At 47.0% G+C, this 57494-nt stretch carries 58 protein-coding genes and 4 pseudogenes (1 of these 62 running past the window's edge); 46 read left to right on the plus strand and 16 right to left on the minus strand.

Going from position 1 to position 57494, the window contains the following annotated elements:
- The first annotated feature begins 207 nt into the window (after nt 1–207).
- From rpsJ to rplQ, 28 genes and pseudogenes are all read left to right on the plus strand, one after another.
- Entirely contained in the window at nt 208–519 is a 312-nt protein-coding gene (gene rpsJ, locus D791_RS12005) for a 30S ribosomal protein S10 (protein WP_036511965.1), read from the plus strand.
- Nucleotides 520–628: 109 nt separating this feature from the next.
- Entirely contained in the window at nt 629–1267 is a 639-nt protein-coding gene (gene rplC, locus D791_RS12010; protein WP_036512166.1) for a 50S ribosomal protein L3, read from the plus strand.
- 10 nt (nt 1268–1277) lie between these two features.
- Nucleotides 1278–1883: a 50S ribosomal protein L4 gene (gene rplD / locus D791_RS12015; RefSeq protein ID WP_036511968.1), complete on the plus strand. Its 606-nt coding sequence runs from the start codon at nt 1278–1280 to the stop codon at nt 1881–1883.
- Nucleotides 1880–2176 carry a 50S ribosomal protein L23 gene (gene rplW / locus D791_RS12020; protein WP_036511970.1) on the plus strand — a complete coding sequence of 99 codons (297 nt, stop codon included), beginning with the start codon at nt 1880–1882 and terminating at the stop codon, nt 2174–2176. The genes rplD and rplW overlap by 4 nt, the downstream gene beginning before the upstream one ends.
- Nucleotides 2177–2194: 18 nt before the next feature.
- The gene (gene rplB / locus D791_RS12025) at nt 2195–3016 is read left to right on the plus strand and encodes a 50S ribosomal protein L2 (RefSeq protein WP_036511972.1); all 822 of its coding nucleotides are present in this window, start codon (nt 2195–2197) and stop codon (nt 3014–3016) included.
- A 12-nt stretch (nt 3017–3028) separates the two neighbouring features.
- On the plus strand, nt 3029–3307 hold the full coding sequence (gene rpsS, locus D791_RS12030; protein ID WP_036511974.1) for a 30S ribosomal protein S19: 279 nt from the start codon (nt 3029–3031) through the stop codon (nt 3305–3307).
- Nucleotides 3308–3320: 13 nt separating this feature from the next.
- The gene (gene rplV, locus D791_RS12035; protein ID WP_036511976.1) at nt 3321–3650 is read left to right on the plus strand and encodes a 50S ribosomal protein L22; all 330 of its coding nucleotides are present in this window, start codon (nt 3321–3323) and stop codon (nt 3648–3650) included.
- A 26-nt stretch (nt 3651–3676) separates the two neighbouring features.
- Nucleotides 3677–4359, plus strand: a pseudogene (gene rpsC / locus D791_RS12040) (30S ribosomal protein S3).
- Nucleotides 4360–4370: 11 nt separating this feature from the next.
- The gene (gene rplP / locus D791_RS12045; protein ID WP_036511980.1) at nt 4371–4784 is read left to right on the plus strand and encodes a 50S ribosomal protein L16; all 414 of its coding nucleotides are present in this window, start codon (nt 4371–4373) and stop codon (nt 4782–4784) included.
- Nucleotides 4784–4975: a 50S ribosomal protein L29 gene (gene rpmC, locus D791_RS12050; RefSeq protein ID WP_036511982.1), complete on the plus strand. Its 192-nt coding sequence runs from the start codon at nt 4784–4786 to the stop codon at nt 4973–4975. Before rplP ends, rpmC begins: the two co-directional genes overlap by 1 nt.
- Nucleotides 4975–5271, plus strand: coding sequence for a 30S ribosomal protein S17 (gene rpsQ, locus D791_RS12055; RefSeq protein WP_036511984.1), 297 nt, complete (start codon nt 4975–4977; stop codon nt 5269–5271). The genes rpmC and rpsQ overlap by 1 nt, the downstream gene beginning before the upstream one ends.
- Before the next feature lie 75 nt (nt 5272–5346).
- On the plus strand, nt 5347–5715 hold the full coding sequence (rplN, locus tag D791_RS12060; RefSeq protein WP_036511986.1) for a 50S ribosomal protein L14: 369 nt from the start codon (nt 5347–5349) through the stop codon (nt 5713–5715).
- A gap of 99 nt (nt 5716–5814) precedes the next feature.
- Nucleotides 5815–6138: a 50S ribosomal protein L24 gene (rplX, locus tag D791_RS12065; RefSeq protein ID WP_036511987.1), complete on the plus strand. Its 324-nt coding sequence runs from the start codon at nt 5815–5817 to the stop codon at nt 6136–6138.
- Between the two features lie 14 nt (nt 6139–6152).
- Nucleotides 6153–6692, plus strand: a complete 540-nt coding sequence (gene rplE / locus D791_RS12070) for a 50S ribosomal protein L5 (RefSeq protein WP_036511989.1) — start codon at nt 6153–6155, stop codon at nt 6690–6692.
- A gap of 15 nt (nt 6693–6707) precedes the next feature.
- Nucleotides 6708–7013 (plus strand): 30S ribosomal protein S14, encoded by a 306-nt coding sequence (gene rpsN / locus D791_RS12075; RefSeq protein ID WP_036511990.1) that lies wholly within the window; start codon nt 6708–6710, stop codon nt 7011–7013.
- A gap of 86 nt (nt 7014–7099) precedes the next feature.
- Nucleotides 7100–7492, plus strand: a complete 393-nt coding sequence (rpsH, locus tag D791_RS12080; protein ID WP_036511991.1) for a 30S ribosomal protein S8 — start codon at nt 7100–7102, stop codon at nt 7490–7492.
- 10 nt (nt 7493–7502) lie between these two features.
- Complete coding sequence (gene rplF, locus D791_RS12085; protein ID WP_036511992.1) at nt 7503–8036, plus strand: 50S ribosomal protein L6; 534 nt, start codon at nt 7503–7505, stop codon at nt 8034–8036.
- 9 nt (nt 8037–8045) lie between these two features.
- Nucleotides 8046–8396 (plus strand): 50S ribosomal protein L18, encoded by a 351-nt coding sequence (gene rplR / locus D791_RS12090; protein WP_036511993.1) that lies wholly within the window; start codon nt 8046–8048, stop codon nt 8394–8396.
- Between the two features lie 12 nt (nt 8397–8408).
- Entirely contained in the window at nt 8409–8912 is a 504-nt protein-coding gene (gene rpsE, locus D791_RS12095) for a 30S ribosomal protein S5 (protein ID WP_036511994.1), read from the plus strand.
- A gap of 3 nt (nt 8913–8915) precedes the next feature.
- Complete coding sequence (gene rpmD / locus D791_RS12100) at nt 8916–9098, plus strand: 50S ribosomal protein L30 (RefSeq protein ID WP_036511995.1); 183 nt, start codon at nt 8916–8918, stop codon at nt 9096–9098.
- A 13-nt stretch (nt 9099–9111) separates the two neighbouring features.
- On the plus strand, nt 9112–9546 hold the full coding sequence (rplO, locus tag D791_RS12105; RefSeq protein WP_036511997.1) for a 50S ribosomal protein L15: 435 nt from the start codon (nt 9112–9114) through the stop codon (nt 9544–9546).
- Entirely contained in the window at nt 9547–10872 is a 1326-nt protein-coding gene (gene secY, locus D791_RS12110) for a preprotein translocase subunit SecY (protein ID WP_036512002.1), read from the plus strand.
- Nucleotides 10873–10890: 18 nt separating this feature from the next.
- Entirely contained in the window at nt 10891–11007 is a 117-nt protein-coding gene (gene rpmJ / locus D791_RS19730; protein WP_007021200.1) for a 50S ribosomal protein L36, read from the plus strand.
- Between the two features lie 134 nt (nt 11008–11141).
- Nucleotides 11142–11498, plus strand: coding sequence for a 30S ribosomal protein S13 (gene rpsM, locus D791_RS12115; RefSeq protein WP_036512008.1), 357 nt, complete (start codon nt 11142–11144; stop codon nt 11496–11498).
- A gap of 19 nt (nt 11499–11517) precedes the next feature.
- A complete protein-coding gene (gene rpsK, locus D791_RS12120) occupies nt 11518–11907 on the plus strand; it encodes a 30S ribosomal protein S11 (RefSeq protein WP_036512009.1) in 390 nt (129 codons plus the stop codon).
- 15 nt (nt 11908–11922) lie between these two features.
- Nucleotides 11923–12543, plus strand: coding sequence for a 30S ribosomal protein S4 (gene rpsD / locus D791_RS12125; protein ID WP_036512010.1), 621 nt, complete (start codon nt 11923–11925; stop codon nt 12541–12543).
- Between the two features lie 25 nt (nt 12544–12568).
- Nucleotides 12569–13573: a DNA-directed RNA polymerase subunit alpha gene (locus D791_RS12130; protein ID WP_036512011.1), complete on the plus strand. Its 1005-nt coding sequence runs from the start codon at nt 12569–12571 to the stop codon at nt 13571–13573.
- A gap of 38 nt (nt 13574–13611) precedes the next feature.
- The gene (gene rplQ / locus D791_RS12135) at nt 13612–14007 is read left to right on the plus strand and encodes a 50S ribosomal protein L17 (protein WP_036512012.1); all 396 of its coding nucleotides are present in this window, start codon (nt 13612–13614) and stop codon (nt 14005–14007) included.
- 129 nt (nt 14008–14136) lie between these two features.
- Here rplQ and D791_RS19920 read toward each other — a convergent pair whose 3' ends face one another.
- Complete coding sequence (locus tag D791_RS19920; RefSeq protein ID WP_089503633.1) at nt 14137–15486, minus strand: penicillin-binding protein 1A; 1350 nt, start codon at nt 15484–15486, stop codon at nt 14137–14139.
- The gene (locus tag D791_RS19925) at nt 15483–16508 is read right to left on the minus strand and encodes a transglycosylase domain-containing protein (RefSeq protein WP_089503634.1); all 1026 of its coding nucleotides are present in this window, start codon (nt 16506–16508) and stop codon (nt 15483–15485) included. Before D791_RS19925 ends, D791_RS19920 begins: the two co-directional genes overlap by 4 nt.
- 147 nt (nt 16509–16655) lie before the next feature.
- On the opposite strand from D791_RS19925, the gene pilM reads away from it, so the two are divergent.
- The 10 genes and pseudogenes from pilM (at nt 16656) to D791_RS12190 (ending at nt 30934) form a co-directional block, all read left to right on the plus strand.
- Complete coding sequence (pilM, locus tag D791_RS12145) at nt 16656–17711, plus strand: type IV pilus assembly protein PilM (RefSeq protein WP_036512013.1); 1056 nt, start codon at nt 16656–16658, stop codon at nt 17709–17711.
- A gap of 9 nt (nt 17712–17720) precedes the next feature.
- The gene (locus tag D791_RS12150) at nt 17721–18227 is read left to right on the plus strand and encodes a PilN domain-containing protein (protein WP_036512168.1); all 507 of its coding nucleotides are present in this window, start codon (nt 17721–17723) and stop codon (nt 18225–18227) included.
- 37 nt (nt 18228–18264) lie between these two features.
- A complete protein-coding gene (locus D791_RS12155; protein ID WP_036512014.1) occupies nt 18265–18867 on the plus strand; it encodes a type IV pilus inner membrane component PilO in 603 nt (200 codons plus the stop codon).
- Entirely contained in the window at nt 18854–19420 is a 567-nt protein-coding gene (locus D791_RS12160; protein WP_081763854.1) for a pilus assembly protein PilP, read from the plus strand. The genes D791_RS12155 and D791_RS12160 overlap by 14 nt, the downstream gene beginning before the upstream one ends.
- A 33-nt stretch (nt 19421–19453) precedes the next feature.
- Nucleotides 19454–21553, plus strand: coding sequence for a type IV pilus secretin PilQ (locus D791_RS12165; RefSeq protein ID WP_036512172.1), 2100 nt, complete (start codon nt 19454–19456; stop codon nt 21551–21553).
- A gap of 12 nt (nt 21554–21565) precedes the next feature.
- Nucleotides 21566–22081, plus strand: a complete 516-nt coding sequence (gene aroK / locus D791_RS12170) for a shikimate kinase AroK (protein WP_272944841.1) — start codon at nt 21566–21568, stop codon at nt 22079–22081.
- A 35-nt stretch (nt 22082–22116) separates the two neighbouring features.
- Nucleotides 22117–23193 (plus strand): 3-dehydroquinate synthase, encoded by a 1077-nt coding sequence (gene aroB, locus D791_RS12175; protein ID WP_036512016.1) that lies wholly within the window; start codon nt 22117–22119, stop codon nt 23191–23193.
- Between the two features lie 28 nt (nt 23194–23221).
- Nucleotides 23222–24781, plus strand: coding sequence for an SPOR domain-containing protein (locus D791_RS12180; protein ID WP_036512019.1), 1560 nt, complete (start codon nt 23222–23224; stop codon nt 24779–24781).
- A 206-nt stretch (nt 24782–24987) separates the two neighbouring features.
- A pseudogene (gene gltB, locus D791_RS12185) lies at nt 24988–29439 on the plus strand (glutamate synthase large subunit).
- A gap of 61 nt (nt 29440–29500) precedes the next feature.
- The gene (locus D791_RS12190; protein WP_036512024.1) at nt 29501–30934 is read left to right on the plus strand and encodes an FAD-dependent oxidoreductase; all 1434 of its coding nucleotides are present in this window, start codon (nt 29501–29503) and stop codon (nt 30932–30934) included.
- Nucleotides 30935–31029: 95 nt separating this feature from the next.
- Here the strand turns inward: D791_RS12190 and D791_RS12195 are convergent, their stop codons facing one another.
- The 12 genes and pseudogenes from D791_RS12195 to D791_RS12250 form a co-directional block, all read right to left on the minus strand.
- Complete coding sequence (locus D791_RS12195; protein ID WP_036512027.1) at nt 31030–31467, minus strand: type IV pilin protein; 438 nt, start codon at nt 31465–31467, stop codon at nt 31030–31032.
- Nucleotides 31464–35159 carry a PilC/PilY family type IV pilus protein gene (locus D791_RS12200; RefSeq protein ID WP_036512029.1) on the minus strand — a complete coding sequence of 1232 codons (3696 nt, stop codon included), beginning with the start codon at nt 35157–35159 and terminating at the stop codon, nt 31464–31466. Before D791_RS12200 ends, D791_RS12195 begins: the two co-directional genes overlap by 4 nt.
- Nucleotides 35160–35303: 144 nt before the next feature.
- Nucleotides 35304–35774, minus strand: coding sequence for a pilus assembly PilX family protein (locus D791_RS19045; RefSeq protein ID WP_051514481.1), 471 nt, complete (start codon nt 35772–35774; stop codon nt 35304–35306).
- The gene (locus D791_RS12210; protein WP_036512034.1) at nt 35771–36859 is read right to left on the minus strand and encodes a PilW family protein; all 1089 of its coding nucleotides are present in this window, start codon (nt 36857–36859) and stop codon (nt 35771–35773) included. The genes D791_RS19045 and D791_RS12210 overlap by 4 nt, the downstream gene beginning before the upstream one ends.
- 3 nt (nt 36860–36862) lie before the next feature.
- Nucleotides 36863–37285 carry a type IV pilus modification protein PilV gene (pilV, locus tag D791_RS12215; protein WP_051514482.1) on the minus strand — a complete coding sequence of 141 codons (423 nt, stop codon included), beginning with the start codon at nt 37283–37285 and terminating at the stop codon, nt 36863–36865.
- Entirely contained in the window at nt 37282–37779 is a 498-nt protein-coding gene (locus D791_RS19050; RefSeq protein ID WP_051514483.1) for a GspH/FimT family pseudopilin, read from the minus strand. The genes pilV and D791_RS19050 overlap by 4 nt, the downstream gene beginning before the upstream one ends.
- Before the next feature lie 89 nt (nt 37780–37868).
- Entirely contained in the window at nt 37869–38594 is a 726-nt protein-coding gene (locus D791_RS12225; protein ID WP_036512037.1) for a LytR/AlgR family response regulator transcription factor, read from the minus strand.
- Nucleotides 38595–38606: 12 nt separating this feature from the next.
- Entirely contained in the window at nt 38607–39626 is a 1020-nt protein-coding gene (locus tag D791_RS12230) for a sensor histidine kinase (protein WP_051514484.1), read from the minus strand.
- A gap of 183 nt (nt 39627–39809) precedes the next feature.
- Nucleotides 39810–42665 carry a transporter substrate-binding domain-containing diguanylate cyclase gene (locus tag D791_RS12235; RefSeq protein WP_162149944.1) on the minus strand — a complete coding sequence of 952 codons (2856 nt, stop codon included), beginning with the start codon at nt 42663–42665 and terminating at the stop codon, nt 39810–39812.
- A 211-nt stretch (nt 42666–42876) separates the two neighbouring features.
- Nucleotides 42877–43578, minus strand: coding sequence for a hypothetical protein (locus D791_RS12240; protein ID WP_036512045.1), 702 nt, complete (start codon nt 43576–43578; stop codon nt 42877–42879).
- Nucleotides 43578–46695, minus strand: a pseudogene (gene putA, locus D791_RS12245) (bifunctional proline dehydrogenase/L-glutamate gamma-semialdehyde dehydrogenase PutA). Before putA ends, D791_RS12240 begins: the two are co-directional and overlap by 1 nt.
- Nucleotides 46696–46795: 100 nt before the next feature.
- Nucleotides 46796–47590 (minus strand): helix-turn-helix domain-containing protein, encoded by a 795-nt coding sequence (locus D791_RS12250; protein ID WP_036512047.1) that lies wholly within the window; start codon nt 47588–47590, stop codon nt 46796–46798.
- Nucleotides 47591–47793: 203 nt separating this feature from the next.
- On the opposite strand from D791_RS12250, the gene hemE reads away from it, so the two are divergent.
- Genes hemE through radA form a run of 3 tightly spaced genes read left to right on the plus strand, consistent with a single transcriptional unit; the run spans nt 47794 to nt 50952 of the window.
- Nucleotides 47794–48861: a uroporphyrinogen decarboxylase gene (gene hemE, locus D791_RS12255; RefSeq protein ID WP_036512049.1), complete on the plus strand. Its 1068-nt coding sequence runs from the start codon at nt 47794–47796 to the stop codon at nt 48859–48861.
- Nucleotides 48862–48882: 21 nt separating this feature from the next.
- Nucleotides 48883–49542: a carbonate dehydratase gene (gene can, locus D791_RS12260; protein ID WP_036512050.1), complete on the plus strand. Its 660-nt coding sequence runs from the start codon at nt 48883–48885 to the stop codon at nt 49540–49542.
- A 15-nt stretch (nt 49543–49557) separates the two neighbouring features.
- Nucleotides 49558–50952: a DNA repair protein RadA gene (gene radA / locus D791_RS12265; protein WP_036512056.1), complete on the plus strand. Its 1395-nt coding sequence runs from the start codon at nt 49558–49560 to the stop codon at nt 50950–50952.
- Here radA and D791_RS12270 read toward each other — a convergent pair.
- Both D791_RS12270 and ettA read right to left on the minus strand, forming a co-directional pair.
- Nucleotides 50943–51323: a PilZ domain-containing protein gene (locus tag D791_RS12270; protein ID WP_036512059.1), complete on the minus strand. Its 381-nt coding sequence runs from the start codon at nt 51321–51323 to the stop codon at nt 50943–50945. The two genes, radA and D791_RS12270, sit on opposite strands and share 10 nt — an antisense overlap.
- A gap of 186 nt (nt 51324–51509) precedes the next feature.
- A complete protein-coding gene (ettA, locus tag D791_RS12275; RefSeq protein WP_036512061.1) occupies nt 51510–53168 on the minus strand; it encodes an energy-dependent translational throttle protein EttA in 1659 nt (552 codons plus the stop codon).
- A 197-nt stretch (nt 53169–53365) separates the two neighbouring features.
- Here ettA and glyA point away from each other — a divergent pair, with 197 nt between their 5' ends.
- The 5 genes and pseudogenes from glyA to ribBA form a co-directional block, all read left to right on the plus strand.
- Entirely contained in the window at nt 53366–54619 is a 1254-nt protein-coding gene (gene glyA, locus D791_RS12280) for a serine hydroxymethyltransferase (RefSeq protein ID WP_036512063.1), read from the plus strand.
- Between the two features lie 54 nt (nt 54620–54673).
- Nucleotides 54674–55181: pseudogene (nrdR, locus tag D791_RS12285) on the plus strand (transcriptional regulator NrdR).
- A gap of 27 nt (nt 55182–55208) precedes the next feature.
- On the plus strand, nt 55209–56297 hold the full coding sequence (gene ribD / locus D791_RS12290; RefSeq protein WP_036512065.1) for a bifunctional diaminohydroxyphosphoribosylaminopyrimidine deaminase/5-amino-6-(5-phosphoribosylamino)uracil reductase RibD: 1089 nt from the start codon (nt 55209–55211) through the stop codon (nt 56295–56297).
- A 5-nt stretch (nt 56298–56302) separates the two neighbouring features.
- Nucleotides 56303–56971, plus strand: a complete 669-nt coding sequence (locus tag D791_RS12295; protein WP_036512067.1) for a riboflavin synthase — start codon at nt 56303–56305, stop codon at nt 56969–56971.
- A gap of 17 nt (nt 56972–56988) precedes the next feature.
- A protein-coding gene (gene ribBA / locus D791_RS12300; RefSeq protein ID WP_036512069.1) for a bifunctional 3,4-dihydroxy-2-butanone-4-phosphate synthase/GTP cyclohydrolase II crosses the window boundary here: on the plus strand, nt 56989–57494 show its 5' portion. Its footprint extends 619 nt past the window's final position; the window shows 506 of its 1125 coding nt (coding positions 1–506); its start codon is at nt 56989–56991; the stop codon falls past the right edge of the window.

Here is a 57494-nt window from a genome sequence, read left to right on the forward strand (position 1 = left end):
GTAATGATTGATTAAAAAACCCTCTTCGGAGGGTTTTTTGTTTTTAAGGTGTTTCGTAGGGCTCAATTGAGGAAAGTTTTTTGCTGGTTAAAAAATATACCGTGATGGCTTGACCGCAGGGGCTCATATGAGTAAAATTTGCGTCCCCTCTAGTAAGGGGAGGTCGGCTATTGCCGTAACGAAATTAACAGGAAATGCGTGATCAGAATGCAGAACCAAAAAATCAGAATTCGTCTGAAGGCTTTTGATCATCGCCTGATTGACTCGTCCGCGCAGGAAATTGTAGAAACTGCAAAGCGTACGGGTGCACAGGTGCATGGTCCGATCCCACTTCCTACTCGCAAAGAGCGTTTTACCGTTCTGATTTCACCTCACGTGAACAAAGATGCACGTGATCAGTATGAAATCCGTACGCATAAGCGTGTTCTGGACATCGTTGAGCCAACTGAAAAAACAGTTGATGCTCTAATGAAGCTAGATCTTGCTGCGGGTGTAGAAGTGCAGATCAGCCTGGGCTAAACAAGCTGCGCAGAATTAATAACTTAATGAAGCGCTATTTGAGGAATGCTCTGTAATGGGCAGCCATAGTGGGTCACAGCCCCGTACTCAACTGGCAAGAGGTAATAAAATGTCTGTAGGACTTATCGGACGTAAAGCGGGCATGACCCGTGTCTTCACAGAAGATGGCGTGTCCGTGCCAGTCACTGTCATCGAGGTGGATCCGAACCGCGTGACTTGCATTAAAACTGTCGATACTGACGGTTATGCCGCTGTACAGGTTACAACTGGGACTAAGAAAGCGAATCGCTTGACTAAGCCTGAAGCTGGTAACTTTGCAAAAGCAGGTGTTGAAGCAGGTCGTGGTTTGTGGGAGTTCCGTCTCTCCGGTGATGAAGAAATCAATGTTGGTGATTCACTAACAGTTGAGCGCTTTGAAGTCGGTCAGAAAATTGACGTAACCGGTCGTAGTAAAGGTAAAGGTTTTCAGGGTGGTGTTAAGCGCTGGAATTTCCGCACCCAAGATATGACCCACGGTAACTCACTTTCTCATCGTGCTCCTGGCTCTATTGGTCAGTGTCAAACTCCTGGGCGTGTGTTCAAGGGTAAGAAGATGGCGGGTCACATGGGTGATGAGCGTTGCACTGTACAAACATTAGAAGTTGTACGTGTAGATGCAGAACGTAGCCTGCTGCTGGTAAAAGGTGCTGTTCCTGGCGCTACTGGCGGTGATGTCATCGTTAAACCTGCTGTAAAAGCACGCGGCTGAAGGGGTTAACATGAATTTAAATCTGACAGGAGCCAACGGTTCGGTCGAAGTATCCGAGCTGATTTTTGGCAAAGAGTTTAATGAGTCTTTAGTTCACCAGGTTGTTACTGCTTATGTAAATGGCGGTCGTCAAGGTAGCAAAGCTCAAAAGAATCGTTCAGCAGTATCTGGCGGTGGTGCTAAGCCTTTCCGTCAAAAAGGTACTGGTCGTGCACGTGCTGGTACAAGCCGTTCTCCTTTATGGCGTTCAGGTGGTGTTACGTTTGCTGCGAGTCCACGTGACTATTCGCAGAAAGTAAACAAAAAAATGTACCGTGCTGCAATGCGTTGCATCTTTTCTGAGTTGGTTAGACAAGACCGTTTGGTCGTTGTTGATTCTCTTCAGATGGAAACGCCTAAGACTAAGCAATTCATCGGTAAGATGAAGGAGCTTGATCTGACAAGCGCACTGCTTATCACCGAAGAGGTTGAGGCCAATTTATACTTGGCTGCACGTAACGTACCGCATGTTGATGTGCGTGATGTTGCTGCAATTGATCCGGTCAGCCTTATTGGCTTCGATAAAGTAGTAGTCACAGCGTCTGCTTTGAGCAAAATTAACGAGGTGTTAGCATGAATCAGGAGCGCATTTTTAAAGTGTTGCTGGGTCCACACATCTCCGAGAAGGCAACAATTGTTGCTGATGGATCTCAGCAGGTCGTATTTCGTGTAGCGAGTGATGCTACTAAGCCTGAAATCAAAAAAGCAGTTGAACAGCTTTTCAACGTAAAAGTTGATGGTGTGAACATTCTGAATGCTAAAGGCAAAACTAAGCGTACTGTTCGCGGTTTTGGTAAGCGTTCTGATGTTCGTAAAGCCTATGTTCGTCTCGCTGATGGTTCAGAAATTGATTTCTTGGCTGGCGAATAAGAGAGGTTAAATCATGCAATCGTTAAAACTAAGCCAACCTCTGCCGGACGTCGTCACGTCGTAAAGGTGGTAAGTGCTGACCTTCATAAAGGTAAGCCATTTGCTGCGTTGGTTGAGAAGAAAAGCAAGACCGGTGGTCGTAACAATAATGGCCGTATTACTACGCGTCATATCGGTGGTGGGCACAAGCAAAGCTACCGTATTATCGACTTCCGTCGTAACAAAGATGGTATTCCTGGAATCGTAGAGCGTATTGAATACGATCCAAACCGTACAGCACATATTGCTTTGATCAAGTATGCAGATGGTGAGCGTCGCTACATCATCGCACCAAAGGGTCTTGCAGCAGGTGCTAAGATCATGTCTGGTGACGTGGTTGATATCAAAACCGGTAACACTATGCCGCTGAGAAATATTCCTCTGGGTAGTACGGTTCACTGTATTGAGCTCAAGCCAAGCAAAGGTGCGCAAATTGCACGTTCTGCTGGTGCGTCGGCTCAGTTGGTAGCCCGTGATGGAGGTTATGTAACTCTGCGTTTGCGCTCTGGTGAAGTGCGTAAAGTGCTGGCTGAATGCCGTGCAACGCTGGGTGAAGTCAGCAACTCTGAACATTCTCTTCGCCAATTAGGTAAAGCGGGTGCTAAACGTTGGCGTGGTGTGCGTCCGACGGTTCGTGGTGTTGTAATGAACCCAGTTGACCACCCGCATGGTGGTGGTGAAGGTCGTACCTCTGGTGGCCGTCATCCGGTTACACCGTGGGGTGTCCCGACTAAAGGTCATAAAACCCGCAAGAACAAGCGTACTAATAAGCTCATTGTACGCCGTCGTAGCGCTAAATAAGGGGAATCAGCTGTGCCACGTTCACTGAAGAAAGGTCCATTTATCGACCTTCACCTGTTGAAGAAGGTAGAAGCTGCAATTGAAGCAAATGAAAAGCGCCCGATCAAGACTTGGTCTCGCCGCTCCACGGTTTTTCCAAACTTTGTGGGTTTGACAATTGCAGTACATAACGGCCGTCAACATGTTCCAGTGTTTATCACTGAGGATATGGTCGGTCATAAATTAGGTGAGTTTGCTGCAACACGTACTTTCCGCGGTCATGCAGCCGACAAGAAGGCCAAAAAGAAGTAAGGGAGGTTAGATGATGGAAATTGTCGCCAAGCATAAAGGCGCCCGCATCTCCGCCCAGAAGGCCCGTCTGGTCGCAGATCAGATCCGTGGTAAGTCTGTGGGCGAAGCTCTGGATATCCTGACATTCAGCAACAAGAAAGGTGCTGACTTAGTCAAGAAAGTTCTGGATTCTGCTATCGCAAACGCGGAGCATAATGAAGGTGCTGATGTTGATGAATTGCGCGTTGCCGTGATTTTCGTTGACGAAGGTATGACTATGAAACGCATTCGGCCACGTGCTAAAGGACGCGCAGATCGTATCTGCAAGCGCACTTCGCACATCACTATTAAAGTGGCTGACTAATTAACTGACGGCTAGGAGAGTTCGATATGGGTCAGAAGGTTAACCCTACCGGTATACGCCTTGGTATCGTCAAAGACATACATCAGTATGGTATGCGGACAAGTCAAGCTATGCCAATAAATTGCTGAACGATCTCAAGGTGCGTAGCTACCTTGAAGATAAGCTCAAAAATGCGTCTGTAAGTCGCATTGATATTGAGCGTCCGGCTCAGAATGCAAAAATCACTATTCATACTGCTCGTCCTGGTATTGTAATTGGGAAGAAAGGTGAAGATGTTGAGGTGCTGCGCTCTGCTGTATCGGAAATGATGGGTGTGCCAGTTCACATCAACATCGAAGAAGTTCGTAAGCCAGATCTTGATGCTAAGTTAGTTGCGCAAAGCGTTGCTAGTCAGCTTGAGCGTCGTGTTATGTTCCGTCGTGCTATGAAGCGCGCGGTTCAAAATGCAATGCGTATCGGCGCAAAAGGCATCAAGATTCAGCTGGGTGGTCGTCTAGGTGGTGCAGAAATCGCGCGTTCGGAGTGGTATCGTGAAGGGCGTGTTCCGCTTCACACTCTCCGTGCAGATATTGACTATGCTACTTATGAAGCGCACACAACTTACGGTGTGATTGGCGTTAAAGTCTGGGTCTTCAAAGGTGAGATTCTTGGTGGTATCGAGCAGGTACGTGCTGAGAAAAATGCGCCTAAGAAGAAAGGAACTAAGTGAGGTAAACGTCAATGCTGCAACCGAAACGACTAAAGTACCGCAAGGTGATGAAAGGCCGTAACCGCGGCCTAGCGCAGCGTGGCAGCAAGGTCAGCTTTGGTGAGTACGCTCTGAAGGCAACCGGTCGCGGTCGCATTACAGCGCGTCAGATTGAAGCGGCTCGTCGTACTATGACGCGTCACGTAAAGCGTGGTGGTAAGATCTGGATTCGAGTGTTTCCAGACAAGCCGATTACAACCAAGCCCCTTGAAGTACGTATGGGTAAAGGTAAGGGTAACGTAGAGTATTGGGTAGCACAGATCCAGCCAGGTAAAGTGCTGTTTGAAATCAGTGGTGTAAGCGAAGAGCTGGTCACTGAAGCATTTAACCTTGCTGCTGCTAAGTTGCCTGTTTCTACAGTAATTGTTAAACGGACGGTGATGTAATGAAAGCTACTGAACTGCGCGAAAAGTCCGTTGAAGAGCTTCAGCAAACTTTGCTGGGTCTTCTAAAGGATCAGTTTAATCTGCGCATGCAAAAAGCTACTGGCCAGTTGGCTCAGAATCACCTGGTAGGCCAGGTTCGTCGCGACATCGCTCGCGTCAAAACCCTACTTAACCAGAAGGCAGGTGTCTAATGAGCGCAGAAAAACGTGTACGCACTGTCACCGGTACGGTAGTCAGTGACAAGATGGATAAAACCATCACAGTTCTGGTTGAGCGTAAAGAAAAGCATCCGATTTACGGAAAGTTTGTTCGTCGCTCCACCAAACTGCATGCTCATGATGAAAAGAATGAGTGCCGAGTTGGTGATGTTGTTACGATTGCGGAATCTCGTCCGTTGTCAAAAACAAAGACCTGGAACTTGGTTCAAATTCAAGAGAGCGCAAATAAAGCACTCTTAGAGATTGAAGAGCGTGCTGCAGAGGTGTAATATAGTGCGCCTTTGCTCCATTGAACTGATTGCTCGTTTATCGAGCAGTCAGCATAACAGTTTGTGGGGTAGACCATGATTCAGACTGAATCGATGCTTGATGTCGCCGACAACAGCGGCGCTAAGCGTGTGATGTGTATTAAGGTTCTTGGCGGCTCTCATCGTCGTTACGCGAGTGTTGGTGACATCATTAAAGTGACTGTCAAAGAAGCCATTCCTCGCGGTAAGGTGAAGAAAGGTCAAGTGCTTAAGGCTGTCGTAGTACGTACCCGTAAAGGTGTCCGTCGTCCGGATGGTTCGATCATCCGTTTCGATGTTAATTCAGCAGTTTTGTTGAATAACAACGGCGCTCCTATCGGGACTCGTATTTTCGGGCCAGTAACGCGTGAGCTTCGCTCAGAGAAGTTCATGAAGATCATTTCCCTGGCGCCTGAAGTGCTCTGAAAATACTGCATTTGCAGATGTTTTCTTAAGAACGCCATGCCTTAACGGGTTTGGCGTTTTTGAGCATGAGAGGGAGGCAGGAAAGGACAAGGTAATCAAATGCGTAAAATTCGTCGTGATGATGAAATCATAGTTATTGCTGGTAAAGATAAGGGTAAACGCGGTAAAGTGTCGCGCGTGTTATCTGATGATCGTCTGATTGTTTCAGGCATCAATATGATCAAAAAGCATGTTAAGCCAAATCCGATGTTGGGTCAGCAGGGTGGTATTGTTGAGAAGGAAGCGTCTATCGCAACCTCCAACGTTGCTATTTTCAATCCTGCGACTGGCAAGGGTGATCGTGTAGGCTTTAAGAAGCTCGAAGACGGCACCAAAGTTCGCTTCTACAAGTCTAACGGCGAAATCGTCGTTGGTGATAAGTGAGAGAGGTTGGTGCAATGTCTAGATTAAAAGCGCTATACGAAAACGAAATCAAAGTTAAGTTAAAAGAAGAGCTGAATAGCCCTAATATCATGGCTGTTCCACGTGTTACCAAAATCACTTTGAACATGGGTGTTGGTGAGGCGCTTGGCGATAAGAAGCAGCTTGAAAATGCTGTTGCTGATATGACAGCGATAGCAGGACAAAAGCCGATCGTAACCCTTGCTCGTAAATCGATTGCTGGTTTTAAGGTTCGTGAAGGCTGGCCTATCGGTTGCAAAGTAACCCTGCGCGGTGAGCGTATGTGGGAATTCCTTGATCGCTTGGTTGATATCTCTATTCCGCGTATTCGTGACTTCCGTGGTCTTAACCCTAAGTCATTTGACGGTCGTGGTAACTACAGCATGGGCGTAAAAGAGCAGATCATCTTCCCAGAAATCGATTACGATAAAGTCGATAAGATTCGTGGTCTTGATATTACTATCACGACAACGGCTCAAACGAATGATGAAGGTCGTGCTCTGTTGACTGCCTTGCAGTTTCCGTTCCGTAAATAATTCAAGGGTAGACTAATGGCTAAAACATCCATGAAAAACCGTGAGTATAAGCGCGAACAAACAGTTGCAAAATATGCAACTAAGCGCGCTGCACTCAAGGCAATAATCGCTAACCCAGCAAGCACTGATGAAGCGCGCTGGGAAGCACAGATTTCGCTGCAGAAATTGCCGCGTGATGCAAGTCCAGTACGTCAAGTTCGTCGTTGCCAAATCACAGGTCGTCCACACGGTGTATACCGTAAGTTCGGCTTGTCACGCATCAAACTGCGTGAAGCTGCGATGCGCGGTGATGTTCCTGGTTTGAAAAAGGCAAGCTGGTAAGCTTGTAAACGGTAAGCACGGTGGTCTGGGCAAAAAAATCCGTTTTTTGCTACCGCACCGCGCTGCACATTTGAGGAAATATAAGCATGAGTATGCAAGATACCCTCGCGGATATGTTTACACGTATTCGTAATGGTAATATGGCTGAAAAGTCAGCAGTCTCTATGCCTTCTTCCAAGCAGAAAGTTGCTGTTGCAAAGGTTCTGAAGGATGAAGGTTATATTGCTGACTTCAAAGTTGAAGGTGATGTAAAGCCTGTTTTGAGCATTGAGCTCAAGTACTTTGAAGGCAAGCCGGTAATTGAGCAGATTAAGCGCGTAAGTCGCCCAAGTCTTCGTATTTACCGTCACGTTTCTAAGTTGCCAAAGGTGTCTGATGGCTTAGGTATTGCCATCATTTCAACCAGCAAGGGTGTAATGACCGATCGTGCCGCTCGTGAAGCGGGTGTCGGTGGTGAAGTTATCTGTACGGTATTCTAAGGGGAGTTCTATGTCACGTATTGCCAAGAACCCCGTAGTGATTCCAGCTGGTGTTGAGATTCAAATCAATGGTCAGCAGATTACTACCAAGGGTGCCAAAGGACAGTTAAATTTAACCGTTCATCCTTCTGTAAGCTTAGAGCAAGTCGATGGTAAGTTAACCTTTGCCGCTCGTGATGGAAGCAAGCAGTCAATTGCGCTTTCTGGTACGACGCGTGCCTTAGTCAACAACATGGTTGTTGGTGTGAATGAAGGTTTCCAGAAAACCATGCAGTTGATCGGTGTTGGTTACCGCGCTGCAGCTAAAGGTAATGTTCTCAACCTTACACTTGGCTTCTCTCATCCTATAGATTATGAACTGCCTGAAGGTGTATCAGCTGAAACACCAAACAACACGACAATTATCTTGTCTGGTTCAGATAAGCAAAAAGTCGGTCAGGTTGCAGCTGAAATTCGCGCGTTCCGTCCACCAGAGCCTTATAAAGGTAAAGGGGTTCGCTACGCTGATGAACAAGTACGCCGTAAAGAGGCTAAGAAGAAGTAAGGCTGGGTCATGAACGAAAAAAATCAAGCTAGAATTCGTCGTGCGCGTCGCTCTCGCCTTAAAATGCGTGAACTCGGTGCAGTACGTCTGTGCGTAAATCGCACTCCGCGTCATATCTATGCGCAAATCATCTCTGAAGATGGTTCTAAAGTTATTGCGGCCGCCTCAACTATTGAGAAAGACCTGCGTGTTGGTGCTACTGGCAACATTGCAGCTGCTCGTAAAATTGGCGAACTGATTGCAGATCGTGCCAAAGCTGCTGGTGTTACTAAAGTTGCTTTCGATCGTTCTGGTTATAAATACCATGGCCGAGTTCAGGCTTTGGCTGAGGGCGCCCGCGAAGGCGGCCTGGAATTCTAAAGGTTTCTTAATATGGCAAATCACGAACAGAAAGACGGTGAACTCCAGGAGAGACTGGTCCAGGTTAACCGTGTTGCAAAAGTTGTGAAGGGCGGACGTATATTCGGTTTCACAGCTCTGACTGTAGTCGGTGACGGCAATGGCCGTATCGGTTTTGGTCGCGGCAAGGCGCGTGAAGTTCCTGTTGCAATTCAAAAAGCAATGGAACAGGCTCGTCGTAATATGGTGAGCGTGTCTTTAAATGGTCATACTTTGCAGTACCCAGTTAAAGCGCGTCATGGTGCTTCACGCGTTTATATGCAACCAGCATCTGAAGGTACAGGTATCATCGCCGGTGGTGCGATGCGTGCTGTCCTTGAGCTTGCAGGTGTGCAGAACGTATTGGCAAAATGCTATGGTTCAACGAACCCTGTAAACGTTGTTCGTGCAACAGTGAACGGTCTTTCTTCAATGAAAGCACCTGAAGATATTGCAGCGAAGCGTGGCAAGTCTGTTGACGAGATCCTGGGGAACTAAGCGATGTCAAATAAAATCAAAGTTACCCTATACCGCAGCACGATTGGTAAGTTGCCAGCACATAAGTTGTGCGTAAAGGGGTTAGGTCTGCGCCGTATCGGTCACGTAGTTGAGGTAGAAGATACCCCTTCTGTGCGCGGTATGATCAACAAAGTTAACTACATGGTTCGTGTTGTTAGCGAGTAATAGGAGTAACCCTATGCGTTTGAATACATTACGCCCGGGTGCTGGTGCCAAGCAGGCTCCAAAGCGCGTTGGTCGCGGTATCGGTTCCGGTCTTGGAAAAACTTGTGGTCGCGGTCACAAGGGTCTTAAATCCCGCTCCGGCGGAAGCGTAAATCCAGGTTTTGAAGGCGGTCAGATGCCAATTCATCGCCGTCTGCCAAAATTTGGTTTTACTTCACGTAAATCACGCTATGTAGCTGAAGTTCGTTTAAATGAACTAAGCAGCATGAATGTTGAGTTGATCAACATCGATGCGCTTAAAGCAGCAGATGTTATTAAGCAGGAAATTAAAACTGTTCGTATCATTCTGTCTGGTGAGATCACTAAGCCAGTCACTCTAAGTGGACTTAAAGTCACTAAAGGTGCTCAGGCTGCGATTGAAGCTGCAGGCGGTAAAGTCGAGGCGTAAATGGCAAAGCAAGGGCAAATACCGGCAGGAAGGCAAAATGGTTTAGGGGAGCTTTGGGCTCGTCTTAGATTCGTTTTGATTGCGATCATTGTTTACCGTATAGGGGCTCATATTCCTGTACCCGGTATTAACCCTGATCGTCTTGCTGCATTGTTTGATCAGAACCAGGGAACGATCCTGAGTCTTTTCAATATGTTTTCAGGTGGCGCTTTAGAGCGTATGAGTATTCTCGCATTGGGTGTTATGCCCTACATTTCTGCATCTATTATTATGCAGTTAATGACGGCGGTGAGTCCTACACTTGAGCAGTTGAAGAAGGAGGGAGAGTCAGGTCGGCGCAAAATTAATCAGTACACCCGTTATGGTACGGTTGTATTGGCAACTATCCAAGCATTTGGTATGTCTGTAGGGCTTGCCAGTCAAGGGGTTGCGTTTGCTGCTGATTTTAGTTTCTACTTCGTTGCGGTTGTTACTTTTGTTTCCGGAGCTGTGTTTTTGATGTGGCTTGGTGAGCAAGTAACTGAGCGAGGCATAGGTAACGGTATTTCAATTCTGATCTTTGCTGGTATCGTTGCAGGTCTGCCAAGTGCTATTGGCCAGTCTTTCGAGGCGGCTAGACAAGGTGATCTCAATATCTTTGCTTTGCTGTTGATTGCGGTACTTGCAATGGCTACCGTTGCGTTTGTTGTGTTTATGGAGCGTGCTCAGCGTCGCATCACTATAAACTATGCAAAGCGTCAGCAAGGGCGTCGTGTTTACGCCGCTCAAAGTAGTCATCTGCCTTTAAAAGTGAACATGGCGGGTGTAATTCCACCAATCTTCGCATCGAGTATTCTTCTGTTTCCTGCATCAATGGGGCAGTGGTTTGGTCAAAGTGAAGGAATGGATTGGCTGCAGGATATGGCTTTGGCCTTGGGTCCAGGGCAGCCTTTGCATATTTTGCTTTTTGGTATTGCAATTATATTCTTCTGCTACTTCTATACGGCTCTTATGTTTAATCCAAAAGAAGTGGCTGATAACCTGAAAAAATCAGGTGCATTTATTCCAGGAATTCGTCCTGGTGAACAGTCAGCCCGCTATATCGACACTGTGCTTTCGCGTCTTACTTTGTTTGGTGCTTTGTACATCACGGCTGTATCACTAATGCCCCAGTTTTTGGTGGTGGCTTGGAACATACCGTTCTATTTCGGTGGTACATCATTGTTGATCGTTGTTGTAGTGGTTATGGACTTTATGGCTCAGGTGCAATCACACTTGATGTCTCACCAGTATGAGTCCCTGATGAAGAAATCAAATCTTAAGGGCGGCGCAGGTTTGCTGCGCTAAGCTCGATTGAGGTGGATCATGAAAGTACGCGCGTCTGTTAAAAAGATTTGCCGTAACTGCAAGATCGTACGTCGCAACGGTTCCGTGCGCGTGATCTGCAAAGTTGAACCAAGACATAAACAACGTCAAGGTTAACAAAGTAATATATGGCCGTGGGGGCCGCAGGGTTGATTTATTTTTAACCAGAGTGTATTATTGCGCGCCTTCCACGAACAAATGAATGATAAGACTCTATCATTGTGATAGAGCATTAATATGGAGTACATTGAATGGCCCGTATAGCTGGCGTCAATATTCCTGACAATAAGCATGCGGTAATTTCTCTGACTTACATTTACGGGATCGGCCGCACCACTGCTAAACAAATCTGTTCAGCAGTTGGTATTGATCCAAGCGTAAAGATCGGTGATCTGTCTGAAGAACAGCTCGATAATGTTCGTGGTGAAATTACCAAGTTGACAGTTGAAGGTGACCTTCGTCGTGAAGTCAACATGAACATCAAGCGTCTTATGGATCTTGGTTGTTTCCGTGGTCTGCGTCATCGTCGTAACCTTCCGGTTCGCGGTCAGCGCAGCAAAACGAATGCACGTACCCGTAAAGGTCCGCGCAAGCCGATCCGTAAGTAAGCGATAGGAATTCCCGAATATGGCTAAGCCAGGTAATCGCACTCGTAAAAAAGTTAAAAAGCAAGTTGCTGATGGGCTCGCGCACATCCATGCTTCTTTCAATAACACAATTGTTACCATTACCGATCGTCAAGGAAATGCACTTTCTTGGGCGACTTCTGGTGGTTCCGGTTTCCGTGGTTCGCGTAAAAGTACGCCTTTCGCTGCTCAGGTAGCGGCTGAGCGTGCTGGTCAGGCAGCTTTGGAATACGGACTTAAGAATCTCGACGTGTTTGTAAAGGGTCCAGGACCTGGTCGTGAATCTGCTGTTCGCGCCTTGAATGGTTGTGGCTACAAAATTACAAATATTACGGACGTAACACCTATTCCTCATAATGGTTGTCGTCCACCGAAAAAACGTCGCGTTTAATCAGGAGACGGTATAATGGCTCGTTATCTTGGACCTAAGTGCAAGCTGTCCCGTCGTGAAGGAACAGATCTCTTTTTGAAGAGTGGTGTTCGCGCGCTAGACAGTAAGTGCAAAGCTGAAGTTGTTCCCGGTGTGCATGGTGCACGCCGCGGCCGTTTGTCCGAATACGGTTTACAGCTTCGCGAAAAACAAAAAGTACGTCGTATTTACGGTGTACTGGAGCGTCAGTTCCGCGGTTATTACAAAGAAGCCGCGCGTCGTAAAGGCGCGACTGGTGAGTTGTTGTTACAGTTGTTAGAAGGCCGTCTAGACAATGTTGTCTACCGCATGGGCTTTGGTTCAACACGTGCAGAAGCTCGTCAGGTTGTTTCTCATCGTCAGATCACTGTTAACGGTCAAGTTGTAAATATCCCGTCTTACCAAGTAAGTGCTGGTGATAAAATTGCTGTCCGTGAGAAGTCTAAAAACCAACTCCGTATCAAGCATGCGCTTGAGTTGGCAGCACAACGCGCACCTGTTGAATGGGTGAGTGTTGATGCAAGCAAGATGGAAGGTGAGTTCAAGGCACTTCCTGAGCGTAGTGACTTGGCTTCTGACATCAACGAGCATCTGATCGTCGAGCTTTACTCGAAGTAATTGTTGAACAGAGACTGGTGGAACTATGCAGCGTTCAGTAAACGAGTTTCTTAGCCCACGTCACATTGACGTGCAAGAAATCAGCAAAACTCGCGCAAAAGTGACTTTAGAGCCACTAGAGCGCGGTTTTGGCCATACCCTTGGCAACGCGCTGCGCCGTATTTTGCTATCGTCAATGCCTGGTTGTGCAATATCTGAAGTCGAAATCGATGGAGTATTGCACGAATACAGTAGTATTGAAGGTGTTCAGGAGGATGTCATTGAGATCCTCCTGAACTTAAAAGGTGTTGCTGTAAATCTCTTTAATGGAGATGAGGCGACACTTACGATTAGTAAATCCGAACCTGGCGTAGTGACGGCAGCTGATATTCAGCTGACACAAGATGTTGAGATTGCAAATCCTGAACATGTGATTGCGCATTTAAATGGCAACAGCAGTCTTAATATGCAATTGCGCGTTACGCGTGGTCGCGGTTATGTGCCAGCTGACTCGCGTAATACTGATGAGGATGAGTCTCGTACGATTGGTCGATTGTTGCTGGATGCCAGCTATAGTCCGGTCTTACGTGTATCCTATCAAGTAGAGAGTGCGCGTGTTGAGCAACGTACAGATCTTGATAAGTTGATCATTGATATAGAGTCGAATGGTACAATTGATCCAGAAGAATGCATTCGTCGTGCAGCTACAATTTTGCAGCAGCAACTACTTGTATTCGTTGATTTAGAGGATGCAGGGCAGCAATCGCGCACTGAATCTGATGATCCTGAGATTGATCCGGTACTTCTTCGTCCCGTTGATGATCTTGAGTTGACAGTTCGCTCGGCTAACTGTCTTAAAGCAGAACAAATTTACTATATCGGTGATTTGATTCAACGCACCGAAGTAGAGTTGTTGAAGACTCCTAACTTGGGCAAGAAGTCGCTAACGGAAATCAAAGATGTACTTGCATCTAAAGGTTTGTCTTTAGGCATGCGTCTTGAGAATTGGCCACCTGCCAGTCTCCGGAATGATGATAAAGCTGCCTCGTAAGTTAGCCTTCTAACACTAAGTTGTTAAGGATTTAGAAAATGCGTCATCGTAAATCTGGTCGTCACTTAAATCGTACAAGTGCACACCGCAAGGCGATGTTTAAGAATATGGCAGTGTCTTTGTTTGAGCATGAGCTCATCAAAACGACTTTGCCAAAAGCTAAAGAACTTCGTCGAGTGGCTGAGCCTTTAATTACATTGGCTAAATCTGACAGTGTTGCAAACCGTCGTCTTGCTTTCGCTCGTACGCGCTCTGATGCAGCTGTTGGTAAGCTTTTCAACGAGCTGGGTCCTCGCTACGCAGAACGCCCAGGCGGTTACGTTCGCATTCTTAAATGCGGATTCCGTCGTGGTGATAATGCGCCAATGGCTTATGTTGAACTGGTCGATCGTCCAGTCAACGCAGTTGCAGTTGATGATACTTCTGAAGATTAATTTCTCGTATCGATAAAAAACCCCGCATGCGCGGGGTTTTTTTTGTTCATTTTATGTGTTTTGAATATTCACTGAAGCTGTAAACCCCAGTGAATGATAAGGCTCTGTTCGTGGTTCGTGCGGACCTGTTTAGTAATCAAAAATTGATTCGATAACTGAACCTTGCTGTCTGGCTTCAGGGCTGTTGGCTTGGCGTGTGGGTTCGCTTCCTTGGCGGAAGAGCTCAGGGATTGCATTTGACTGTCCTGAATAGGCCAGTAGCCCTGTATTGGGATCAACTGAAACCGTTCTAACATCGGATGGTCTTTCAAATTCCTTAACAGGGTAGTATTTTGCTACGGTTTGCATAAAGTCGATCCAAATGGGCAGCGCAGCTGTTCCGCCAAACTCACGTCTACCAAGAGGGGCTGGCTGGTCGAATCCTATCCATGCTGTCGCAACAATGTCACGATTAAAGCCGCTGAACCAAACATCGCGTTGAGAATTTGTGGTCCCAGTTTTTCCCGCCAGATCAGGTCGGTTTAAGCTAAGTGCGCTGCGTCCTGTACCTCGTCTGATTACATCTTTGAGTATATCGGACAAAATATAAGCTGTTGAGGCTTGGATAATCCGTAACTCTTCCCTGTCACGTATGTTAAGAGCCAAGTTTGTATCCTTAAAAGCATTGCCGCTGTGTTCGGGTAAATGAACTGGGTTGTTTTCATTGTGTATTGTTTTGATGAAATAGGGTTCTATTTTATATCCGCCATTTGCGAACACAGCATAGGCCGACGTGAGCTGGAGTGGGGTGGCATCAGAGCTGCCAAGTGATAGAGATAAGTTGGCTGGTGTTCTATCGGGTTCAAAGCCAAATTCAACTATTTTGTCACGTGCATACTGAACGCCAATATCACGCATGAGCCTAATTGAAACAAGGTTTTTGGACCGGTAAAGTGCCTCTCTTAACCGGGTTGGTCCAGAAAAGTCACGGGAGCTGTTTTCGGGGCGCCATTCACCCTGTAAGCTGACGTCTTCAATAACAATTGGTGCATCGTTGACGACTGTTGCAGCTGTATAGCTGCCATCAATGGCTGCAGCATACAGGAAGGGCTTAAATGTAGAGCCAGGTTGTCTATAGGCTTGCGTTGCACGATTAAAATTGTTCATGGCAAAACTGTAACCACCGGATAAGGCTTTTATTGCGCCTGTATCTGCTTCAAGTGCGACAACAGCGCCTTGAACTCTCGGTAATTGGCTAAATTCCAGATTGTTGTCTTCTTTGTGAATGACACGAACGACATCTCCAACGGCAAGTATGTCACTGGCTTTTGATGGAACGGGTCCCAGTGAGTTTACGTTAATGTGTTTTCTTGCCCATTTTAAGCTATCCCATGAAAGCTCAGCCTTTTCGTTGTTGCGTAGCAAAACAGTTGCATTTCGTTCTCCGACCTGAATAACGAGTGCAGGCTGAAGGTCAGCAAACGTTGAGAACTCTCTCAATTTTCGTGAGAGCTCTTGTTCTGAGTCTGTATCCTGTATTGTAATCTTGCTTCAGGCCCATGGTAGCCATGACGCTCGCCGTATGCACGTATGCCTTTTCTAAGGGCTTGATCAGCTGCTGCTTGTAACTCACTATCAATGGTTGTCGTGACAGAGTAGCCATCTAAGTATGCATCCTCGCCAAAGAGTTTAAACATTTCAGCTCGAACCATCTCGGCAACATAAAAGGCAGAGAGTTCAATGTCGCTTGTGTGATAACGTGCTATTTCGGGTTCAACGATAGCCTGCTCATATTCTTGATCATTAATGTAGCCAAGTGCTAGCATACGGCCGAGTATCCAATTGCGTCTTTCAACGGACCTGCGCGGATTGCTGACTGGATTAGCTGCAGATGGTGCTTTCGGTAGTCCCGCTATAGTGGCAATTTGTGCAAGCGTGAGTTCACTAATGTCTTTACCATAGTAAATATTAGCGGCGGCTTGAACACCATATGCACGCTGACCTAGGTATATTTTGTTGACGTAGAGCTCCATGATTTCATGTTTCGTGAGTTCCTTCTCAATTCTTAGTGATAAAAGTATTTCGGTGAATTTTCTCTCTAAGGTGCGCGCTGGAGTCAGGAAAAAGTTTTTTGCAACTTGCATTGTGATGGTTGAGCCACCTGTTTGCACGTCGCTCCCACTGATGAGTTGGAAGCCAGCACGAGCTAGGCCTTTGAGGTCGACACCGAAGTGATCAAAGAAACGACTATCCTCTGCCGCTAAAATAGCTTGGATCATGTGTTCTGGGATCTGATCGTACTCGATAGGTGTTCGCCGTTGCTCGCCATATTCAGCAATGAGTTTACCATCGGCTGAAAAAATACGAAGTGGCGTTTGGAACTTTACTTCTTTTAGTTCCTGTACGTCTGGAAGATTTTGACTAAAATGTCTCCAGATAAAGTAGCCCCCTAGTGAGCCAGATATCAGAATGAGAATCAGTAAGGCAATAAATAGCTTGATAGTAATCTTTAATGCGTGCATGTTAGCCTTTAACAAAAAAAATATGAACGTAAAGTGAATTATATCGACTGCAGGGCTTTACAGTACAGTTAACAGAAGTTTTAATTGTACATCAGGACAGTCCGATTTTGTCCTGCAAATTGAACTTCTCCGGAAAAGGAAATTAGAGTGGTCAGCTTATTCAGGAAAAAGTCAGCCGGTTGGATAGGAGTTGATATAGGTTCTTCATCTGTGAAGCTGGTCGCCTTGTCTCGATCGGGAAGGGATACACAGATTGATTCCTATGCCATAGTGCATCTCCCGGCAGGTGCCGTCGTCGACGGTAAAATAGAGATTCCACATGAGGTCTCCTCAGCCGTCGAAAGGGGTCTAAAGATCTGCGGTGGCCGTTACAGTCATGCGGTTGTTTCAGTCCCTTCCTCCGCTGTGATTACAAAACGTCTTCAAATAAATAATCTTTTCACGGGCATTGATCTCGAAGATCAGGTCAAGGTCGAGGCCGACCAATTTATACCTTACCCCCTCGAAGAGGTTGCGCTTGATTTTGAAGTGCTTGGCCCGGTTGCCAAAGACCCAAATCTTAACGAAATTTTAATCGTTGCCTGTCGTAAAGAAAGCTCTGAGTCACGTGAAGAAGCCGTCGTTAACGCTGGATTGAAATGCGGTGTAGTGGATGTAGACACCTATTGCATGGAGCGTATGCTTTCGTTACTTGAATCTAAATCCGGTGATAAGCTGCATGCAGTTGTTGATTTAGGTGCATCAACCTTAGGTTTGAATGTATTTAAAAATGGTAATCTGGTGTATAACCGTGAACAGGCATTTAGTGGCGCGGATCTATCTGCATCTATTCAGCAAAGTTATAGTATGTCGCACGAAGAAGCGGAGTTATCACTTCGTGAAAATAGTTTTGATAAAGAAGTGTATGAGTCGCTGATTGAGCCGTATACCGATACGGTTGCACAGCATGTTTCTAGAGCGCTACAGTTTTTCTACTCCTCTGGAATTCATGGGCAACTTGATAAGTGCTACCTTGCAGGAGGGGTATCGGGAATCCCTCATCTTTGTGGCAGATTAGAAGAAGAACTGGGCATTCGTGCGGTTTTAACGGATCCCTTCACCAATATGCTGGTAAGCCCACGGCTAAATCAGGAACGTCTTCATAGGGTTGCCCCTATGTTGGCTAAAGCATGCGGGCTGGCATTGCGCAGCTTTGATCAATAGGACTGATATATGGCGCGAATTAATTTAAGGCCTTGGCGAGAAGAACGAAATCAAGCACTGCAGAAACGCTTTATAAGCAATGTAGTGGGGTCTGCTATTTTTGCCGGCCTTGCTATTTTTGCAACAGGTATGTACATCGATATGCAAACGGACAAGCAAAAAGCACGTAACGAGTTTTTGCGTGTTGAAAATGCGAATCTTGACCGTCAGTTAGTTGAAATTCAGGAGTTGTCTCGTAGGCGTGAGCAATTGCTTGAACGGCTTAATGCCATTGAAGACTTGCAAGGTTCACGCCCTTTGATCGTTCGTAACTTCGATGAACTCGTCCGCGTATTGCCAGATGGTGTTCATTACACGTCGATTTCTCGCAGTGGGAATCAGGTATCGATAAATGGTTTTGCTGAGCAGAACAGAGATGTATCGGCATTGATGCGTAATATGGAGTCGTCCATTTGGTTTGCGGAAGCAAACCTAGCCAGAGTAAGCTCGACGGATGCATGCGCCAGTTTATATTAACGGTTGGCATGACACGCCCGAATGCAGGGAGTGCGCAATGAAATCAGATGTGTTTAAAAATGCGTTTCGTGGTTTTGATATTAACAACCTCGACTTCAATGCAGCGGGGAACTGGCCGGTCGGCGTAAAATTCATCGCCTATTTGTTAGTGTTTGGGGTTGTTATAGGTTTGGGAATTCACTTTTATGTCGTCGATAAAGAAGCGATTTTAGAACGTGAGATACGCCAAGAACCTGATCTTCGAGCACAGTTTGAGTCAAAGGCCTTTCAAGTCGCACGCTTAGATACGCTTCGTTTACAAATGGCCGATGTTGAAGAGCGCTTTTCAGAGATTTTGAAGCAATTGCCAACAGAGAAAGAAGTTCCAGGATTATTAGAGGATATTTCGGATATTGGACGTAATGCTGGTTTAAATATTGAGCTGATTGCACTGCAGCCTGAAGTAAAAGAGCAATTTTACATAGGGCTTCCTATCAATATTCAAGTCAGTGGTACTTACCATCAAATGGGTGAGTTTGTGAGTGGTGTATCCGCCATTGAGCGTATAGTGACACTGCACGACTACTCCATTAGAGAGGTTGCAGGATCAAACCTCACAATGACAATCAATGCAAAGACCTATCGCTATGAACAAGATTAAGTTTGGTCAAGGAAACGCATCCATTAAGAGGCGCTTGCTGCTGTCACTGCTTCCGCTGATGTCACTCACCGTAGGTTGTACCTATGTTGAAGATACCAGTGATTTGCGAGCATTTGTTGCTGAGCGCTCATCTCGACCAGTGGGGCAAATCGAACCTCTACCTGATTTCAGGCCTTATGAGGCATTTGTGTATGAAGGATCAAGTCTCCGCAATCCATTTGTACCCATAATGCCAGTCGTGGCTGAGATTCCTCAGGAAATTACTGATGTTTCGCCTGACCCTGCTCGTGTTAAAGACTATTTGGAAGAATTCGCTGTTGATAATCTTTTGATGGTAGGCACTATTACCCAGCCTGGAGACACCGATGCACTTTGGGCTTTGGTTGCTGATCCAAAAGGTGAGGTTCACCGCGTGAGTGTGGGGGACTTCCTTGGCTTGGATAATGGGCAGATTGTGATGCTAAATGAGCGTCGAATCGAACTGTCTGAGATTGTCTCAAACGGACGTGGTGGCTGGATGAAACGTCCACGCATAATCGTACTCCCCGAGTAAATTTAAGGGACGCAAATTGTGAATATAATGACTATGAGCACATTTACTAAAGTAAAAATGGGGGGGGTACCCCGAATTGTTGGCCGCTATTTGTCTACAGCATTAGTGGTGCTAACGTCCATAGGGATCGCTGAAAGCGCTGAGCTTAAGCGGGCTGGGTTTGTATCATTACCCGGTCAATCGGTTGAGTTGAAGCTAGAGTTTGATTCAACACCGACTGTCCCTACCAGTTATGTCATTGATAACCCACCACGTTTAGTGATGGACTTTTGGGGGGCTAGCAATGGTGCAGGCTCTCGAGCAATCGATGTAAAAACAGGTGTGGTTGATAATCTTAGCTTTGTTGAGGCGGATGGGCGTTTGCGGGTGGTTGCAAACTTGTACAGTACGGTTGGGCATAATGTCGAGTTAAGTAACTCACAGGTTGTTGTAACCTTAGATGCAGCTTCCTCTCCTGTTGCAAGACAATCCGACGCACCTGTTCGAGCCAGCAACACAGTAACGGCTCAGTCACAGGGCACAACGATTCGTGATCTTGACTTCAAACGTCTAGAGGGCAACCAAGGACGAGTGATTATCGACCTCAGCAACGATCAGGCACGTCTTGATGTCAACCGTGAAGGTGGTAATGTCGTGGTGACGCTCAGCGATACACGTCTTGGCGATGGAATGGATCGTCGCTTTGATGTTCAGGACTTTGCAACCCCTTTATCTTTCATCGATATGATGTCGGTGGGTGGCAGTACAACAATATTGATGCGTCCATCTTCAGCTCCTTTTGATTACATGGCGTACCAAACGGGTAACCAGTTGTTCGTTGACTTCATACCCTTGACGCGCAATGAGCAGGAAGAGCTACGCGCCAATCAGTTTCCTTATAGCGGTGAGCGCATAGACTTAAACTTCCAGAATGTTGAAGTGCGCGCTGTGTTGCAAATCATAGCCGAAGTTGCTGAGAAGAATTTGGTTGTGAGTGACAATGTCGGTGGGACAACAACCCTGCGCTTAAAGAATGTCCCTTGGGATCAAGCCTTAGACATTATTTTGAAATCCAAGAATCTTGATCAACGCATGATTGGTAACGTGTTGATGGTCGGAACGGCTTCCGAAATTGCAGAACGTGAGAGGATTGAAATAGAAAGCCAGAAGCAGGCTGTTGAGTTATCTCCATTGTTGACTGAGTTTGTGCAGATTGACTTCCGTCGTGCTTCTGACATGAAAAGTCGTTTAGAAGAAGCTCGACTGATAACTGAGCGTGGTTTCCTGCTGGCTGATGATCAAACCAATGTTTTGATGATTCGTGAAACACGTGAGCAAATGGAGCAGATTCGTAGAACTCTGCGCCGATTCGATGTTCAGGTGTCGCAAGTGCTGGTTGAGGCTCGCTTAGTGACAGCATCAACAGAGTTTGCAAGGGAGTTAGGGGTTCGTTGGGGAGCGTTGCATAACTCCACGCCAAGTGGGAATGATTTCTCAATAGGCGGTGGCGCAGGTTCGGTTCCTGGAGTACCGTCCGTTCCTGGGTCGGGTAATACCTCGATTCCATCAATGCCCGGAATGGTTGATTTTGGCGTGGGTAACCCCACATCCGCTTTGCGTGTTGGCTACCTTGGGGGTGGATTGTTACTCTCAGCAGAGCTTTCGGCTTTGCAAAGTGATAATAAAGTTGAAATCATCTCTCAACCTAAGGTCATTACCACCAATGGACGTCCTGCTGTGATTAAATCAGGTCAAGAAGTTGCGTTCCAGACGGTTGAAAACGGTGAAGTCAGCCTTGAATTTAAAGAAGTTGTGTTGAGTCTTGAAGTGACGCCGCAAATCAATCCTGGTGATCGTATCTCGATGGATTTGAAAATTCTTCAGGACTCGCTCGATCCCAACCGTTTAGGTGGTGAACTTTTAATTAACACCAACCAACTGGAGACTTCTGTTGTGGTGAACGATGGTGATACCATTGTGTTGGGTGGTGTGTTTAGAAATGACATCGAAAACGAAATTCGTAAGACACCTGTCTTGGGTGACTTGCCAGTTGTTGGCAATATGTTCCGCTACAAGCGTGAGCGTGAAACCAAACGTGAGTTGTTGATTTTCATTACGCCAACCATGATTCGGGAATCCCTTGTAGTACAGTAGTAGGTTTACTGATTGAATATATTTCTCATTGGCCCTATGGGAGCTGGAAAAAGCACCATAGGGCGTTTGCTTTCCCATGAGCTGGGTCTTGAGTTTATTGACTCTGATAAAGTCATCGAAGAGCGCTCGGGTGCTGATATCCCGTGGATATTTGATGTTGAAGGAGAGCAAGGCTTTCGTGATCGTGAGGCATGTACAATTGATGATTTAACATCAATGAACAACATCATTCTGGCAACAGGGGGTGGAGCCGTTTTACGCGAGAAAAATCGTCAGAACTTACAAAGCCGGGGTCAGGTTATCTATTTACTGACCTCAATCGAGCAGCAACTTGAACGAACTGCAAAAGATCGAAACCGTCCCCTCTTGCAAACCGAGAATCCTGAGTTGGTATTGAGAAAGCTTTTGGCTGAACGTGATCCGCTCTATAAAAGTTGTGCGGATGTTATTGTGCGGACCGATCGTCGACACCCGCGTGCTGTGGTGAACGAAATATTGCGTCACGTTCGTCAGCTCAATCAAGCATAAAATCCCTGTTGTTGGCTTATTCCAGGAGTGTGTTCATGGAAACCCTTTACGTTGAGCTCGGTGAAAGAAGTTATCCCATTTATATTGGCAGTGGTTTGATACGTGCCGATGTGTTAGCTCAACATATCTCTTCATCACAAGTGATGGTTGTGACCAACGAAACGGTTGCTCCTTTATATCTTGATACGCTTTTATCATCCTTGGCAGGCTTTAAAGTTGATGTGATTCGTTTGCCTGATGGCGAAGCTTACAAAACACTTGAGCACTGGACCCTGATCTTTGATGCATTGTTAAGCTGCCGTCATAATCGAACCACAACCTTAATTGCTTTAGGTGGAGGGGTTGTAGGGGATATGACGGGCTTTGCTGCAGCCTGTTACCAGCGTGGAGTTCCTTTTATCCAGATACCCACGACATTGCTGTCACAGGTTGACTCTTCGGTGGGTGGGAAGACAGGTGTAAACCATCCCATGGGAAAAAATATGATCGGTGCGTTTCATCAGCCTGTCGCTGTCATTGCCGATACTGAGGTGCTGAATACCCTGCCCGATAAAGAGTTGTCGGCAGGTCTGGCTGAAGTCATTAAATACGGTTTGATTTATGATCCTGATTTTTTTGATTGGTTAGAACACAACATGGAAACCTTGCGTGCAAAAGATCCGACGGCGTTGGCAACTGCGATTTACAAGTCTTGCCGTATTAAAGCCGATATTGTTGCACAAGATGAAAGAGAGTCAGGGGTTCGTGCGTTATTAAACCTTGGACATACCTTTGGTCATGCTATAGAGGCTCATGCAGGGTATGGTGCTTGGCTGCATGGAGAGGCCGTTGCAGCGGGAACCATGATGGCCGTTAGCTTGTCTCTTAAGGAGGGGTGGTTAACTATTGCAGATGCAGAGCGTATTGAGCGCATATTTATCGCTGCAGGTTTACCCGTCAAGCCGCCAAAAGATATGTCGGAGTCTGATTTTCGTGAACTGATGGCGGTTGATAAAAAAGTCGTTGATGGAAGTTTGCGTTTAATTTTATTGGAACAGATTGGTAGAGGTGTCGTAACTGGATCTTTTTCATCTGAGCATTTGTCTGCCACCATCACTGAGATGACGGCGTAAATGTACTTGCTGGCGATAGGTTTATAAGATGTCTTTGTCTCATCATGTCTATGTTGAAACACGTTCTCGGCTGCAGCTGGCTGAAAAGCTGCACCATATGGTGCGGTTTTCAGATTTTATTACCTTGCTGCTGGGTGAGGAGGGAAGTGGACGTTCGACTTTAATGACTCAGGTCGAAAATCTGGCGTCTGAGCGCACGCAGCGGCTGGTCCGTATCGATTTAGACTCTAAAACCGATGTGACAGGTTTGCTGATATCCTTAGTCGACGCGTTTGGCTTAGATGATCCAGATTTAAATGATAATCGGCAACGTTTAGTCGCAGTACATAAACACGTTCGCGCTTTATTTGAAGTCGACTTAAGCTGTCAGATTTTGATTGATAATGCTGATTTCCTCAGTGATAACGCATTAGAGTTGCTAGTTGGTCTCTTGCAGACGGGAGAATCCGCTCCGCACGTGTTAATGACAGGCTTAGCAGACTTTGAAGAACGTCTACAAGATATTGGATTTTATGATCGGCTTGAAGGCCGTATCCATTTGCAGCTTTTGCTCCCCTTGGATGAAGAGGAGTCCGAGGCCTTTATCGCCTCGCTTCTTCCTAATGATGCAGAATTAAATGCTAAGCACCTTAAAAAGGTCATAGAGCGCAGCCGGGGAAATCTGTCCGCTCTAACCATGGGTGTTGTCCAGCTGTTAAAAAGCGGTGAGTTAAGTTCGCGCTCTGCAGCTTTCCCTATACCGCCGTTGCATTTGGCGGGTATTGGTATTGTCCTTCTGGCCATTACCGGATTTGCCGTTTGGCACTATTTGCCGTCCAGCGAGCCGCAGACGGACGTAGTGGCACAAATAAGTGTTCCGCCAATGCCGCCAGTAGCAGGTGATGCATTGCAGCAAGGCGCTGAAGTGGTTGCCCGGAATGAGTTGGCAGAGCGCTTAGCAGAACAAGAAGCCTTGCTGCAAGAAGTGCTTGATGCACCTGTGTCAGAAATGGATGCAGTTGATACACTCTTGGCTCAAGCAGAAGTGAGTATTGCACCAGCGCCTGTTATTGAGAGTATACCGCCTGTAGCCGAGGCTGATGAAAGCACTGCTGTGGCCGAGGTTGCTCAGGTTGTAGCGCCTCCGGCTCCGCCAGCACCAGCACCCGCAGCACCAGCACCCGAGCCGCCGATAGCGAGGCCAGCGGCACCTGAACCCGTACAACCCACACCCGCGCCGAGAGTTGAACGCCAAGATCCACCGACAGCTCCCGTTACGTCGGTGGCTGCCAATACAACTGCCGGAGCGCTTCGCTCCGAAGAGCTTATGGCTTGGCCTGACAATGGTTATACATTGCAGGTGTTAGGTGCGCGATCGGAAGATAGCGTGGTTAAATTTATACGTTCCCAACAACAACCTCACCGATTCTATTATTTTAGGACAGTTTTTAGGGATGAACCATGGCATGTTGTGGTTTACGGACAGTATAATACTCGGTCGGCAGCGATGGAGGCGGTGAACCAATTGCCCAGAGAGCTCAGGGATACCAACCCTTGGGCACGATCGATTGCCAGTGTCAAAGCGGATATACAAAAGCTACCGCAGTAACGTAAATATATAAATTATTGAGGACTACAAAGTATAGTCCTCTTTAGCTGAAAAAATTTCAGCTGCCCCTCGACTGCTAAAAAATTGTTCTGTTCCCTTTAGGGGTGTAGCATAGACTCCCCTTTTTTATCGCTAAGATAAGGGCTCAGTGGTGTGTGGTGTTTTTAAATGCCATGATATTTATGATTTTTTAGTGAGATTGGCTTATGAGCAATGGTCTGTATCGCCCAGGTGAATTTAAAGACAACTGTGGCTTTGGCCTGATGGCACACATGCAAGGACACGCAAGTCATGGTCTCCTGCAGAAAGCTATTCAGGCTCTAGCTGCATGACTCACCGCGGGGGTATCGCAGCAGATGGTAAAACCGGTGACGGTTGTGGTCTGCTGATGCAAAAGCCGGATGCATTTATGCGTGCGGTTGCTAGAGAGACTTTGCAAACAGAATTGGCTGACCGCTACGCGGTTGGCATGGTGTTTCTTTCCCGTGAGTCTGCATTAGCACAGACGGCACGCGCTTGCCTGAATTCTGAGCTGGAAAAGCAAGGCCTGAAAGTCTATGGCTGGCGTTTAGTGCCAACTGACGATGCCTGTCTGGGTCCTATTGCCAAGGATACAATGCCTGCAATTGAACAGGTGTTTGTTGATTCTTGCGGGAAAAATGAACGCGAGTTCTCCATCAGTCTTTTCACCGCTAGACGTAAAGCCGAAATTGCACTGACGAATGATCCTGATTTCTATATTTGCAGTTTGTCCGACAAAGTCATTTCCTATAAAGGCTTAATGATGCCAGTGGACTTACCGACTTTTTATAGAGATTTAGGTGATCCGCGTCTTGAAACGGCAATTTGCACCTATCATCAGCGCTTTTCGACCAACACGGCACCTCGCTGGCCTTTAGCTCAGCCCTTCCGTTTCTTAGCGCATAATGGCGAAATCAATACGATTGAAGGCAATCGTAACTGGGCACGTGCCCGCAGCAGTAAATTTGCAACCCCGCTCATCCCTGACGTCGAGTCTTTACAGCCAATTGTGAATACAACGGGTTCTGACTCCTCAAGTATGGACAATATGCTTGAGTTCCTGATGGTGGGTGGCATGGACATCTACCGCGCAGTGCGTCTGATTGTGCCACCAGCTTGGCAAAATGTTGAAACCATGGATTCTAACCTTCGTGCCTTCTATGAGTATAACTCTATGCACATGGAACCATGGGATGGTCCTGCGGGTATGGTAATGACCGATGGTCGTTATGCTGTCTGTATGTTGGATCGTAATGGCTTGCGTCCGTCTCGTTGGGTCATGTTAAAAGATGGCTTGCTCTGTACCGCTTCTGAAATCGGTGTGTTTGATTACGATCCCGCGAATATAGAGGCTCAAGGCCGCGTCGGTCCTGGACAGATTCTCGTTATTGACACGCAAACAGGTGACGTACTTCACACCGCTGATGTTGATGAAAAGCTTAAGTCGCGTCAGCCCTACCGTAAATGGTTAAAAGAAAACGCAGTACCACTTGAGCAAACAATGAGCTTTACTGAAGAGTCTGTTTCCTTCCGTGAAATGGACCCTGAAGAAACGAAAACGCACATGAAAATGTTTCAAGTGACATTTGAAGAGCGTGATCAGGTATTGCGGCCTTTGGGTGAGTCGGGAATGGAAGCCGTAGGTTCGATGGGTGACGATAAGCCCATGGCCGTTTTGTCCAAACGCATCCGTTCTGTGTATGACTATTTCCGCCAGCAGTTTGCGCAGGTGACGAACCCGCCGATTGATCCTTTGCGCGAAGCCATTGTCATGTCATTGCAAACCTGTTTAGGGACAGAACGCAATATTTTCCAAGAAACTCCGGAGCATGCGCGCCGGATCGTTTTAAAGTCGCCTATTTTGTCTGCTAGCAAATTCCGTCGTTTATGTGAATCGAACCTCTCAGGGTTTGAGTCAGCGATGCTGGATATGCAATACGATCCTGAAGTGGGTCTGAAAACTGCGATAGAACAGCTGTGCGAGAAAGCAGAGCAAGCGGCACGCAGTGGAAAAGTGATTTTGGTTTTGACCGATGCATACATTAAGCGTGGCATGCTACCCATTCATGCGGCGATGGCAACAGGTGCGGTCAACCAGCATTTGGTTGATAAAGGTCTAAGAACCAGTGCCAATATTATTGTCGAAACGGCGACAGCTCGTGATCCTCACCACTTTGCCGTACTTTTTGGCTTTGGTGCAACGGCTGTATACCCCTATTTGGCTTATCGCGTTTTGAACGATCTTTGCCGTACGGGCGAAATAACACTTGAGCCATTAATTAGCCACGAAAATTACCGTAAAGGCATTAACAAAGGCCTGCTGAAAATTATGTCCAAAATGGGCATATCGACCATCGCGTCTTACCGTTCAGCACAGCTATTTGAAGCGGTCGGTCTTTCGAGCGAGGTGGTTAACCTTTGTTTTAAAGGGGTGGCTAGCCGTATCGAAGGGGCGCGTTTTGAAGACTTCCACTTAGAACAATCCCTGCTTGCTAAAGAGGCCTGGAGTGTACGTAAACCTATCCAGCAAGGTGGTTTGCTAAAGTATGTGCACGGTGGCGAGTACCATGCGTATAACCCTGATGTGGTGACGGCGATTCATCAAGCCGTATCCACGGGGGACCCTGCACACTACCAGCGTTATGCGGACTTAGTGAATAAGCGTGGAGTGGCGACGCTTCGTGACTTATTTAGTATTCGTAAAGATATTAAGCCCATTCCATTATCTGAGGTTGAACCTGCTGAAGCCCTTTTCGCTCGTTTTGATACGGCGGCTATGTCATTAGGCGCTCTCTCGCCTGAAGCACATGAAGCACTCGCCGTGGCGATGAACGAGTTGGGTGGTCGTTCGAACTCGGGTGAGGGCGGTGAAGACCCCGCGCGCCATGGTACGATCAAGCGCTCAAAAATCAAACAAATCGCGTCTGGACGTTTTGGTGTGACGCCTGAGTACTTGATGAGTGCAGATGTTATGCAAATCAAAGTGGCTCAAGGGGCGAAACCCGGTGAAGGTGGCCAGCTACCTGGCGGTAAAGTGAATGCCCTGATCGCACGCTTACGCTATTCGGTGCCGGGTGTTACTTTGATCTCTCCACCACCGCATCATGACATCTACTCGATTGAAGACTTGGCGCAGTTGATTTTTGACTTAAAGCAAATCAACCCAGAGGGCTTAGTTTCCGTTAAGCTCGTATCACGTCCTGGTGTAGGTACGATCGCGTGTGGTGTTGCAAAAGCCTATGCCGATTTAATTACCATCTCTGGATATGACGGCGGCACAGCGGCTTCGCCTTTAACCTCGATTCATTATGCAGGCTCTCCTTGGGAACTAGGTTTAGCGGATGCGCATCAGTCACTGCGCGGTAACCAATTACGCGGAAAAATCCGTTTGCAACGATGGGGGCTTAAAAACCGGCCTTGATGTCGTGAAGGCGGCCATGTTGGGTGCAGAAAGCTTTGGCTTTGGAACCATGCCCATGGTGTCCTTGGGTTGTAAGTTCTTGCGTATTTGCCACTTAAACAACTGTGCAACTGGTGTGGCAACTCAGCGTGCGGACTTACGGGATGACCACTTCCGTGGCACCGTTGAAATGGTGAAGAATTTCTTCCGTTTTGTGGCAGAAGAGACGCGCCAGCTCATGGCGCAATTGGGTGTTCGTAGTATTGAAGAGCTGGTCGGTCGTACCGATTTACTGGAAATCATCGAAGGTGAAACGGCAAAACAGGCGAACCTTGATTTGTCTCCAATCCTTAGCCAAGCCGGAATACCTCAGGATTACCCACACACCTGTCAGCAAGCTCGAAATGAGCCCTATGATGCAGGTGGACTAAACTCACAGATGCAAGCCTTGGCTGAGTCTAGTATTGTTGAAAAACTCGGCGGTGAGTGGGCGCTTAAGATAACCAACTGTGATCGCTCCGTCGGTGCCAGAACCTCTGGCTTGATCGCGAAGCATCATGGCAACCTGGGTATGTCGGATGAGCCTGTGATCTTCAACTTCAAAGGCCATGCAGGGCAATCCTTTGGTGTGTGGAATGCTGGCGGCCAGTATCTCTATCTTGAAGGGGATGCAAACGATTACGTAGGCAAAGGCATGGCCGGAGGCAAAATTGTTCTGAGAGCCTTCGAGCAAGTCACATACAAAACCCGAGATGCCTCCATTATGGGCAACACCTGCCTTTACGGTGCAACAGGCGGTAAGTTGTTTGCGGCGGGTCAGGCGGGTGAGCGTTTTGCCGTTCGTAACTCAGGTTGTCATGCCGTGATTGAAGGCGCGGGCGACCACTGCTGTGAGTACATGACGGGTGGTGTTGTTACGGTACTCGGAAGCACGGGTTACAACTTTGGTGCTGGGATGACGGGTGGTTTTGCTTACGTGTTGGATTTAGACAATAGCTTCGTGGATAAGTACAACCACGAACTTGTCGATATCCACCGTATCGCCACTGAGCAGATGGAAGCGCATAAAAACCATTTACGTTCAACCATCATTGAGTTCACCCGTGAAACGCGAAGTGCTTGGGGACAAGAGATCCTTGAAAACTTTGATGAGCTCATTGGTAAGTTCTGGTTAGTAAAACCCTACGCAACGGGTATCAATGATTTGCTAAACAGTATCCGTAAGCGTCCTGAATAATCAGCAGGGTAATGAATCTTGGTCGGTGCTGCGCTGCAGCACCACCGAATGAGGTGTAAAGATGGCTGACCGTCTAAGTAATGATTTCCAATTTATGGAAGTGGGTCGAAAAGGCCCTGTAAAAGTTAAAGCCGCTGTTCGTAAAAAACAGTTTGCTGAGATTTATGAACCGTTTAAACCGAAAGAGGCATCAAATCAATCGCACCGTTGCCTTGAGTGTGGCAACCCTTACTGCGAATGGAAGTGCCCTGTGCATAACTTCATTCCGAACTGGTTGAAGTTGGTATCTGAAGGCAACATTCTTGAAGCCGTTGAGCTGAGCCATCAAACCAACACCCTACCAGAAGTCTGTGGTCGTGTTTGTCCGCAAGACCGTTTGTGTGAAGGCGCATGTACGCTGAATGATGGTTTTGGTGCAGTCACCATTGGCTCGGTCGAGAAGTACATCACCGACACTGCTTTTGCGATGGGCTGGAAGCCGGATATGTCGAATGTTGTTTGGACTGATAAGCGCGTTGCAATTATTGGTGCAGGTCCAGCGGGTTTGGGCTGTGCCGATATACTGGTTCGTAACGGTGTGCGTCCAATCGTATTTGATCGTTATCCAGAAATCGGTGGTTTGCTCACCTTTGGTATCCCTGAGTTTAAACTCGAAAAGTCAGTGATGTCACGTCGTCGTAAAATCTTTGAAGGCATGGGCATTGAGTTCCGCCTGAACACAGAAGTGGGTAAAGATGTTACGATGCAATCCTTGCTTGAAGAGTTCGATGCTGTGTTCTTGGGTATGGGCACCTACACATCGATGAAAGGTGGTTTTCCGGGCGAAGATTTGGACGGAGTGCACGAAGCGCTGCCGTTCTTGATTTCGAATGTGAACCATTGCCTAGGCTATGAAAAAGATCCGTCAGATTACGTCAGCATGAAAGGCAAGCGCGTGGTGGTTCTGGGTGGTGGCGACACGGCGATGGACTGTAACCGTACTTCGATTCGCCAAGGGGCTAAATCTGTGACCTGTGCGTATCGTCGAGACGAAGCCAACATGCCCGGCTCTAAAAACGAAGTTGTGAATGCGAGAGAAGAAGGCGTCAAGTTTGTCTTCAATCGTCAACCCGTTGAAATCGTCGGGGAGAATGGCAAGGTCGTTGGCGTAAAAGTCGTGACAACGCAGATGGGGGAACCAGATCAAAATGGTCGCCAACGTGCTGAAGTGGTCGAAGGCTCTGAAGAGATTCTGAAAGCGGACGCGGTACTCATTGCGTTTGGTTTTAGGCCGAGCCCTGCGCCTTGGTTTGCAGACTTCAATATATCTTTGCATGACGATGGCCGTGTTGATGCCAGTGCTGAACCTAAGGCAATTGATCGTTTTGCGTTTCAAACCACTAATCCAAAAATCTTTGCGGGAGGCGATATGGTCAGAGGTTCTGATTTGGTCGTGACGGCAATTGATGAAGGCCGTAAGGCGGCTGAGGGAATTTTGGATTACCTACAAGTGTAACGCTACAAAGTTGAATAAAAAGGCACTATCAAATCTGGATAGTGCCTTTATTAAATCAATCAGAGTCCTAGCAAATCATATGTTTGATTGCTGCGTTAGTTGCGCCAACATTGATTTAACGCCAAAGAGCCTGTTCGTCCCTTAACGCCAGTATGGGTTAATGTCAAATTGCCACAATTATCTCCGGCCATAGCGCCAGCTGGGGTTGCTCTTAATGTGTAAGTGGTTGCAGTGATTATCGCTAGATCAATATTGTAAAACACAGCTCCGCCATCTTTAGGCGAGACTGTAAAAGGTAATGCCGGTGGTGTGACTGGATTAGTGTTTCCCACAGTGTATTGATTGTTTGCAGTGTAATGCCTCTCCATAAATTGGGCCAGCTCAAGCAAACTAGCTTGGGCATCAGCGCGTCGACTCTTAGCGATCGAGTCTTGATATGACGGATAAGCCACCGAAGCAATAATTGCAATGATTGCAACGACAATCATTAGTTCAATCAAAGTGAATCCGTTGGAATGTTTATAAACCATCATTCGAAAACCTCTCTCCAAGATAGCCTACCCTCAGGTGGTCTATCCAAACCAGTATTTCCTTTGATAAAACCATCTTCGTCAGGGACATCTGAAACGTAATAATCACCCAGAGGAGTTGTTAAACTTGGAGGGCGATTAAATTGCTTTCCACTCACTGGTGTCGGTACTCCATTAACATCAACAAAATCGTCCTGATTAACCTTACCGTCACCATCAAGATCATAGATGCTATAAATTAATCTACCGCCAGTAAGGAAGTCTAGCTCCATATTCCATGACGTAGCACCAGGTGAACAGGGGTCATCATTAGGGATTAGAGTGGCAACACGTAACCGATCATTTAGAATCTGTGTGTTTGTTATCACGCGCTCACCTTCCAGTTTGTTGTTGTAAACTAGATTTAAAACCCAGCCCTTTTTAGAGTTATAGTTCACGCTATTTGCGCTTAGTGCGGTAACTTGAGTTTGAGTGTTTGGGAATTTACCTCTAAAGATAATTTGCTGTGATACTAAATCACCCGCTGTAACAACGGATCCAGTATCGCGAATGCCATAGATGCTTTGAATATTAAAATCAGAATTGTCAGGTGTTTCTATGTATTTACCAGTACCAAACATGACCATCATTCCACCTTGTGGGTGAAGTTTTAGGCTTGGTCTAGAAGTAATGGGTTGCGGTTTTCCAGCATTAGTTGCTGTAAATAATGGTAAGGCTCCGTTAGAAATTTGGAAGTCGTTTGGATTATTATGATTCAAATCAAACTTCCAAAGGTTACCGAGTAAATCACCAGCATAAACGTAATTTATGAAGGATTGCCCATCTTCTGAACCATAGAGAATAGCAGGAGAAGATAAACCATTTGCGATACTGCCACCAACGTTGGTGTTAAGGGTAGATAAAAGTGTGCCAGTTTCAAGGTCTATTACAAGAAGCTTTGCTTTTGACGAATTGCTGTTATAACCATTACCAGTAATGACAACCCATTTACCGTTTTTGAGTCTACCAATGACAGGCTCTGAGAAACTAAACCCAAGTTCAGGGCTTTCAAACTCCCAGAGTACATTATCCTTACCCAATGAATTTGGATTGGTGATGTCTATGGCGAATATGCTGCGACCCCCACCACGAAGAGAACCAATTAATATGGTTCTCCAACTACCATTTATAAAAGCATCCGATACATGTGTATTACCATCAACAAAATAAGCATGATCATAATCTTCGTCAGTCAAAAGCGCTAAGTTTCTTATAACCGCTCTTGGAACATAAGAAAATAGTTCTACACCCCCGCCATTGACTTGTGAATCGGCATTAAAGATATGAAGCATTCCAGCATTTGCACCAACAACGAGAAGTGGTGTACGGTTGCGTTTTTGAAAAACAAAATTTTGATAGCTTTTAGCTTCACTAACTTTGCTGCCTAATCGGTGGTAACCAAAGTCCTCACGGTGAACAAACACAGGGTTAGAGTTAATTATGTCTCCGATTACTGAGTTGCCGCGGCTACGCATTCCTTGTATTTGTTGTCCTCTAATAAACTTTAGAATATTTTCATCATTACCAAGTAAAGCCTTTTGTGTGGAGGTAAGTCCATTAGTACCCCAAGAAAACTCTATAGCTTGGTTTTCATCGCTAAAACTATAAATTTTTCGCAGATTTGGTGCAGGAAGATTACTTGATGCACTCCATTCCTTTTGTACTGATACCGCTCCATTATTAAAAGTTGGCCTGTAAGCAGATACATCGCCAGTCCATGAGTTTATGTCAAAACTCGTTGAGAAGAGCAGGGTAGAAGTGCTTGGGAAAAAAGAAGATGAAACAACAGAAGTACCAGATGGGGCTACTTGGGCTACGATATCAAGAAGCACGTTTTCTAATTCGGATGCAAAGGTTGATGGGTCAGCTGCGCTGAAGAATCCACCTCGTGAGTTGACGGCTGCATGGAGCATATCGTCGATTTTAAATTCATCACTGTCGTTAGGGTTCGGCCAATTAATTGTTGCGCCTGTGGATATAGCCTCAAAAGCCTCATCTGGATCAATAGTACCAAAAACGCCCAGCCCAACAGCATAGGTAACCATATGTTGCTGGTTTTGAGGGTTACGATCAGAGGTTGGTACGTTATTGGTCAAATTAGTTAAATCCGTTTTCCAGTAATAAGCAGCCACATCAGCTAATGTATTGGAAAAAGTATCTGCAAAAGGTGCACCCATATTGCCATCGACATTACCAACACCAGGACTGTCACCATTCCAATAGCCATCACTCATTAAAATGGTAAAGTTCTGGCGACATGAGATCAAATCACCTCCAGCTTGACCGGGAGTTGTACTGTAGGGACCAGTATCTGTGACATTAGTAAAGTAGTTTCCAGCACCTTGAAGTGCTCTCCTTAGTGGAGTACCACCTGTATCAGGTGAGTTATGCAGCCAAGTGTAGAAGTTACTTTTATGTGTTGATGTCAAAGGGCGAACACCCTGCATCACTGCGCGTTGAGAGCTTCCATCCACACTGATCGTGTCTTGATTTATTCGGCCCCATCCTAGTCTAAAATCATTGGGTAGACTATTAAAAGCGTCACCAATGCCTGCTCGAGATGCTAGTGTACGAGTTCGGTAATAGGAATACCAATTTGCAAAATTTTGTTGTTGTTCGGCTGATACGATGTGCCGTGTGTAGCAGTTATTGTCCTCTAGACCACCAGCACAGCCCTGATTAAATGTATAGTAATCAGCCGGTCCCTCTGCTCCACAATAAGCCTGTGCTCCTGTTGTCCATGGAAATCGCCATGTGGCCCTAAAGCTAGTAGATAAATTGACATTGCCTGTTTGCTGATATCCATCTACCCATGCACTGAAAAAATTTGCATTTGGTAATCTTGTTCCATCTGCTCTTTTGGGAGGCAAATAAGTAGAGTTTGGGTTAAAGTAAATTTTGTTATAATCACTTGAACGACCACGCGCACGCTGATTAATACCTGAGTCACTGTTGCAAACATCAACTATTGAATCTGGCATGTGTGACCACTTCATAGAACCAGAGTCATCAATAATAAACAGTAAATTAGGAGGAACTGTATTGCTTAAAAATAGAGGTTTTTGTGCGATTTCCAGTTTTCCAACTACTTCGCTACCAAAAACTTCAACCTCAGCAAGTGATAAGTAATCTGTGATGTTGTTATTGCCAGATTTCTGTATCAATAAATAACGGCCACTGGTGTTGACTGAATTAAAACTTATGGTAGCACTGGGATTGCTTCCAATTTGGGTTTGCCAGTTAGATGTGGCGCGTGCTGTGCTTAGTGATGAAGATGAAGTGCCTAATGCGAAGGGTGTCTCGCTGAGCATAACATACACGTTTGCGAGCCTTAAGCGACATTGATTGCTCACCAACAATCCATTACTACAACCACTCTCATCACGATTATGGATTACAATCTGTGATATGTCATAAACCTTCCCTAAGTCTAAATGCCACCAATCGCGAGATGTGTTGCCGTTAGTATGAGTTATGGTGCCACTGCTGTAAAATTTGCGAGTATCACCGTCAATCGCACGAGAAGCAACTCCTTGAAAACCAGTGGATGACTGAGTAGCGTTACCACTGCGTGCAACATTGTTCGATGCTGATATGGCAGTAAAGCTCAGAGATAGTAAATATATCAAAGCGATTAGCTTGTATAGGTTGTTCATTGTAACTCCTTTAGAGCCTTGGCTCCTTGAAAACCTTTTACGCAGATATTAACTGCATATGAAAGAGATACTTGGTTTAATACAAACATAATCTAGGAAGATTTGTTGAAAGGATTAAAAAAAATCATACTCAAGCTCCCCTAATTAATTCACTTCGATCGCAAAGGTAGAAATAAGTCGTGTTTCAACAGGGCCTACACTACCTACACTAACGACAGTATAGATTTCAGAAAAAGCTTGGTTGGTCAAACTACTTCCTAGATTAATGAATTCTTTTTTCATTGGTCCACAATAGGCACTGTGAAAGGTGGCGGGTAATTCATTAGCATTCGGTGTAACAAACTGGCCCGAATCTACAGCGATAGTTTGCGGATCATTAAAAAAACTACTAATAAAACCGTTACAGTCTACAGGGCTGAGTGGTAGTTGTGATTCAATTGCTCTTACCCCTGCCTCTGCAGCATGAAAGCTGAGATGTGATTGTCTGGTATTACCCGTCATGCGTTCTTGTATGGTGGTACTTTGCATAGAGCTAACGCCTAAAATCGTGACCAATAATAAAACAATTAATGAAACGATTAATGCGGACCCTGATTGATGCGTTTTTTTGCTCATATAGGATTCCTCACGGCAACGGTGGTTTCAAACGTCTGTTGTAGTCGGCCTTGAGGGTGCGAAGATTCTGTAAATCCACGCAACTGGCTAACAATATTTAGAGTAAGCGTTACGCCTCTATTATTCGTGCCCTGGAAGGTGTTGACGGTGAATGTATTAACACCCTCGACCAATGCCTGTGGATTGCCGTTGTTAAATTGTCTGTAAAGTGAAGGTACCTCTGCTCCAACGGGTTGTGCTATGAAATAACGAACAGTAGAGAGTTGGTTTGTTGAAGTGAGTTCAGCCGCGACAACCAATCGACCACCTGTATAGTCAAATCCCATTTGTCTTGTCGAGTTATTGCCGCTGTTATCATTAATTGAGTTGGTGGGAAAAACAACCGTACCACCTGATACTTCACCACTAAATACAGTACCCCTAGTACAATCCTGATCAAGAGCTATAAGTATGTTTTTAAGATCAGAGTTTGCAAGCAATCCCTGATCAATAGCGTTGTTTGTATTCGTTAATTGGTCGTTTAGTATGTTCGGAGCATCAATTGTGAAAGAGGTTGAGTTATGTGCGGTAAGTCCGTGCCAGCGTAAACCCCTCGTTGAATTTGGCTTTGTGACCTCTAAAACATCACTTCCTGCGATGGGATTTAGAGCCGTTGCTACTGTATTTAATGTGTTTATGTTTTTACTCTCAACTACAACACCAGAATTATCAATTTTAAAGGGATTAATAACGGATTCAATCAGTGCCGCATCATCAGGTCGACTCCAGTTAACCATGAAGCGCATTTGTGAAGAAACTATATCCGCTGAAGCGGATTCGAAATTTTCATTAACTGGATTACCTCTATTTTCACCAACACCGCCACAGAACTCAATTGTTGGGTTAAATCCAGCCTGACGTACTTCGCGAGTTAGATATTCTAATGCAAACCGACCGTTTTCTTGCACTCTTGATTGTGCTTCATTGAGACGATAAGTCTGGGAGTTACTTAAAAAAATATAGACAACTGCGCTCAAAATAATCAAACCAATGGCAAGGCTTATCATTAACTCGATTAGCGTAAATCCTCTGGCTTTTGTGGGCATAATTTATAACTCCAAAATATAGCTAAAAGTGACGTTTTCATTTGCACCAGCTTGTGGTCCTTGTATTCGACCTCGGCTTTCGGACCACTGAATACTAATCGTAAACGCATTACCATTTTGAGCCACTGTGGCTGTGACACCATTACCAACAATATCCGTTAATCGGTTTTGCCATGTAGTAAGTCGTGCAGAGCCAGTATTAAACTCACCATTCAGTGCCTCTGCTTCGAATAGACGCATACGCTCGCCTAGGTCATATCCCATATGCGTGACATTAGAGCGAATAAAACTACTGTGATTACTTTTTAATGATTGCGTTTGTAAAGCCGCTAGTCCCAACAAACCAACAGTAACGACTAGTACCGCAATAAGTACCTCAATGAGAGAAGTGCCGGATTGTTTCTTGAAAATATTTATATCAATCATGTGCATGCTCCAATTGATACGGTCACCTGTCCAGTTGCATTAATGTTGATACAGCGGTCATGATTATCAATGTTAATGGCTATTTGATGAGGCACTGCACCGACAATAAAACCTTCTCGTGAAAAAGCGATTCCACCAGCAGGTGCTTGTATGACGTTTCCTCCTAAACTTGCCGAAACGCCATCCCACACGCGTACCACTTCATTACTACCTAAGGCAGTAATCAGCCAACCATCACTCCAATTACCTGTTGGGTCACAACCATTCTGAGCTTGATTACTGATACAGACCGCAACAACTACTCTGCGTTTAAGGGCCTCTGACCGCGCCAGCTGAAGCGCCCCAGCAAGGTCGTTAGTAATAGCTCTTGCCCTAGAACTTTCGAGAGTGCTTTGAAAGCTTGGAACACCTATAAACAGAATGATCGCAAGTACGGCAATAGATACCATTAATTCAATTAAAGAAACGCCAGATTGTCTGCTACCTTGCTTCATGGTTTACATATCTCTGTATAGAAATTTCTACTTATAAGCATAGATTTTTAGCTTTGAGTAATCCAGTGCAGAGCAGTTGAATGGTTGGATTAAGCAGATGAATGGTTATGGAAGATATAGATTTTTAGTTCGGAGGCTTTTCTTCGGCTTATATTGAGTCGTTCATCACATCCATAAAGTGATACGAAATATAAGCCATCTATTTTGTTCAAAGTGTTCATACGTGAAATATTAATTAATAAATGTCGATGAGCCCGGACCACCAATCCTTGATAGCTAGCTTCTATGCGGTTAAGGCTTTCATTTAATATCGCCTCCCCCCCATCAAACACCATCTTCACCACCTTATCTTCTGCCATAAAGTACTGAACCTTATCAAAACGAATACGTCGTAAACTGTTGCCGACTTGATAGCTGATCCAAGGATTGAGTTCATCCTGCTTTTCAATATGCGCACGGGTTGGTGTGCCGACGCGCTCTAAGGCGGTCTTTAATCGACTGGCATCGACAGGCTTGAGCAGATAGTCGCTAGGGCCGACACTGTATGCATCCAGAGCATGTTGCGGATGGGCGGTGACAAAAATAATTGCAGGGGGCAGTGGTAGTTGATTGATCGTTTCAGCCAAGGCTAAACCATCCGTATCCGGCATTTCGATATCCAGCATCACCAGATCAGGTTGCAACTGTTGCACTAAATTTAGAGCATCAGTAGCATTCTCTGCCTCGCCTATACAGTCAATTTGTGTATGCGCTGACAGTAAACGCTTCAGTCTAGCGCGGGCTAAGGGTTCATCATCAACGATCAGGGTTCGCATCTGTTCATTTCCTTAGGCTTTAGTGTCATCGAAAGGGATGACCAACTTAACACGATACTGATTCTCTATCGCTCCAGTGGTTAGTTTGGCTCGGTCATCATAAAGGAGTGCGAGTCGTTGTCTAATATTATCGATGGCAATCCCGTTTCCTTCAAATCGTGCCTTGCAGTGAGGAGGCAAAGGGTTTTCAATCAATAGTGTCAGGTTTTTTTGACTGAACATTAGCTCTATTCTGATCAAGCTAGGTTGACTAAACCCTTCAACACCATGTCTTACAGCATTTTCGATCAAGGGTTGTAAGGTCAAGCTTGGCAGCAGTATTGACGGTAATTGTTCAGGAAAATGTCGAGACACTTGTAATCGAGTGCCTAAACGCCAATGCTCCAGTGACAGATAACTGTCCATAATACGTAACTCATCAACGAGCGTACTGGTTTCACCTGCTTTGAGAGCCGCGCGAAAGAGTGCTGCCAGGTTAAGTAACGCCTCTTCAGCGGCCTGTGGATCTTGTTGGGTTAACTCGGCGACCGTATTCAGGCTGTTAAATAAAAAATGTGGACGAATCCGTGCCTGAAGTGCATCTAACTCTGCTCGCGATTGAGCGGCAATCCTCTGCTGGCGTTCATGATGCATAATATAGAATTGTAATCCAATCACGCCGACAATAGATGCAATCAATAGGTTGTGAAAAATAAAGGTACTAAGCTCCGCCTGTGTTTGCCAACCTTGCTGTGTGAGTAGATGAAAGGCAATCAAGCTGACAGCTGCCGTGCTACTCAATAGCAATAAGAACGCCACAGCTGCTAGTTGGCGTGGAGAGTTTTGACCAAAATGTTTTTGGTACTGACACAAGAGTAAAAGCGTCAACAGATTTACCCACTGAACGAACAGGGTTGTTAAGCCTAGACGATACCATCGATCCTCAAGCACTCCCGGTGCAAGTGTCATGAGAATCGCAACCGCTTGTGCGAGCACAATGGCACGAAGCACAATTTTACTCTGGCATACCGAGGTTTTGATCGTTTGATTCATACATACCCCAATCGGGTTAAATAATTGTACCAGTATAATGTGGGTTGAGAGAGGGGCCAAAAAAGTTCAAGTTGTCAAATTAATTTAATAGGGGAGTGTTATTTGCTTGAGTAACCTAAAGGTCAGTTTGGCCCTGAAATCGGACGTATTCACGTTCTTTTATGATGAAGGTCGATTGACGTTTCATGCTTTCTGTCCTGCTTCTAAAGCACAAACCCGATTCCGCCCTTGCTCTTTCGCATGATACAAAGCCGTATCTGCCCTAAGCGTAAGGCTCTTTTGCTTGTCCCCCAATTGCCACTGGGTCACACCAATACTAACCGTACAGCTTCCGACGTCTGGGAATTGATGATCAGCAATTAACTGTCGAAGCATATCCGCATGTGTTGTCGCTTCATCCAAGGTCATATCTGGGCAAATAACCATAAATTCTTCTCCTCCCCAGCGCGCAAGTGTTGCGTTGGCTGAGCAATGGCCTTTCAATATCGAGGCAATGTCGGTTAGTACCGCATCTCCACATAAGTGGCCGTAGGTGTCATTGACTCGCTTAAAAAAGTCGATATCCATCAGCAGAACGGAAAAAATACGTCTCGTTTTTTCTGACTCGTCAATCATCTCCTCAAAGGCCTTTTCAAGGCGCATTCGGTTATACAAGCGGGTGAGACGATCGGTGATGGCCAATTGCTCTAACTGGCGGTTTTTGATTTCAAGTTCTCGTTGCACTTCTAACAGCTGGGTGTTGGCGCGTTGCACTCTAATGTTCAACTTGGCCAGTTTAATGTTCCAGATAATGAACGCGATAATAATCAACAATGCAACGACGCCTATCTGCCATATGAGTCGATAGTCGGCAGGCTTGCTGATCGCAATTTGCATCCATCGCTGTTCAATTTGGGCTTTGGTTTCATCGGTAATGGATAGAAGTGCCTTGTTGAGCAGGTCGAGTAGGAGTTGGTGTTGAGATTGCACGGCAAAGTGAAACTGATAGGCAATATCCAGTTGTCCACCAATTTTTAAATTGTCTCGACCTGAGCGATTCAGGCTATTGCCCAGTGAAGGTAGGCTATCGATGTATCCAAAGACCTCGTATTTACGCACGGCATCCAATCCCGCCTCAGCGCTTGGGTAAGAAACCAGCTTCGTGTCCGGAAAGCGTGAGCGGATCAATGCCTCAATTTCACTAAACGCGAGGACTGCAAAGGTTTGATCTTTAGTTTGATCAAGGTTGTTGATAAAAAATGCATCTTGGCGAGTGGCAATGACAATGGGGGTCTCGTAATAGCTGGAAGTAATGGAAACGCTCGGTTGATGACCGTCGATAGAGGGGGCATTTGCAATGAAGTCACATAGATTGTTCTCTAAGGCATCTAAGGCGGCCTGCCAGTGTGGTTGTCGACTCAGTCGTGTCGTGAGGCCTGCGTTATTCTTTAACACTTCGATAATATCCGCGATCGCGCCATAGTATTGTCCATTCTGATCGATGCGCTCATAGGGCATGCGTTCACTAATAGCGCAGATTCTTAAGGCAGGTATCTGATCCAGCCATTCAAGTTCTTCACGAGTTAAATGAACATGGTGGGCTGAGGCATGAGTACGTGAAATCCAACGCTCTTGCAGCTCTCTTTTCTCTTGTTCTGTTAAAGCATCCATTGACTTTTGAAGAAGGGTTTTCAGCATCGGGTCATCTTTACGTACGCCAATATGGAGGGGAATCGGGCGACCAAAACGTGTGTCTTGTAAGCTATTTGAACGTAAATCAGGAATGCCATATTTTGTTGACAGATGGTTAGCAACACTCAGCAGCTCTAAGGTCGCATCGGCTTCTTGTGTACTGACGAGAATGAGCGCTGCGATGCTATCCTCGGTTGGGATGACCTGAATGTCAGGTTGGTTTTTGAAAAACTCATAGTTGTAAAACGCATCTGGAAGCGCCAGTGTTTTGCCGATGAAGTCCTCGGGACGTTGAATGGGGAGGTGATCTTTATGCTGATAAACCGCCTGAGCGAGGCGAATGTATGGACCTGTAAATTCCATGATTTCTTGGCGAGATTCGTTGGGCGCAATGTTCATCATGACGTCAAGTTTACCGTCGGACATCATTTGCATGAAATCACTCCAGCTATGCCCGGAAACAGGTTCGACCTCTAAACCCACGCGTGCAGCCAGCAAGCGAATCAGGTCGATGGAGTGTCCTGTAGGAAAGCCGTTTTCATTGTAATTGTAAGGCTCGAAGCTGGTTTCGTTTTGGACACGAATAACGGGGTTTTGTCGGACGTACTCACGTTCTTCAGGGCTAAGTGCTAAAGTTTGTTGCTTGATACGCTCTAAGGTCACAACATCGGTCCAGCGTTGGCTGAGCTGCCGCCACTCATCGGGCGTAATGGCATCCATTGCCTTCTGTAAGATATCGTGGATTATGACCCGTTCGGGTTGTACGCCAAAGCGTAAATCTTCTCGACCTACGCCGCCAATGCGGAACTCACCTGCTACTCGAATATTGGTTAATGCATGACGAGTGGCATAGTGTTGGGCTGAAGTTAAATTTTGAATGGATGCGTCAATGGAGCCAAAGGCCACGGCTTTGATCAGGTGTTCATAGTCTGGAAATTCTACGACTTCAATACCAGGCAAGGCCTGTAATAAATCCAAGTAAAAAATATTGTTGAGCACACCTACTCGTTTGCCCGAAAAATCCTCAAGACCGCGGTAGCCCCCAAAATCGGCCCGCGTGAAAATAACGGTTGGTATCTCAAAATACGGGGTGGTGAATAAAGAAAAGTGAGCACGATTCGGGCGATAGGAAATATCGGCAATCGCATCTACTTGTTTTTCTTCAAGCTTATGAAGGTTGTTGGCCCATTCGTCAATTTCGATCTTGAATTGAATATCGGCTTTGTTTTCGAGGAGTTGTACAAGGTCGGCAACTAGGCCTGTGTGTTGTCCATTTTCAACAAACGAAAAGGGGATGAAGTCATACATTACGGCTAATGAGATAGGACCATGCTTATCAATAAACGCTCGCTCTTCTGTGTTTAGCAAACTTGCATGTACATGGAAGGCTAGCGTAGTGAATACGAGCAACAGAGCTAATAAAGGCTTGAGTAAAAAAGAGCATTTGTCCATTTTGTTTAGGGTCTGGGCGTCCAGTCATACGATGACCTAACCTTGCCTTAATGAGCTGAAGTTCGCAAGTAAAAAAGCCATCCGAGGATGGCTAAAACTTGAGGACTAAATCAAGTAGGGTCTCTAATCAGACAGCGCTGCTGCCCAGTTCGAGTAGGGTGGCATTACCACCGACGGCGGTGGTGTTGATGGTACGTGTGCGTTCGGTGACAAAACGTGACAAATGATCGGGTTGAAGAAGCGCTGTGCATTGCACAGGATCGGTTTCGGCGACCACCTGTACGAGTAGACCAGAGCGCTTAGCGATTAAGGCATTCAGTTCGATTACTCGACTCATCGGTAAGACGCACGCAAATACAGCTAAATGATCAAGCGCTAGTGCCTGATTCAGCGTCAAATCCGAGACCGCTTGCAAAATAGGCTCAGGAACACCGGCTTGGTGAAGGAGTCTGGCCAGTTGTTCACACCAGGCTTGTTCTTCAGGCCAGTGCAGCAATACGGCATTGCCCGCAACGAGAGCTGCAAAGACTTGACCCAAAAAGGCCGTATAGGTCGATGCTCCATCGGCGCAGACTAAACAAATACCACGTCCATTCAAATATAGCTCGTTGCTTTCACCTGTTGGCCCTGGCAAGGTCGTAATTTGTTCAAGCGTTGCGGCTTGCTCCAGCAAGTGCTTGAGAAGGCCAACGCTTCTGACATCGTTTGCTTGCGGGATTTGTGTGTGTATTTTCTGTAAACGTTCACTGCGCTTAATAAACCCTTGATGATTCCATGCATCCCAAGCAGACAGCGCATTTGCAATTCGGTTATCGGATAGGCTAGCCATTAGTGCAGCTCCTCAACAAGTCTTAATTCGGTAAAGCGTTGAACATAGTGTGGGCCACCGGCCTTTGGACCTGTACCGGACAAGCCTTGCCCTCCAAAGGGTTGGACGCCGACACTTGCGCCGATTTGATTGCGGTTAATATAGCAGTTGCCCACACGTACACGGGATTCGATGTGTGCTGCGGTGCGCTCATTTCGGGTATGAATACCAAGGGTGAGGCCATACCCAGATGCATTGATTTGATCAATTAAGTTGTCCATTTCACTTGCCTTAAATCGCAGCAGGTGAATGATCGGGCCAAATTGTTCACGTCCGAGCTCGCTGAGGGCACGAATTTCAAATGCCGTAGGTGCGACAAATGTGCCTTCCTGGCAGGTAGGGCTTAGGGGCGTTTGCCCTAAAAGCTTAGCGCTCTTTTTCATGGCTTCAATATGGTTCAATAATCCCGTTTGTGCCTCGGCATCAATCACAGGACCAACGTCTGTCTGATGCAGTCTAGGATCACCAACGGTCAGCTCTGCCATTGCCCCTTGTAAAAGCTCGACGATCCGATCGGCAATATCGGCTTGCACACATAATACCCGTAGCGCTGAACAGCGTTGACCTGCCGATGCAAAGCCGGATAAAACAGCATCATTGACGACCTGTTCGGGTAAGGCGGTTGAATCGACGATCATGGCATTTTGGCCGCCTGTTTCGGCGATAAACGGAACGGGTGCGCATCCTCTTGCAGCCAGAGAGCGGTTAATGATTTGCGCGGTTTCGGTAGAGCCTGTGAAAGCAACGCCATTGATGTTTACGTTACTTGTCAGAGGCGCTCCCACCCCTGCGCCATCGCCCGGCAGCAATGTGATGACATTGGCGGGGATGCCTGCTTCAAGCATCAGCTCTGTGGCTCGGTAGGCAATTAAGCTGGTTTGCTCGGCGGGCTTAGCAATCACACTGTTGCCCGCTACCAGAGCGGCGGTGACTTGACCCAAGAAAATTGCCAGCGGGAAGTTCCAAGGCTGATGCAAACAATTATGCCGCGACCTTGACGTTGCCAAGGACGTGCATGACCATCGATGTCTTTTAGCATCATGGGGGCGTCGCTGATGCGCTCGGCTTCATTGGCATAGTAGCGACAAAAATCGACCGCTTCACGAACCTCATCTATCGCATCTTGAATTGTTTTGCCTGCTTCAAGATGGCAAAGCGCGACAAGCTCGGCAAGGTTTTCTTCAAGCAGGTCGCCCAAGCGGCGTAGAGCATCCGCTCGTGTGTGGGCCGAGGTGGTTTTCCAAGTCTCGTAGCCCTCTTGTGCCGCTGTGATCGCGAGTGCGACGAGTTCAGCATTGGCAAAGCTGACTTCTCCTACCTGAATGCTGTGATTGTGTGGGGCGATCACGGCATGGCTTGGGAGACCTGAGTGAGGTTGTCCGTTAATCAGTGCCTGAGCGGACCAGCGCTTGGTAAAAAACGACTGCACGCTGTCACGGAAGGGCAGCCATTCACTTTCAATTTCAATGTTCGGGCTAAACGAGTTCTTACGATCGTGAAAAATGGCTGAAGGTAAGGGAATGTTCGGGTTGTGCAGCGTTTGACGGCTGTTGAGAGTCGTCCAAGGATGTTGCACCAATTCCGAAATTGGACAGCGCGCGTCGACAAGGCGATGGACAAATGAGCTGTTTGCGCCATTTTCCAGCAAGCGGCGAACCAAATAGGGTAGCAAATCTTTATGGCTGCCCACGGGTGCGTAGATCCGAACCGTGACGCCGGATTGGGTCAACACTCGATCATACAGGGCATCGCCCATGCCGTGCAGGCGCTGGAATTCGAAATCTCTGTGTGATGCGAGTGTCAAGATGCTGGCAACAGTATGTGCGTTGTGGCTGGCAAATTGTGGCCAAATGTTGCCACGTACTGACTCGCTTAACAAAAAGCGTGCGCAGGCTAAGTAGGACACATCGGTGGCTTCTTTGCGGGTGTAGACGGGGTATCCACTCAAACCACGCTGCTGGCAAAGCTTGATTTCGCTGTCCCAGTAAGCGCCTTTCACCAGTCGTACAGGGATGATATTGCCCACTTCACGCGCCAGCGCATTCAGCCATGCCAAAACGGGTAACGCCCGCTTTGAATAGGCCTGAACAACTAAACCAAAACCGCCCCAGCCTTGACAAGCTTCACTGCGAATCAGTTTTTCGAAGAGATGAAGAGACATCTCCAAACGATCCATCTCTTCAGCATCAACGGTGATCGCGACGTTCAATGAACGCGCTTTTTGAATTAACGTCAGAACACGATCGTAGAGTTCGGTCATGACACGGTGTTCTTGGCCGACTTCATAACGGGGGTGTAAAGCAGATAGCTTGATGGAGATGCTCGGTCTAGGCCCTTTCGCTTTCGGGTCTTGGAAGTTGCCTGTGAACTCGATGGCGCTCATATAGTCATTAAAGTACTTCTGAGCATCTTTTGCGGTCAGGGCTGCTTCACCTAGCATGTCAAAGGAGTAAGTATAGCCTTTCTTGCGATAATCAGAACCGCGCTTCATGCTTCACTGATCGTGCGCCCGAGAACAAATTGGTGGCCCATGACTTTCATGGCCTGTTGCATAGCCGCACGAATAACAGGCTCGCTCATGCGATTGACTAAGCGATTAATAATGCCGGCTGGTGAGCCATCTTCACGCTCATCCATGGTCACAACTTTACCTGTCAGTAACAGTCCCCAAGTAGAGGCATTGACCAACAGGGATTCAGAGTTACGTAAGTGTTTTTTCCAGTCGGCAACACTGAGTTTGTCTCGAATCAGGGCGTCTGCCGTGTCGGCATCCGGAATACGCATGAGGGCTTCGGCTAGACACATTAAAAGAATGCCTTCTTTTGTATCTAAGCTGTACTCCAGTAGGAGTGCATCAATCATGTGAATGGCATCGCCGTCGGCTCTCACCTGTTCAATTAAGGACGTTGCCAATTGCTCCGCTTTTTGCAACTCTTGATCCTTGGGCTTGGCTAAAGGCATTAACTCTCTTAGCCAAGTGTCTTCATCAATGGAGTAAAGAGGAGAGATAGATGACCAGATCTCTGACGTCGACTGGTTAACCCAGGTCGAATCAAGAACATTGCTTGCTTTAAACATAGTGCAACCCTCAGAATTTAGTGTCAGCAAGCTAAATGTTGCTGATAACCGACAATGGCGACACTCTAATAATAAAAGCTAGTTCAGGTCTTGCCAGTTTCTACGGAGTTTTTGGCGTATTCTCCGATGCCAGAGAAAACTGTTTTCGATAACGGGCAGGGGAAATGTTGAGGTGTTGGCTAAAGGCACGTGTTAACGCGCTTTGATTGGCAAATCCAAAACGACTGGCAATTTGTGCAAGCGGCTCTCGTGTTTCTGTCAGTGCTTTCAGTGCCGCATCAAAACGTCGATTGAGAACGTATTGCTGGGGTGTTTTTCCTGTTTGCTCACGAAATCGGTCAAAAAACTGACTGCAACTTAAAAACACCAATCCTGCTAATTCGCTGACCAGAATTTTACGATCAATGTGAAGGTCGATGTAACTATCGATCAGTGACATATTAATCCGACCGTAAAAGCGAGCCGGATAGGGTGTTTGCTGTTCGAGGTGTCGTTGCAGTGCGCAGACAATTGTGTGACTGCAGGCGCTTTGCAGAAACGGGTCGTTCGGGCTTTGTTGCATTTCGCGGCTAAGCGCACTGATTAGAATCTGCAGCTCGCTGCTGCAGTTGATAAATTTTGATTGCTTGAAGAGTAGGTCAATGCGTTTTTGTAAAGACGGATCTTCCGCTTGGATGGGTAGGTTAATGACGATAATTTGATTATCACCCATGCCCCAGAAGGCGTGATCAGTTGAACAGGGTAAAACACACCCTTGCCCTAAGCTGACGGGCTGTGCGGCCCCAGCGACATCAAACTCAGTTGCCCCTTGCAAACCAAATACAAGTTGGTGGTAACTGTGATCATGATGGTCAGCCTTTTCGGGCAAACTGACGACTTCGGCTTTCTTTACCATAATAAGGACATCGGCATCGGGTGTTTGAATAGAACAATATCAAACTAATGATCCCATAATAAGTGGTTAGGGATAACAAGTCTAATTTGCATCCTACCATCGTCGTGTTTGTGACTGTCCAGCGTTTTCCTTCCCCTTTTTGTTCACGAAAAGGGTACAATGTGCGCAAATTCATTATTGCTTAGAAATAGGATTTTTTCCCTATGTCCGAATTGAAAAATGATCGTTTTTTAAGAGCTTTGTTGCGTGAGCCTGTTGACGTTACCCCTGTGTGGATGATGCGCCAAGCTGGGCGTTACTTACCCGAGTACAAAGCAACACGAGCACAGGCCGGAGACTTTATGAGTCTGTGTAAAAACCCTGAGCTGGCGTGTGAAGTGACGCTGCAGCCTTTAGAGCGATACGATCTAGACGCGGCAATTCTTTTTTCCGATATCTTGACCATTCCGGATGCAATGGGGTTGGGTCTTTACTTTGAAGCTGGGGAAGGTCCGCGCTTCAAAAAAGTGCTGCGCACCGAAGCGGATGTTGCTGCTTTGCCTGTACCCAAGGCGGCCAGTGATCTGGATTACGTGATGAATGCAGTTAAAACCATTCGTTCGGCGTTGAACGGTCGCGTGCCCTTGATCGGTTTCTCGGGTAGCCCTTGGACCTTGGCAACCTATATGGTTGAAGGTGGGTCGAGCAAAGATTTCCGTCATATAAAAGAAATGATGTATGCCACGCCCGATGTCATGCATGCGTTGCTACACAAGCTGGCGTTGTCTGTGACCGACTATTTGAATGAGCAAATTCGCAGCGGTGCTCAGGCCGTCCAGATTTTTGATACCTGGGGTGGAGTGCTTAGTCCAGAAATGTACAAGACCTTTTCGTTGGCGTATATGGAACAGATCGTAAAAGGCCTGATTCGTGAGCATGAAGGACGTCGAATTCCGGTCATATTGTTCACAAAAAATGGTGGACAATGGTTAGAGGTCATGGCAAAAACGGGGGCCGATGCGTTAGGTTTGGATTGGACAACGCATATTGATGATGCACGTCGTCGTGTGGGGCAACAGGTTGCTTTGCAGGGCAATATGGATCCGTCGGTTTTATATGCGTCGCCTGCGCGGATACGTGCTGAGGTTGCGGATATTCTTCAGCGTTACGGTTCTGGTACAGGTCATGTCTTTAATTTGGGCCATGGTATTCATCAATTTGTTAATCCCGAGCATGCAGGTGTTTTTGTCGATGCTGTGCATGAGCTTAGCGCCCAATATCATACGTCTTAATACTATGGGGCATTATTTTCAATGAAAAAACTCAGTCAGCTATTCAAAAGTAATCAGGAGTGGTCTGCACGTATTCGGGAAGAGAGCCCTGAATTTTTTCCGACGTTAGCCGCACAACAGGCTCCCGAGTATTTATGGATTGGCTGTTCTGACAGTCGCGTTCCGGCAAATGAAATTGTAGATCTGTTACCGGGTGAACTGTTTGTTCATCGCAATGTATCGAACCTAGTGATTCATACGGATATGAATTGCTTATCTGTTTTGCAGTATGCCGTTCAGGTCTTAAAAGTAAAACACGTTATGGTTGTGGGTCATTACGGTTGCGGGGGGGTAAAAGCCTCATTGGATGGTCATGCGCATGGCTTGATTGATAATTGGCTGGGGCATATCCGTGATGTCTATGCGAAGCATCGAGAGGTCATAGGTGATTGGCAGGCGAGTGATCAGCAATTTGATCGTATGTGTGAATTGAACGTAATCGAGCAAGCTGAAAACGTTTGCAATACCACGGTTGTACGTGAAGCCTGGGCGCGTGGTCAGGAGTTGACAGTGCATGGTTGGATTTACAGTTTAAACGATGGTTTGATCACGGATCTTAACTTTTGTGTGGGTTCGATTGACGAGACCGACGTGGCATATGAGCGCGCTGTGCAGCGCGTTCACCAACTGCAAGCAAACTAAATCAGGAAGGGTTACGTGGCCAAAGCGAAGACGGCATATGTGTGCAATGACTGTGGTGCTGAATATTCAAAATGGCAGGGGCAGTGTACGGCGTGTCAGGCATGGAATACGTTAACTGAAGTGCGTTTAAGTAGCGTTGCTGCGTCGTCGACTTCGCGGGGTGCACGCTTTGATGGGTATGCTGGGGCGACGGGCTCTGCCGGAAATAAAACGGCTCAGCGCGTGATTAACTTAGGTGATGTGAATTTGGCCGAGATGCCGCGCATATCATCGGGAGCGGGAGAACTGGATCGTGTATTAGGTGGCGGTTTAGTGCCGGGTTCGGCGGTGCTCATTGGTGGCCATCCAGGTGCAGGCAAGAGTACGCTGCTGCTACAAACGCTGTGTCATTTGGCGATGCAGTATCCGGCACTCTATGTCACGGGCGAGGAGTCCTTGCAGCAGGTCGCGATGAGGGCGGCACGGCTGGGTTTAAAAGCCGATCATCTTAAGATGTTGTCTGAAACCTCGGTTGAAACGATTTGCGATGTCGCCATGCAATTGCAGCCCAAAGTGATGGTCATTGATTCAATACAAGTGATGCATATGGCGGATGTTCAATCGGCACCTGGCTCTGTGTCTCAGGTGAGGGAATCAGCTGCCTATTTGACACGTTTTGCTAAGCAAACAGGCACCGTATTGTTCTTGGTCGGACATGTCACAAAAGATGGCTCTCTGGCGGGACCTAAGGTGCTCGAGCATATGATTGATTGCTCATTGCAGCTTGAGGGGTCTTCAGACAGTCGTTTTCGTACCTTGAGAAGCCATAAAAATCGCTTTGGGGCCGTCAATGAATTGGGTGTCTTTGCCATGCTCGAAACCGGCCTCAAAGAGGTTCGCAATCCCAGTTCGATCTTCTTGAGTCGCGGGGAGGAGGTGAGCGCAGGAAGTGTCGTGATGGTGGTTTGGGAGGGAACGCGTCCCTTGCTTGTTGAGCTGCAGGCTCTGGTGGATACGTCTCATGTGTCGAATCCGCGCCGCGTAGCGGTGGGCCTTGAACAGAACCGCTTAGCGATGCTGTTAGCTGTGTTGAATCGTCATGGTGGTTTGATGACGGGTGATCAGGACGTCTTTGTCAATGTTGTTGGTGGCGTTAAGGTGCTCGAAACGAGCGCGGATCTCGCACTATTGCTGGCCATCGTTTCCAGCTTTCGCGATCAGGCGTTGTCGCAAGATTTGATTGTGTTTGGTGAGGTGGGGCTGTCGGGTGAAATTCGTCCGGTGCCTAATGGCCAAGAGCGCATACGAGAAGCAGCTAAACATGGGTTCAAACGTGCAATTGTTCCCAAAGCAAATGTGCCTAAAGAACCAATCGCGGGCTTGCAGGTTATTGGTGTTTCGCGATTATCTGATGCACTGGATCATATTTGAGATTCATCGAGAATCATTTGCTCGAGCTCTCGTTCTAACAATGTCTCGTCCCCTAAGTTAAGCTCAACTAAACGACGCAGATGCGACATGCTATCTATGTCTATTTCCTCAATGACGAAACCATAGTGAGGATGCTCGCGAGTGGAAAGCGAAACTTGCATTTTAATTAAGATGTCGTTCGCTAAGTAAATGCAAAGCTCGGCGGGTTCGGCCAGCGATAGATTGAGTGTCTCTTTGCAGGTCAGTAATGCACCGCGAAACGAAATGTCGACGAGCTGCATAACGATTGCTCTGCCCGTAAAATGAACCTCACACTCTGCGTCAAAGTGAATGCGTGTGAAGCGACGACGGTCATTGAGAATATTGCTCACGTTCAGCTACCTTTTTGCCAAGTTCTAAATCACATTCTAGACGATGAATTGTGTTTCGTATATCTAGACTGTTCGGTTAGATGCATTGTTTTAATTACGAAGGGTCTGATGTAAAGACGTTTCGTCCTATCATCAGACCCTTGTAGTGCTAGGCGAACTGTTCTATACCCATCGGGTACGGCGTAATCATGTCATTCGCTTATATTTAATGCGCTCAGGTTGATGGTCTTTACCATAACGCTTGCGATAGTCTTCAGCGTATTCGGTGTAGTTGCCTTCAAAGAAGGCAACCTTCGACTCACCCTCATAGGCAATCATATGTGTGCAGACACGGTCTAGGAACCAGCGGTCATGCGAAATAACCACGGCTGATCCTGGGAAGGCCAGAATGGCCTCTTCAAGTGCGCGCAGTGTTTCAACGTCAAGATCGTTGGTTGGCTCATCGAGTAAGAGAACGTTGCCGCCTTCTTTCAGCAGTTTCGCCATGTGCAAGCGGTTGCGCTCACCCCCTGATAGGTCTTTGACAAACTTCTGCTGATCCGAGCCTTTGAAGTTGAAGCGACCACAGTACGCACGTGCTGGGGTCTGATAGGTGCCAACGGTGATGATGTCTTGACCATCCGAGATCTCTTCAAAAACCGTTTTGTCGCCCTCAAGTTCGCGTGACTGGTTAACATAGGCCAGTTTGACGGTGCTTCCGAGTTCGATTTCGCCTGAATCCGGTTTTTCTTCGCCGCTAATCATGCGAAATAGCGTTGATTTACCCGCACCGTTTGGACCAATAATACCGACAATGGCACCGGGCGGAATGGACAGGCTTAGGTTTTCAAACAACAGCTTGTCACCATAGGACTTGGTGACATTATGGAGCTCAATCACCTTGTCGCCTAAGCGAGGTCCGGGTGGAATGTAGATTTCTTGCGTTTCGTTGCGTTGTTGGAACTCACGTGAGTTCATTTCCTCAAACTGCTTCAAACGAGACTTTGACTTGGCTTGACGTCCCTTGGCACCTTGGCGTACCCACTCTAACTCCGCTTGAATCGCTTTGCGGTGAGAGGCTTCTTGCTTGGCTTCGATGGCTAGACGTTGATCTTTTTGCTCAAGCCAAGACGAATAGTTGCCTTCATACGGAATACCGCGTCCACGGTCTAGCTCCAGAATCCAGCCGGCCGCGTTGTCGAGGAAGTAACGGTCATGGGTAATGGCCACTACGGTGCCTGGGTATTCCTGTAAAAAGCGCTCAATCCATGCAATCGACTCAGCATCCAAATGGTTGGTGGGCTCGTCGAGGAGTAGCATGTCAGGATTGTCGAGCAGTAAGCGGCAGAGTGCCACACGGCGACGTTCACCCCCAGATAAAACACCGACTTTTGCATCCCAAGGTGGAAGGCGAAGGGCGTCCGCGGCACGTTCAAGCGCATTATCTAGGTTATGGCCGTCTTTGGCTTGAATGAGGTTTTCAAGCTCGCCTTGCTTTTTAGCCAACGCATCAAAATCGGCATCGGGATCGGCATAGGCGGCGTACACCGCATCAAGTTCGGAGAGGGCTGATTTCACATCAGCCACGGCCTCTTCAATGATCTCGCGAACGGTTTTGCTGTCATCCAGTTCCGGCTCCTGGGGGAGGTAGCCTACTTTGATGCCTGGCATGGGGCGTGCTTCACCAATGTATTCTTGATCTACACCGGCCATGATTTTGAGTAAGGAGGACTTACCAGAGCCGTTAAGACCCAGTACGCCAATTTTGGCACCAGGAAAAAACGATAATGAAATGTCTTTGAGAATTTCGCGCTTGGGTGGGACAACTTTACCCACGCGATTCATGCTGTAAACGTACTGAGCCATCAGACAATGCCTGCTGTTGTTTATGGGTTACGGGAAATATAGTCTTGAATTCTACCTCTTGGCTAGGCTGAATGCTAATTACTCATGCAAACCTGACCCGCTTTCATGTGCAGAACGTAAAGATTTTGTACTATAATGATGCACTTTAAAGAGGTGTCCCGTTTACGGATGCTAGCGCTTATATTCAGAGGAAAGCCATGTTCAGCAAAGAGATGACAATTGCCGGTTATGATCCGGATCTATGGGCCGCGATGCAGTCAGAAGCGACGCGTCAAGAAGAGCACATTGAGCTGATCGCATCAGAAAACTACACCAGCCCGCGCGTTATGCAGGCGCAAGGCTCTGAACTCACCAATAAATACGCAGAAGGCTACCCTGGTAAGCGTTACTACGGTGGTTGCGAGTATGTTGATGTTGTCGAAGACTTAGCAATTGATCGTGCAAAAGCCTTGTTTGGTGCAACCTATGCCAACGTACAGCCACACTCAGGTTCTCAAGCCAACGGCGCTGTCTTCATGGCCCTGTGTAAGCCCGGTGATACCATTTTAGGCATGAGCTTGGCACATGGTGGACATTTAACCCATGGTGCGGCGGTGTCTTTCTCGGGCCGTATTTACAATGCCGTTCAGTACGGATTGAATGAAGTGGGTGAGCTGGATTATGCGCAGGTTGAAGCGCTGGCGCTAGAGCATAAACCCCGTATGATCATCGCCGGGTTTTCGGCGTACTCTCGTGTGATTGATTGGCAGCGTTTCCGCGATATCGCAGACAAAGTCGGTGCGTATTTGTTTGTCGATATGGCGCACATCGCAGGTTTGGTTGCCGCAGGTGTCTACCCATCGCCGTTACCTTTCGCCGATGTGGTCACCACAACAACGCATAAAACCCTCGGTGGTCCACGCGGTGGTTTGATTTTGTCTGCGCGTGCTGATGAAGAGCTGCAGAAAAAACTTAACTTTGCTGTTTTTCCTGAGTCTCAGGGCGGCCCTTTAATGCATGTTATTGCAGCGAAGGCTGTTTGCTTTAAAGAAGCGATGGAGCCTGAGTGGAAAGCCTATCAAGCACAGGTTGTTAAAAATGCTCAAGCCATGGTCAAGGTTTTCCTAGAGCGCGGTATTGATATCGTATCGGGTGGAACGGATGACCACTTGTTCCTGGTTGATCTAATCAAAAAAGATGTGACCGGAAAAGATGCCGATGCGGCCCTTGGTCGTGCTAACATTACAGTCAATAAAAACTCTGTACCGAATGATCCACGTTCACCCTTTGTGACATCAGGTCTGCGTATTGGCACACCAGCTGTGACGCGTCGTGGCTTCAAAGAGGCTGAAGTAACTGAGTTGGCTGGATGGATTTGTGATATTCTTGACGATATCAACAATGAAAGTACGATTGAAAGGGTAAAAGAGCAGGTTAAAGCCATCTGTGCTCGTTTCCCTGTTTATAATTAAGTCTGTGCCGGCGAACGGCCGGCATTAGCAACGCTCTTTAGCTTTGAGGCATGCATGCACTGTCCATTTTGTGGCGCCAATGAAACCAAAGTTGTTGACTCTCGCTTGTTGCGAGGGGCAGCAAATCCGTCGTCGCCGAGAGTGCATCAGCTGCCATGAGCGCTTCACGACCTTTGAGGTAGCTGAACTGTTGATGCCGAAGGTGGTAAAAACCGATGGCACGCGTCAGCCCTTTGATGAAGATAAGCTGCGTGCAGGTATTCAGCGTGCGCTTGAAAAGCGCCCTGTCAGTGTTGAGGATGTCGAAGCCTGCTTAACACGAATTAAGCACCGCTTACGCGCGGCAGGGGAGCGGGAGTTGCCCTCTCGCCAAGTGGGCGAAGCCGTAATGGCTGAGCTGCGCAAGCTGGATCAGGTGGCTTATGTTCGTTTTGCTTCGGTCTATCGTTGTTTCCAAGATATAGACGAGTTTCGCCGCGAAATTGATCGTCTCTCCTTACAAAAAGACGGACAGCTTGATCTTGAAGAGGATCAGCAGGGCAGTGACAATGTCCGACTTTAATTTCATTCCTTCAAACACGTGATTCGTATGTTTAGCGCAGATGACTATCGCTACATGGCTCAAGCAATACGGTTGGCAAAAAATGGTTTGTTTACAACCCATCCTAACCCGCGCGTTGGTTGTGTCTTAGTGCGAGATAATGCCGTTGTGGCCGAGGCCTTCCATGCAAAAGCCGGTTCACCCCACGCCGAAGCCTTAGCGCTTGCCATGGCAGGAGAACGTGCGAAAGGCGCAACGGCCTACGTCACGTTGGAGCCTTGCAGTCATTTTGGTCGGACGCCTCCTTGTGCCGATGCGTTAATTAATGCGGGCGTGAGTCGCGTGGTGGCTGCAATGACGGACCCGAATCCACTAGTTGCTGGGCGGGGGTTGGAAAAGCTCAAGCAGGCTGGCATTGAGGTTAGCTCAGGGTTGCTAGAGTCTGAAGCGCGTGCCCTTAATCCAGGCTTTATTAAGCGAATGGAAAAAGGCTTGCCCTATGTTCGTGTCAAAATGGCGATGAGTTTGGATGGCCGAACAGCCATGCAAAGTGGCGAATCCAAATGGATTACGGGAGCTGATGCGCGTCAGGATGTTCAGCAATGGCGTGCGCGAAGCGCTGCGATCATCACGGGGATCGGCACTGTGTTGGCTGATGATCCTGAGCTGACGGTTCGGATTGGCACGGATTTGCCGCAGCCTTTGCGTGTCGTCTTGGACAGTCAAGGGCGAATGCCCGTGACCGCGAAAATGCTACAGTCAACCGGCCCGATTTTGCATGTCACGTCATCATCGGTTACAAAAACAGAGGGTTGGCCGACCCACTGCACGACCCTTCAGCTCAACACCGTCGAGAATCGGATGGATCTGGTGTCCTTGCTGACGCATTTGGCTGAGGTGTATCAGATCAATGAAGTCTTGGTTGAAGCGGGGGCGCATTTAGTGGGTGCCTTTGTTGAGGCCAACTGTGTGGATGAGCTGCTGGTCTATATGGCACCGACGTTATTGGGGAGCGACGCTCGCCCGCTAATGACGCTGCCTTTGACGCAAATGAAGGATCAAAAGCGTTTAGCGTTGGATGATTGTCGTCTGATCGGTCAAGATATGCGTATGACATGGCGTTTTCTTTCGGAGTAGTAAGAATGTTTACAGGTATAATAGAGGCGGTGGGTCAGGTTGCCGATATCCAAATGCGAGAAGGTGATATGCAATTGTACCTTCGCACGGGGCAGTTAGATCTAGCCGATGTTAAATTAGGCGACAGTATTGCGGTGAATGGCGTTTGCTTAACGGCCGTGCAGCTACCCGGTGATGGTTTTGTGGCTGATGTCTCACGTGAAACGCTGGCGCATACCCGTTTTGACCTGCTGAAAGTCGGCGAAAAAGTGAATCTCGAAAAAGCATTAATGCCCACGAGCCGCCTTGGAGGGCATCTTGTCAGCGGCCATGTGGACGGTGTTGGCGAAGTGGTGGAGCGCCATGATGATGCGCGTTCAATACGCTTTACGCTGCGCGCCCCGGCCTCCCTGCAACGGTACATTGCTGCTAAAGGATCCATTACCGTAGACGGTGTGAGTTTAACTGTGAATACGGTTGATAATGACTGCTTTGGGCTCAATATAGTCCCTCATACCGCTAAAGAAACCATTATTGATGGTTACACGGCGGGTCGTAAAGTACATCTTGAAGTGGATTTGATTGCTCGATATCTGGAGCGTCTTCTCTCTGCAAGTCATCAGGATCATGAGCCATCAGACACAGGTCTGACCATGGAAAAACTGGCTGAACAGGGTTATTTATCACGCCGTTGAGCGTTGTGGAGTCAATCATGGAGCTGAACAGCCCCGAAGAGATTATTGAAGATATACGTCAGGGTAAAATGGTTATTCTGATGGACGATGAAGATCGTGAAAATGAAGGCGATCTTGTCATCGCGGCGGAAAAAGTGCGGCCGGAAGACATTAATTTCATGGCAACGCATGCAAGAGGTTTGATTTGTCTAACGCTCACGCGTGAGCGCTGCGAACAGTTGCAGTTGCCATTGATGGTGCAGAGCAACGGTGCCCAGTTCTCGACGAACTTTACCATGTCAATTGAAGCGGCGTCTGGCGTTACAACGGGAATATCTGCAGCGGATCGTGCGCATACGGTGCATGCAGCGGTTAAAAAAGATGCCAAACCCGATGATATCGTACAGCCGGGACATATCTTTCCATTAATGGCGCAGCCTGGTGGTGTTTTAAGTCGTGCAGGTCATACGGAGGCTGGTTGTGATCTGGCGCGCTTGGCGGGTCTGACGCCTGCATCGGTGATCGTTGAAGTCATGAATGATGA

Source organism: Nitrincola nitratireducens (genome assembly GCF_000585235.1).
In the GTDB taxonomy this organism is placed as follows: Bacteria; Pseudomonadota; Gammaproteobacteria; order Pseudomonadales; family Balneatricaceae; genus Nitrincola; species Nitrincola alkalisediminis.

Excerpts from the sequence above, each read along its gene's own strand:
- rpsJ (WP_036511965.1), top strand. The coding sequence starts at position 208 with ATGCAGAACCAAAAAATCAGAATTCGTCTGAAGGCTTTTGATCATCGC.
- rplC (WP_036512166.1), top strand. The coding sequence starts at position 629 with ATGTCTGTAGGACTTATCGGACGTAAAGCGGGCATGACCCGTGTCTTC.
- rplD (WP_036511968.1), top strand. The coding sequence starts at position 1,278 with ATGAATTTAAATCTGACAGGAGCCAACGGTTCGGTCGAAGTATCCGAG.
- rplW (WP_036511970.1), top strand. The coding sequence starts at position 1,880 with ATGAATCAGGAGCGCATTTTTAAAGTGTTGCTGGGTCCACACATCTCC.
- rplV (WP_036511976.1), top strand. The coding sequence starts at position 3,321 with ATGGAAATTGTCGCCAAGCATAAAGGCGCCCGCATCTCCGCCCAGAAG.
- rplP (WP_036511980.1), top strand. The coding sequence starts at position 4,371 with ATGCTGCAACCGAAACGACTAAAGTACCGCAAGGTGATGAAAGGCCGT.
- rpmC (WP_036511982.1), top strand. The coding sequence starts at position 4,784 with ATGAAAGCTACTGAACTGCGCGAAAAGTCCGTTGAAGAGCTTCAGCAA.
- rpsQ (WP_036511984.1), top strand. The coding sequence starts at position 4,975 with ATGAGCGCAGAAAAACGTGTACGCACTGTCACCGGTACGGTAGTCAGT.
- rplN (WP_036511986.1), top strand. The coding sequence starts at position 5,347 with ATGATTCAGACTGAATCGATGCTTGATGTCGCCGACAACAGCGGCGCT.
- rplX (WP_036511987.1), top strand. The coding sequence starts at position 5,815 with ATGCGTAAAATTCGTCGTGATGATGAAATCATAGTTATTGCTGGTAAA.
- rplE (WP_036511989.1), top strand. The coding sequence starts at position 6,153 with ATGTCTAGATTAAAAGCGCTATACGAAAACGAAATCAAAGTTAAGTTA.
- rpsN (WP_036511990.1), top strand. The coding sequence starts at position 6,708 with ATGGCTAAAACATCCATGAAAAACCGTGAGTATAAGCGCGAACAAACA.
- rpsH (WP_036511991.1), top strand. The coding sequence starts at position 7,100 with ATGAGTATGCAAGATACCCTCGCGGATATGTTTACACGTATTCGTAAT.
- rplF (WP_036511992.1), top strand. The coding sequence starts at position 7,503 with ATGTCACGTATTGCCAAGAACCCCGTAGTGATTCCAGCTGGTGTTGAG.
- rplR (WP_036511993.1), top strand. The coding sequence starts at position 8,046 with ATGAACGAAAAAAATCAAGCTAGAATTCGTCGTGCGCGTCGCTCTCGC.
- rpsE (WP_036511994.1), top strand. The coding sequence starts at position 8,409 with ATGGCAAATCACGAACAGAAAGACGGTGAACTCCAGGAGAGACTGGTC.
- rpmD (WP_036511995.1), top strand. The coding sequence starts at position 8,916 with ATGTCAAATAAAATCAAAGTTACCCTATACCGCAGCACGATTGGTAAG.
- rplO (WP_036511997.1), top strand. The coding sequence starts at position 9,112 with ATGCGTTTGAATACATTACGCCCGGGTGCTGGTGCCAAGCAGGCTCCA.
- secY (WP_036512002.1), top strand. The coding sequence starts at position 9,547 with ATGGCAAAGCAAGGGCAAATACCGGCAGGAAGGCAAAATGGTTTAGGG.
- rpmJ (WP_007021200.1), top strand. The coding sequence starts at position 10,891 with ATGAAAGTACGCGCGTCTGTTAAAAAGATTTGCCGTAACTGCAAGATC.
- rpsM (WP_036512008.1), top strand. The coding sequence starts at position 11,142 with ATGGCCCGTATAGCTGGCGTCAATATTCCTGACAATAAGCATGCGGTA.
- rpsK (WP_036512009.1), top strand. The coding sequence starts at position 11,518 with ATGGCTAAGCCAGGTAATCGCACTCGTAAAAAAGTTAAAAAGCAAGTT.
- rpsD (WP_036512010.1), top strand. The coding sequence starts at position 11,923 with ATGGCTCGTTATCTTGGACCTAAGTGCAAGCTGTCCCGTCGTGAAGGA.
- D791_RS12130 (WP_036512011.1), top strand. The coding sequence starts at position 12,569 with ATGCAGCGTTCAGTAAACGAGTTTCTTAGCCCACGTCACATTGACGTG.
- rplQ (WP_036512012.1), top strand. The coding sequence starts at position 13,612 with ATGCGTCATCGTAAATCTGGTCGTCACTTAAATCGTACAAGTGCACAC.
- D791_RS19925 (WP_089503634.1), bottom strand. The coding sequence starts at position 16,508 with ATGCACGCATTAAAGATTACTATCAAGCTATTTATTGCCTTACTGATT.
- D791_RS12150 (WP_036512168.1), top strand. The coding sequence starts at position 17,721 with ATGGCGCGAATTAATTTAAGGCCTTGGCGAGAAGAACGAAATCAAGCA.
- D791_RS12155 (WP_036512014.1), top strand. The coding sequence starts at position 18,265 with ATGAAATCAGATGTGTTTAAAAATGCGTTTCGTGGTTTTGATATTAAC.
- D791_RS12160 (WP_081763854.1), top strand. The coding sequence starts at position 18,854 with ATGAACAAGATTAAGTTTGGTCAAGGAAACGCATCCATTAAGAGGCGC.
- D791_RS12165 (WP_036512172.1), top strand. The coding sequence starts at position 19,454 with ATGAGCACATTTACTAAAGTAAAAATGGGGGGGGTACCCCGAATTGTT.
- aroB (WP_036512016.1), top strand. The coding sequence starts at position 22,117 with ATGGAAACCCTTTACGTTGAGCTCGGTGAAAGAAGTTATCCCATTTAT.
- D791_RS12180 (WP_036512019.1), top strand. The coding sequence starts at position 23,222 with ATGTCTTTGTCTCATCATGTCTATGTTGAAACACGTTCTCGGCTGCAG.
- D791_RS12190 (WP_036512024.1), top strand. The coding sequence starts at position 29,501 with ATGGCTGACCGTCTAAGTAATGATTTCCAATTTATGGAAGTGGGTCGA.
- D791_RS12195 (WP_036512027.1), bottom strand. The coding sequence starts at position 31,467 with ATGATGGTTTATAAACATTCCAACGGATTCACTTTGATTGAACTAATG.
- D791_RS12200 (WP_036512029.1), bottom strand. The coding sequence starts at position 35,159 with ATGAACAACCTATACAAGCTAATCGCTTTGATATATTTACTATCTCTG.
- D791_RS19045 (WP_051514481.1), bottom strand. The coding sequence starts at position 35,774 with ATGAGCAAAAAAACGCATCAATCAGGGTCCGCATTAATCGTTTCATTA.
- D791_RS12210 (WP_036512034.1), bottom strand. The coding sequence starts at position 36,859 with ATGCCCACAAAAGCCAGAGGATTTACGCTAATCGAGTTAATGATAAGC.
- pilV (WP_051514482.1), bottom strand. The coding sequence starts at position 37,285 with ATGATTGATATAAATATTTTCAAGAAACAATCCGGCACTTCTCTCATT.
- D791_RS19050 (WP_051514483.1), bottom strand. The coding sequence starts at position 37,779 with ATGAAGCAAGGTAGCAGACAATCTGGCGTTTCTTTAATTGAATTAATG.
- D791_RS12225 (WP_036512037.1), bottom strand. The coding sequence starts at position 38,594 with ATGCGAACCCTGATCGTTGATGATGAACCCTTAGCCCGCGCTAGACTG.
- D791_RS12230 (WP_051514484.1), bottom strand. The coding sequence starts at position 39,626 with ATGAATCAAACGATCAAAACCTCGGTATGCCAGAGTAAAATTGTGCTT.
- D791_RS12240 (WP_036512045.1), bottom strand. The coding sequence starts at position 43,578 with ATGGCTAGCCTATCCGATAACCGAATTGCAAATGCGCTGTCTGCTTGG.
- D791_RS12250 (WP_036512047.1), bottom strand. The coding sequence starts at position 47,590 with ATGGTAAAGAAAGCCGAAGTCGTCAGTTTGCCCGAAAAGGCTGACCAT.
- hemE (WP_036512049.1), top strand. The coding sequence starts at position 47,794 with ATGTCCGAATTGAAAAATGATCGTTTTTTAAGAGCTTTGTTGCGTGAG.
- can (WP_036512050.1), top strand. The coding sequence starts at position 48,883 with ATGAAAAAACTCAGTCAGCTATTCAAAAGTAATCAGGAGTGGTCTGCA.
- ettA (WP_036512061.1), bottom strand. The coding sequence starts at position 53,168 with ATGGCTCAGTACGTTTACAGCATGAATCGCGTGGGTAAAGTTGTCCCA.
- glyA (WP_036512063.1), top strand. The coding sequence starts at position 53,366 with ATGTTCAGCAAAGAGATGACAATTGCCGGTTATGATCCGGATCTATGG.
- ribD (WP_036512065.1), top strand. The coding sequence starts at position 55,209 with ATGTTTAGCGCAGATGACTATCGCTACATGGCTCAAGCAATACGGTTG.
- D791_RS12295 (WP_036512067.1), top strand. The coding sequence starts at position 56,303 with ATGTTTACAGGTATAATAGAGGCGGTGGGTCAGGTTGCCGATATCCAA.